60 protein-coding genes and 1 tRNA gene (1 of these 61 cut by a window edge) are annotated in these 57,523 nt (G+C 57.0%); 47 read left to right on the plus strand and 14 right to left on the minus strand.

Going from position 1 to position 57,523, the window contains the following annotated elements:
* A partial coding sequence (locus GH722_16395) for an ABC transporter substrate-binding protein (GenBank protein MRG73351.1) occupies positions 1-1,014 on the minus strand: 1,014 nt, incomplete at its 3' end.
* 257 nt (positions 1,015-1,271) lie between these two features.
* On the opposite strand from GH722_16395, the gene GH722_16400 reads away from it, so the two are divergent.
* From GH722_16400 to GH722_16410, 3 genes are all read left to right on the plus strand, one after another.
* On the plus strand, positions 1,272-2,666 hold the full coding sequence (locus GH722_16400; GenBank protein ID MRG73352.1) for a histidine kinase: 1,395 nt from the start codon (positions 1,272-1,274) through the stop codon (positions 2,664-2,666).
* Positions 2,666-3,319, plus strand: a complete 654-nt coding sequence (locus tag GH722_16405) for a response regulator (GenBank protein ID MRG73353.1) — start codon at positions 2,666-2,668, stop codon at positions 3,317-3,319. The genes GH722_16400 and GH722_16405 overlap by 1 nt, the downstream gene beginning before the upstream one ends.
* Positions 3,320-3,449: 130 nt before the next feature.
* Positions 3,450-4,520: a zinc-binding dehydrogenase gene (locus tag GH722_16410; protein ID MRG73354.1), complete on the plus strand. Its 1,071-nt coding sequence runs from the start codon at positions 3,450-3,452 to the stop codon at positions 4,518-4,520.
* A 101-nt stretch (positions 4,521-4,621) separates the two neighbouring features.
* On the opposite strand, the gene GH722_16415 is transcribed toward GH722_16410, so the two are convergent.
* The 6 genes from GH722_16415 to GH722_16440 all read right to left on the minus strand — a co-directional run bounded on the left by GH722_16415 (position 4,622) and on the right by GH722_16440 (position 12,094).
* The gene (locus GH722_16415; protein ID MRG73355.1) at positions 4,622-5,728 is read right to left on the minus strand and encodes an ABC transporter substrate-binding protein; all 1,107 of its coding nucleotides are present in this window, start codon (positions 5,726-5,728) and stop codon (positions 4,622-4,624) included.
* Positions 5,729-5,826: 98 nt separating this feature from the next.
* Positions 5,827-6,567, minus strand: a complete 741-nt coding sequence (locus GH722_16420; protein ID MRG73356.1) for an arginyltransferase — start codon at positions 6,565-6,567, stop codon at positions 5,827-5,829.
* A gap of 36 nt (positions 6,568-6,603) precedes the next feature.
* Positions 6,604-7,491, minus strand: coding sequence for a flagellar motor protein MotB (gene motB, locus GH722_16425; protein ID MRG73357.1), 888 nt, complete (start codon positions 7,489-7,491; stop codon positions 6,604-6,606).
* Positions 7,492-7,494: 3 nt separating this feature from the next.
* Positions 7,495-8,355 carry a flagellar motor stator protein MotA gene (gene motA / locus GH722_16430; protein MRG73358.1) on the minus strand — a complete coding sequence of 287 codons (861 nt, stop codon included), beginning with the start codon at positions 8,353-8,355 and terminating at the stop codon, positions 7,495-7,497.
* A 147-nt stretch (positions 8,356-8,502) separates the two neighbouring features.
* Positions 8,503-9,738 (minus strand): threonine ammonia-lyase, encoded by a 1,236-nt coding sequence (locus tag GH722_16435; protein ID MRG73359.1) that lies wholly within the window; start codon positions 9,736-9,738, stop codon positions 8,503-8,505.
* Positions 9,731-12,094 carry a penicillin acylase family protein gene (locus GH722_16440; GenBank protein MRG73360.1) on the minus strand — a complete coding sequence of 788 codons (2,364 nt, stop codon included), beginning with the start codon at positions 12,092-12,094 and terminating at the stop codon, positions 9,731-9,733. The genes GH722_16435 and GH722_16440 overlap by 8 nt, the downstream gene beginning before the upstream one ends.
* A gap of 94 nt (positions 12,095-12,188) precedes the next feature.
* On the opposite strand from GH722_16440, the gene GH722_16445 reads away from it, so the two are divergent.
* Positions 12,189-13,037, plus strand: coding sequence for an alpha/beta fold hydrolase (locus GH722_16445; protein ID MRG73361.1), 849 nt, complete (start codon positions 12,189-12,191; stop codon positions 13,035-13,037).
* Positions 12,994-14,016 (plus strand): alpha/beta fold hydrolase, encoded by a 1,023-nt coding sequence (locus GH722_16450; GenBank protein ID MRG73362.1) that lies wholly within the window; start codon positions 12,994-12,996, stop codon positions 14,014-14,016. Before GH722_16445 ends, GH722_16450 begins: the two co-directional genes overlap by 44 nt.
* Here the strand turns inward: GH722_16450 and hemB are convergent.
* A complete protein-coding gene (hemB, locus tag GH722_16455) occupies positions 13,997-14,983 on the minus strand; it encodes a porphobilinogen synthase (GenBank protein ID MRG73363.1) in 987 nt (328 codons plus the stop codon). The two genes, GH722_16450 and hemB, sit on opposite strands and share 20 nt — an antisense overlap.
* A 210-nt stretch (positions 14,984-15,193) precedes the next feature.
* Here hemB and GH722_16460 point away from each other — a divergent pair, with 210 nt between their 5' ends.
* Genes GH722_16460 through GH722_16480 form a run of 5 tightly spaced genes read left to right on the plus strand, consistent with a single transcriptional unit; the run spans position 15,194 to position 19,409 of the window.
* Positions 15,194-16,333 (plus strand): acyl-CoA dehydrogenase, encoded by a 1,140-nt coding sequence (locus tag GH722_16460; protein ID MRG73364.1) that lies wholly within the window; start codon positions 15,194-15,196, stop codon positions 16,331-16,333.
* Positions 16,334-16,341: 8 nt separating this feature from the next.
* On the plus strand, positions 16,342-17,415 hold the full coding sequence (locus GH722_16465) for an enoyl-CoA hydratase/isomerase family protein (protein ID MRG73365.1): 1,074 nt from the start codon (positions 16,342-16,344) through the stop codon (positions 17,413-17,415).
* On the plus strand, positions 17,360-18,361 hold the full coding sequence (gene mmsB / locus GH722_16470) for a 3-hydroxyisobutyrate dehydrogenase (GenBank protein ID MRG73366.1): 1,002 nt from the start codon (positions 17,360-17,362) through the stop codon (positions 18,359-18,361). Before GH722_16465 ends, mmsB begins: the two co-directional genes overlap by 56 nt.
* 7 nt (positions 18,362-18,368) lie before the next feature.
* On the plus strand, positions 18,369-18,590 hold the full coding sequence (locus tag GH722_16475) for a hypothetical protein (GenBank protein ID MRG73367.1): 222 nt from the start codon (positions 18,369-18,371) through the stop codon (positions 18,588-18,590).
* A gap of 45 nt (positions 18,591-18,635) precedes the next feature.
* On the plus strand, positions 18,636-19,409 hold the full coding sequence (locus tag GH722_16480) for a ZIP family metal transporter (protein ID MRG73368.1): 774 nt from the start codon (positions 18,636-18,638) through the stop codon (positions 19,407-19,409).
* Between the two features lie 75 nt (positions 19,410-19,484).
* On the opposite strand, the gene GH722_16485 is transcribed toward GH722_16480, so the two are convergent.
* Complete coding sequence (locus GH722_16485) at positions 19,485-19,919, minus strand: transcriptional regulator (GenBank protein MRG73369.1); 435 nt, start codon at positions 19,917-19,919, stop codon at positions 19,485-19,487.
* A 354-nt stretch (positions 19,920-20,273) separates the two neighbouring features.
* Here GH722_16485 and rpiB point away from each other — a divergent pair, with 354 nt between their 5' ends.
* The 12 genes from rpiB (at position 20,274) to GH722_16545 (ending at position 31,292) form a co-directional block, all read left to right on the plus strand.
* On the plus strand, positions 20,274-20,771 hold the full coding sequence (gene rpiB, locus GH722_16490) for a ribose 5-phosphate isomerase B (GenBank protein ID MRG73370.1): 498 nt from the start codon (positions 20,274-20,276) through the stop codon (positions 20,769-20,771).
* A complete protein-coding gene (locus tag GH722_16495; protein MRG73371.1) occupies positions 20,768-22,069 on the plus strand; it encodes a serine hydroxymethyltransferase in 1,302 nt (433 codons plus the stop codon). The genes rpiB and GH722_16495 overlap by 4 nt, the downstream gene beginning before the upstream one ends.
* Before the next feature lie 44 nt (positions 22,070-22,113).
* Positions 22,114-22,569 carry a transcriptional repressor NrdR gene (gene nrdR / locus GH722_16500; protein MRG73372.1) on the plus strand — a complete coding sequence of 152 codons (456 nt, stop codon included), beginning with the start codon at positions 22,114-22,116 and terminating at the stop codon, positions 22,567-22,569.
* A gap of 31 nt (positions 22,570-22,600) precedes the next feature.
* Positions 22,601-23,671: a bifunctional diaminohydroxyphosphoribosylaminopyrimidine deaminase/5-amino-6-(5-phosphoribosylamino)uracil reductase RibD gene (gene ribD, locus GH722_16505; protein ID MRG73373.1), complete on the plus strand. Its 1,071-nt coding sequence runs from the start codon at positions 22,601-22,603 to the stop codon at positions 23,669-23,671.
* 7 nt (positions 23,672-23,678) lie between these two features.
* Positions 23,679-24,275 (plus strand): riboflavin synthase, encoded by a 597-nt coding sequence (locus GH722_16510; GenBank protein ID MRG73374.1) that lies wholly within the window; start codon positions 23,679-23,681, stop codon positions 24,273-24,275.
* Positions 24,244-25,410, plus strand: a complete 1,167-nt coding sequence (gene ribB / locus GH722_16515; GenBank protein MRG73375.1) for a 3,4-dihydroxy-2-butanone-4-phosphate synthase — start codon at positions 24,244-24,246, stop codon at positions 25,408-25,410. The genes GH722_16510 and ribB overlap by 32 nt, the downstream gene beginning before the upstream one ends.
* Positions 25,411-25,413: 3 nt before the next feature.
* Positions 25,414-25,869, plus strand: coding sequence for a 6,7-dimethyl-8-ribityllumazine synthase (locus GH722_16520; protein MRG73376.1), 456 nt, complete (start codon positions 25,414-25,416; stop codon positions 25,867-25,869).
* A 2-nt stretch (positions 25,870-25,871) separates the two neighbouring features.
* On the plus strand, positions 25,872-26,372 hold the full coding sequence (gene nusB, locus GH722_16525; protein MRG73377.1) for a transcription antitermination factor NusB: 501 nt from the start codon (positions 25,872-25,874) through the stop codon (positions 26,370-26,372).
* Positions 26,365-27,330, plus strand: a complete 966-nt coding sequence (gene thiL, locus GH722_16530; protein ID MRG73378.1) for a thiamine-phosphate kinase — start codon at positions 26,365-26,367, stop codon at positions 27,328-27,330. The genes nusB and thiL overlap by 8 nt, the downstream gene beginning before the upstream one ends.
* 29 nt (positions 27,331-27,359) lie before the next feature.
* The gene (locus tag GH722_16535; protein MRG73379.1) at positions 27,360-27,821 is read left to right on the plus strand and encodes a hypothetical protein; all 462 of its coding nucleotides are present in this window, start codon (positions 27,360-27,362) and stop codon (positions 27,819-27,821) included.
* Complete coding sequence (locus GH722_16540) at positions 27,818-29,023, plus strand: MFS transporter (GenBank protein MRG73380.1); 1,206 nt, start codon at positions 27,818-27,820, stop codon at positions 29,021-29,023. Before GH722_16535 ends, GH722_16540 begins: the two co-directional genes overlap by 4 nt.
* Positions 29,024-29,201: 178 nt before the next feature.
* Entirely contained in the window at positions 29,202-31,292 is a 2,091-nt protein-coding gene (locus GH722_16545; GenBank protein ID MRG73381.1) for a sodium-translocating pyrophosphatase, read from the plus strand.
* Positions 31,293-31,411: 119 nt separating this feature from the next.
* Here GH722_16545 and bamE read toward each other — a convergent pair whose 3' ends face one another.
* The gene (gene bamE / locus GH722_16550) at positions 31,412-31,882 is read right to left on the minus strand and encodes an outer membrane protein assembly factor BamE (protein ID MRG73382.1); all 471 of its coding nucleotides are present in this window, start codon (positions 31,880-31,882) and stop codon (positions 31,412-31,414) included.
* Positions 31,883-31,973: 91 nt separating this feature from the next.
* Here bamE and GH722_16555 point away from each other — a divergent pair, with 91 nt between their 5' ends.
* The 9 genes from GH722_16555 to GH722_16595 all read left to right on the plus strand — a co-directional run bounded on the left by GH722_16555 (position 31,974) and on the right by GH722_16595 (position 36,903).
* Complete coding sequence (locus tag GH722_16555) at positions 31,974-32,519, plus strand: hypothetical protein (protein MRG73383.1); 546 nt, start codon at positions 31,974-31,976, stop codon at positions 32,517-32,519.
* Positions 32,516-33,073 carry a hypothetical protein gene (locus GH722_16560; GenBank protein MRG73384.1) on the plus strand — a complete coding sequence of 186 codons (558 nt, stop codon included), beginning with the start codon at positions 32,516-32,518 and terminating at the stop codon, positions 33,071-33,073. The genes GH722_16555 and GH722_16560 overlap by 4 nt, the downstream gene beginning before the upstream one ends.
* A gap of 109 nt (positions 33,074-33,182) precedes the next feature.
* On the plus strand, positions 33,183-33,368 hold the full coding sequence (locus GH722_16565; GenBank protein MRG73385.1) for a 50S ribosomal protein L32: 186 nt from the start codon (positions 33,183-33,185) through the stop codon (positions 33,366-33,368).
* A gap of 124 nt (positions 33,369-33,492) precedes the next feature.
* Positions 33,493-34,521 carry a phosphate acyltransferase PlsX gene (plsX, locus tag GH722_16570; protein ID MRG73386.1) on the plus strand — a complete coding sequence of 343 codons (1,029 nt, stop codon included), beginning with the start codon at positions 33,493-33,495 and terminating at the stop codon, positions 34,519-34,521.
* Positions 34,521-35,489 (plus strand): beta-ketoacyl-ACP synthase III, encoded by a 969-nt coding sequence (gene fabH / locus GH722_16575; protein MRG73387.1) that lies wholly within the window; start codon positions 34,521-34,523, stop codon positions 35,487-35,489. Before plsX ends, fabH begins: the two co-directional genes overlap by 1 nt.
* A gap of 159 nt (positions 35,490-35,648) precedes the next feature.
* Positions 35,649-35,960 (plus strand): integration host factor subunit alpha, encoded by a 312-nt coding sequence (locus GH722_16580; GenBank protein ID MRG73388.1) that lies wholly within the window; start codon positions 35,649-35,651, stop codon positions 35,958-35,960.
* Complete coding sequence (locus GH722_16585; protein MRG73389.1) at positions 35,957-36,385, plus strand: MerR family transcriptional regulator; 429 nt, start codon at positions 35,957-35,959, stop codon at positions 36,383-36,385. The genes GH722_16580 and GH722_16585 overlap by 4 nt, the downstream gene beginning before the upstream one ends.
* Positions 36,386-36,428: 43 nt before the next feature.
* Positions 36,429-36,505 (plus strand) — tRNA-Pro (locus tag GH722_16590).
* Between the two features lie 59 nt (positions 36,506-36,564).
* Positions 36,565-36,903, plus strand: coding sequence for a hypothetical protein (locus GH722_16595; GenBank protein ID MRG73390.1), 339 nt, complete (start codon positions 36,565-36,567; stop codon positions 36,901-36,903).
* 8 nt (positions 36,904-36,911) lie between these two features.
* Here GH722_16595 and GH722_16600 read toward each other — a convergent pair whose 3' ends face one another.
* Together GH722_16600 and GH722_16605 are read right to left on the minus strand one after the other, a co-directional pair.
* Positions 36,912-37,328 (minus strand): RusA family crossover junction endodeoxyribonuclease, encoded by a 417-nt coding sequence (locus GH722_16600; protein MRG73391.1) that lies wholly within the window; start codon positions 37,326-37,328, stop codon positions 36,912-36,914.
* A gap of 73 nt (positions 37,329-37,401) precedes the next feature.
* A complete protein-coding gene (locus GH722_16605; GenBank protein MRG73392.1) occupies positions 37,402-37,632 on the minus strand; it encodes a hypothetical protein in 231 nt (76 codons plus the stop codon).
* A gap of 98 nt (positions 37,633-37,730) precedes the next feature.
* Between GH722_16605 and GH722_16610 the strand changes: the two genes are divergently transcribed.
* Positions 37,731-38,075, plus strand: a complete 345-nt coding sequence (locus GH722_16610; GenBank protein MRG73393.1) for a divalent cation tolerance protein CutA — start codon at positions 37,731-37,733, stop codon at positions 38,073-38,075.
* Here the strand turns inward: GH722_16610 and GH722_16615 are convergent.
* Entirely contained in the window at positions 38,050-39,222 is a 1,173-nt protein-coding gene (locus GH722_16615) for a bifunctional 2-C-methyl-D-erythritol 4-phosphate cytidylyltransferase/2-C-methyl-D-erythritol 2,4-cyclodiphosphate synthase (GenBank protein MRG73394.1), read from the minus strand. The two genes, GH722_16610 and GH722_16615, sit on opposite strands and share 26 nt — an antisense overlap.
* A gap of 110 nt (positions 39,223-39,332) precedes the next feature.
* Between GH722_16615 and GH722_16620 the strand changes: the two genes are divergently transcribed.
* From GH722_16620 to GH722_16690, 15 genes are all read left to right on the plus strand, one after another.
* Positions 39,333-40,133, plus strand: a complete 801-nt coding sequence (locus GH722_16620) for a hypothetical protein (protein MRG73395.1) — start codon at positions 39,333-39,335, stop codon at positions 40,131-40,133.
* A 68-nt stretch (positions 40,134-40,201) separates the two neighbouring features.
* The gene (dusB, locus tag GH722_16625; GenBank protein MRG73396.1) at positions 40,202-41,188 is read left to right on the plus strand and encodes a tRNA dihydrouridine synthase DusB; all 987 of its coding nucleotides are present in this window, start codon (positions 40,202-40,204) and stop codon (positions 41,186-41,188) included.
* Complete coding sequence (locus GH722_16630; protein MRG73397.1) at positions 41,188-42,330, plus strand: PAS domain-containing protein; 1,143 nt, start codon at positions 41,188-41,190, stop codon at positions 42,328-42,330. The genes dusB and GH722_16630 overlap by 1 nt, the downstream gene beginning before the upstream one ends.
* On the plus strand, positions 42,330-43,772 hold the full coding sequence (ntrC, locus tag GH722_16635) for a nitrogen regulation protein NR(I) (GenBank protein MRG73398.1): 1,443 nt from the start codon (positions 42,330-42,332) through the stop codon (positions 43,770-43,772). The genes GH722_16630 and ntrC overlap by 1 nt, the downstream gene beginning before the upstream one ends.
* Positions 43,773-43,819: 47 nt before the next feature.
* Complete coding sequence (locus GH722_16640) at positions 43,820-46,129, plus strand: HAMP domain-containing protein (protein ID MRG73399.1); 2,310 nt, start codon at positions 43,820-43,822, stop codon at positions 46,127-46,129.
* Between the two features lie 18 nt (positions 46,130-46,147).
* Positions 46,148-47,536, plus strand: coding sequence for a response regulator (locus GH722_16645; protein ID MRG73400.1), 1,389 nt, complete (start codon positions 46,148-46,150; stop codon positions 47,534-47,536).
* Positions 47,533-48,912, plus strand: coding sequence for a Trk system potassium transporter TrkA (gene trkA, locus GH722_16650; GenBank protein MRG73401.1), 1,380 nt, complete (start codon positions 47,533-47,535; stop codon positions 48,910-48,912). The genes GH722_16645 and trkA overlap by 4 nt, the downstream gene beginning before the upstream one ends.
* Positions 48,913-48,930: 18 nt before the next feature.
* Positions 48,931-49,791, plus strand: coding sequence for a D-amino-acid transaminase (locus GH722_16655; GenBank protein ID MRG73402.1), 861 nt, complete (start codon positions 48,931-48,933; stop codon positions 49,789-49,791).
* Positions 49,788-50,444: an HAD-IA family hydrolase gene (locus GH722_16660; protein MRG73403.1), complete on the plus strand. Its 657-nt coding sequence runs from the start codon at positions 49,788-49,790 to the stop codon at positions 50,442-50,444. The genes GH722_16655 and GH722_16660 overlap by 4 nt, the downstream gene beginning before the upstream one ends.
* A gap of 104 nt (positions 50,445-50,548) precedes the next feature.
* Positions 50,549-50,803 (plus strand): RNA chaperone Hfq, encoded by a 255-nt coding sequence (gene hfq / locus GH722_16665; GenBank protein ID MRG73404.1) that lies wholly within the window; start codon positions 50,549-50,551, stop codon positions 50,801-50,803.
* A gap of 43 nt (positions 50,804-50,846) precedes the next feature.
* Positions 50,847-52,118, plus strand: a complete 1,272-nt coding sequence (hflX, locus tag GH722_16670; protein ID MRG73405.1) for a GTPase HflX — start codon at positions 50,847-50,849, stop codon at positions 52,116-52,118.
* Between the two features lie 109 nt (positions 52,119-52,227).
* On the plus strand, positions 52,228-52,515 hold the full coding sequence (locus GH722_16675) for a co-chaperone GroES (protein ID MRG73406.1): 288 nt from the start codon (positions 52,228-52,230) through the stop codon (positions 52,513-52,515).
* Between the two features lie 11 nt (positions 52,516-52,526).
* Positions 52,527-54,179 (plus strand): chaperonin GroEL, encoded by a 1,653-nt coding sequence (groL, locus tag GH722_16680; protein ID MRG73407.1) that lies wholly within the window; start codon positions 52,527-52,529, stop codon positions 54,177-54,179.
* Positions 54,180-54,291: 112 nt separating this feature from the next.
* Positions 54,292-55,101, plus strand: a complete 810-nt coding sequence (locus GH722_16685; protein ID MRG73408.1) for an inositol monophosphatase — start codon at positions 54,292-54,294, stop codon at positions 55,099-55,101.
* Between the two features lie 124 nt (positions 55,102-55,225).
* The gene (locus GH722_16690) at positions 55,226-56,095 is read left to right on the plus strand and encodes an NAD-binding protein (GenBank protein MRG73409.1); all 870 of its coding nucleotides are present in this window, start codon (positions 55,226-55,228) and stop codon (positions 56,093-56,095) included.
* A 99-nt stretch (positions 56,096-56,194) separates the two neighbouring features.
* Here the strand turns inward: GH722_16690 and GH722_16695 are convergent, their stop codons facing one another.
* Positions 56,195-57,523, minus strand: partial view of an FAD-dependent oxidoreductase gene (locus tag GH722_16695; protein ID MRG73410.1) — the 3' portion only. It continues 1,122 nt past the right edge of the window; 1,329 of the gene's 2,451 nt are visible here — the last part of the coding sequence; its start codon lies beyond the right edge, outside the window — the gene reads right to left on this strand; its stop codon occupies positions 56,195-56,197.

Consider the following 57,523-nt stretch of genomic DNA (forward strand, 5'->3'; position numbering starts at 1 on the left):
GAAACTGTCATACACTTCCTTCGTGATGCCACCGTCATTCGCCGTAGCAGACACAACGTCACCCGACGCTTCACCAATCGCGTTCAGCGTCTTGTCATCGAACTTCCGCAGCAGAACCTTGTGCTTCTCTGTCAGAACATCGAGGGAATCGTTGTTCCGGGCATTGAACTCCGCCAGCGTCGCGCTGTTCTCGGCTGCCATCGCATCCGTCACAATCGCCTTGTGCTGCGCCGACAGGCTTTCCCAGACCTTCAGGTTCATACCAGCACCCAGCGCCGTACCCGGCTCATGGAAACCCGGATAGTAGTAATACTTCGTCACCTTGTAGAAACCGAAGGCCAGATCGTTCCACGGGCCAACCCATTCCGTCGCATCAATCGCACCGGACTGCAGCGACGGGAAGATTTCACCACCCGGCAGCGACACCGCTGCCGCACCAATCTGGCGCAACACTTCACCACCAAGACCCGGCATACGGATCTTCAGGCCCTTGTAATCCTCAAGCTGGTTGATTTCCTTGTTGAACCAGCCACCCATCTGAACGCCCGTGTTACCCGCAACAAACGGCTTGATGTTGAAGTCGCCGGACAGCTTGTCCCAAAGCTCCTGACCACCACCAAACTGAATCCAGGAATCCATCTCGGAAGCCGTGAAACCAAACGGCACTGCCGCGAAGAAGTTGAACGCCTTCGACTTGCCCTGCCAGTAATACTCGGCACCGTGATACATGTCTGCCGTACCGTTGGAGACCGCATCAAAGCTCTCAAACGGGGGAACCAGTTCACCGGCGGCAAACAGCTTCACCGTCAGCGCACCATCCGTCGCCGCCGTGATACGGTCGGCCATACGCTGCGCACCCGTACCCAGACCCGGGAAGTTCTTCGGCCAGGTCGTTACAAGCTTCAGCTCGCGAATACCCTGCGCCAGAGCCGGCGCCGGAAAAGATGCTGCTCCAGCACCCGCTGCCGCAACGCCTGCTACCGCCGCGCCACGGACAAATTCTCTTCTCTTCATCTCGGTAATCCTTCCTGCTGATTGTCAGTTAAGGTCTGACTGATAAATTTCTGGAATTGGACCGGAAGCCCAATCCATCCAGTCAGTCGCAATTTGTTGCGACAGAGCCGCTCCATCAACCGGTTCAACAGCGCCAGAGGGCCTTTCATTGCGTATAGACTCTCAGTCTATAAACGTAGACTGGCAGAGAATGAGGCATTCCGGCAGGTCTCAGGCTGGTTACCCGGCGTCGCGAATGCTTTATTCTCTGTAAAAATATGGGGAGGGTGCTGATGCCGCCACGGTACAAACTGATTCTGCTGGCCATCGTGCCACTGGTGATTGCCTGCGCCTGCATTGCCTTGATCGCCAACCGGCAGGCCGAAAAACTGGCGAAGCTGGATGCCGCCCTGTTTGAACGTGAGATTCTCGCCTCAAAGCAGCTTGAGATCGAGAACTATATCAGCCTCGCCCTGACCTCGATTGACCATATCTACGCCGATGCTTCACCGGATGATGAATCAGCGAAGACAGCCGTAAAGCAGATCCTGAATGCCCTGACATATGGTCAGGACGGTTATTTCTTTGTCTATGATTCGAAGGGCGTGAACCTTGTCCATCCGCGCCTGCACCATATCGTCGGCACCAGTCTCTGGGACATGACAGATCCGAACGGCGATTTCGTGATCCGGAACCTGATTGCAAAAGCACAGGCCGGTGGCGGCTTCCATCGCTATCAATGGAACCAGCCGTCAACCGACATGATTACCGACAAGATCAGCTATGCCGTCTATCTCGACAAATGGGACTGGATGTTTGGGACGGGTATCTATCTTGACGATGTCGCACGCAAGATTGCAGAAATCGAAGCAGAACTGGACCGGAACACCCGGCAGACAGTTCTGCTGATTGTTATCGTCACACTGCTTGCGATCCTGGTCGTGACCTCCGGCGGGCTGCTGCTCAACCTTTCTGAACGGCGTATAGCTGACAGTCGCCTGCGCCTGCTGACACGGCGCATTGTTGAGATTCAGGAGGATGAGCGTCAACGGGTTGCCCGTGAACTGCATGACGGGATCAGCCAGTTGCTGGTCTCCGTGAAATACAGTCTCAACATTGCCTCGATCCGGGACAGCAAGGGCGAGGGCGCTGTCGAGAACATTGAACGCGGGGTCGCCATTCTTGACGAAGCCATCTCGGAAGTCCGGCGTATTTCAAAAGACCTGCGCCCCAGCGTGCTCGATGACCTGGGCCTCGCGACGGCAGTAAAAAGTCTGGCTGACGACTTTGCCAGCCGGTCAGGAATGGAAATCGACCTCGAAGCAGACAAAGTGGGGGACAACCTGTCATCGGAAGGAAAAACAGCATTATATCGTGTCATGCAGGAGGCCCTGACCAATATTGCACGACATGCCAATGCCACCGCCATCAAGGTCCGCCTGAAATCGAGAGCAGGCACCGTGCGGCTGATGATCGCAGACAATGGCCGTGGCTTTAATGTCGTCAATGCCGAGGAGAACAATGGCGGGCATGGCATCAACAACATGCGCGAGCGGCTGGAAGCACAGGGTGGCTGGCTGCAATTGCGTTCAACAACCGGACGCGGATCACGTATTCTGGCTGTAATGCCAATCGATTCTTCCGGATCAAACACCACCAGCGAGGCCGCGTGATGAGTGCACCGGACAAACCGATACGTGTTGTAATCGTGGACGATCACCGGCTGGTCCGTGAAGGCGTCCGCGCCCTGCTGACAACCTCGCCCCGGGTCGACGTCGTGGGCGAGGGGGCCGATGGTCATGATGCCATCAGACTTATCGCATCACATGACCCCGACATTCTGATGATGGATGTCAGCATGCCCCGGATGAGCGGCCTTGAAGCCATGCGTGAAATTGGCAGGCAGGGGGCACGCTGTCGCGTCCTGATGCTCAGCATCTACGATAACCCGGAATATGTTGTTGATGTCATGCGGGCAGGAGCCAGCGGCTATATCCTGAAAGATGTGTCAGCCGTCGAGATGCTGAATGCGATTGAGAGCATTGCCAATGGCGGCACCTATCTGAGCAACGCCGTTGCCTCCACAATCATTCATGCTGACCGCAAGAAACCGGCAGCTGACAGCAGGCTGACAGACCGCGAGATCGATGTTCTCCGGCTGATTGCCCGAGGCAAGAGTGCGAAGGAAATTGCCAAGGAACTTGGGGTCAGCGTCCGGACCGCAGAAACACACCGCCAGAACCTCCGCCGCAAACTGGATGCCCGGAATGTTGTCGAACTGACCCTCTATGCGATCATGAACGGTCACGTAACACCGGAAGCCTGATTCTTCAGGCAGCATAAAAGGCCCGGTAGATAAACCTGACTGTATTGCAGATGCCTGTATGGTCTCCACATGTCAGCAAACCTTCCAAATTCAACGAAAGAGACGCATGCCAGATAAACTTCCCGAGACAATGTCCGGTGTCCTGTTGTCGGGGCATGGCGGCTTCGACAAGCTTGTATACCGCACCGACATACCGGTCCCTCAGCCAGGGGATAACGATGTGCTGATCCGGGTCAGGGGCACCAGCGTCAACAATACCGATATCAACACCCGAACAGCCTGGTACGCCAGGTCCGTCCGTTCTGATACTCAGACAACAACCTCAGACACGGCAGAGACCCCGGATGTCGGAAGCTGGACCGGCAATCCCCTGACATTTCCACTTATTCAGGGTGCTGACTGTTTTGGGACGGTCGTCGCTGTTGGCAGGAATGTTTCCGGCGGACAAGTTGGCCGATCGGTGCTGGTACGCTCAATGATGTATGGGCCTGTTGATTTCCGACCATATGAATGTGCAACATTGGGGTCCGAATTCAACGGTGCTTTTGCCCAGTATTGCGCCGTTCATGAAGGCGATGCCTTCGAGATAAACTGCGACCTGTCAGACATTGAACTCGGGGCAATTCCCTGTGCGTTCAGCACCGCAGAGGGAATGCTGGTGCGAGCCGGGATCACGGAAAAGGATCGTATTCTTGTTACCGGCGCATCCGGCGGTGTGGGACTGGCCGCCGTACAGCTGGCCCGGCTTCGCGGCACGGAAGTCATCGCCGTTGCTTCCAGAAGCAAGCTGGATGAGGTTCTCGCAGCCGGAGCCAGCAAGGCAGTCGCACGCGAGGCTGATCTGATCGCCGATCTTGGTGAAAACAGCGTTACCGCCGTCGTCGATCTGGTCGGGGGCGAAACATGGCCCTGTCTGCTCGATCTCCTGCGCCCCGGCGGACGATATGTCACAGCAGGTGCTATCGCCGGGCCAATCGTCGAACTTGATCTGCGTACCCTCTACCTCAAGGATCTGAGTCTCTACGGCTGCGTCTATCAGGAGAGCAATGTGTTTCCGAACCTCGTCAGATATCTGGAAGAAGGCAGGTTACGCCCCCGAATTGCAGCAACCTATCCGCTTGAAGACATCATCGAAGCGCAGAAGAAATTTCTCGAGAAGGATTTCGTTGGCAAGATCGGATTGATCCCGCCGCAGGACTGAGAGCCCCGGAAATTCAGCCCAGTAAAGGCATCCTGAAACAGAAAAGGGCCACGTCTCAGGACGTGGCCCAAATTCTGCCCGGGAATTAAACCCGTTTCAGATTACTTGCCGTATTTGAACGGCAGGACGCGTGCGTTGGTATAGGCCTGATCTGCGATCTTCGACCAGGCGAGGGCCTTCTTACGGAACGCGATAAAGCTGTCATACACTTCCTTCGTGATGCCACCGTCATTCGCCGTAGCAGACACAACGTCACCCGACGCTTCACCAATCGCGTTCAGCGTCTTGTCATCGAACTTCCGCAGCAGAACCTTGTGCTTCTCTGTCAGAACATCGAGGGAATCGTTGTTACGGGCATTGAACTCCGCCAGCGTCGCGCTGTTCTCGGCTGCCATCGCATCCGTCACAATCGCCTTGTGCTGCGCTGACAGGCTTTCCCAGACCTTCAGGTTCATACCAGCACCCAGCGCCGTACCCGGCTCATGGAAACCCGGATAGTAGTAATACTTCGTCACCTTGTAGAAACCGAAGGCCAGATCGTTCCACGGGCCAACCCATTCCGTCGCATCAATCGCACCGGACTGCAGCGACGGGAAGATTTCACCACCCGGCAGCGACACCGCTGCCGCACCAATCTGGCGCAACACTTCACCACCAAGACCCGGCATACGGATCTTCAGGCCCTTGTAATCCTCAAGCTGGTTGATTTCCTTGTTGAACCAGCCACCCATCTGAACGCCCGTGTTACCGGCAACAAACGGCTTGATGTTGAAGTCGCCGGACAGCTTGTCCCAAAGCTCCTGACCACCACCAAACTGAATCCAGGAATCCATTTCGGAAGCCGTGAAACCAAACGGCACTGCCGCGAAGAAGTTGAACGCCTTCGACTTGCCCTGCCAGTAATACTCGGCACCGTGATACATGTCTGCCGTACCGTTGGAGACCGCATCAAAGCTCTCAAACGGGGGAACCAGTTCACCGGCGGCAAACAGCTTCACCGTCAGCGCACCATCCGTCGCCGCCGTGATACGGTCGGCCATACGCTGCGCACCCGTACCCAGACCCGGGAAGTTCTTCGGCCAGGTCGTTACAAGCTTCAGCTCGCGAATACCCTGCGCCAGAGCCGGCGCCGGAAAAGATGCTGCTCCAGCACCCGCTGCCGCAACGCCTGCTACCGCCGCGCCACGGACAAATTCTCTTCTCTTCATCTCGGTAATCCTCCCGTTAAAATTCAGGGCGTCTGTTCAGACTTGCCCATAGACCGGGAGTATAGGTTGCTAAAACGCAGACACGCAATCAGCAAGCATCAGGTGAGGTCCTTGAAATCAAGTCGTCTCCAGACGCCGTCAATCAACGCCTCACACGGCTCAAAGCGGGTTTTATAAGACATTTTCCGGCATTCCCGGATCCAGTAACCGAGATAGACATAGGGCAGACCAGCCCGCCGGGCCTGCTCGATACACCAGAGGACCATGTAGGTACCCAGACCACGCTTCGAATCCGAGATATCAAAGAAGGAATAGACAGCCGACAGACCATCACCCAGACGGTCGAACAGGCAGACAGCCTTGAGCAGGCCATCCGGGTCTCGGAACTCGGCAATGAATGTATCGATCGACGTATCTTCGATCATTACCTGATAGTCATAAAAACTCATGCTCGCCATATCGCCGTCGCTGTGACGACCGTCCTGATACCGGGCAAACAGGCGGTACTGTTCAGCCGTTGCCAGTGCAGGCTTTTCCTCAACTGTCATGCCGGGATTTGCATTCCAGACCCGCTTCAGTGACCGCGAGGCAGAAAGCCTGAAATCCTCCACATTGACGCGCAGCGGAATACAGGCATTGCAGCCGGTGCAGGCCGGCGTATAGGCGATGCCATGACTGCGGCGAAATCCTGCGCGGCTGAGATCATCATGCAGACGAACCGCTTCACGCCCGGACAATTCAACCACAACCTTGCGTTCCTCCCGTCCTTCGATATAGGGGCAGGGCAGCGGTGCTGTCGTATAGAAAAACAGCGGTTTGGTCTTCGGGGCGTTATGCATTCACGTTTGCGCCTGGCAATCCTACCGACGTTTGCTTTAATTCGCAGCAGCGTCCTCGGGTTTGGCTTCTTTCAGAAGGATAATACTAAGCCGCCGATTCTGGGGAGAGAAAGGGTTATCTTCCACAAGCGGTTCAGTTTCTGCCTTTCCGACCACCCGGGCGATGCGTTTTGGTGACAGACCGGCGTCCAGCATTGCCCGACGTGCAGCCAGCGCCCTGTCTGCCGACAATTCCCAGTTCGTGTAGCCATTTTGCGTAATGAACGGTGTCGCATCCGTATGGCCGTTAATGGCAATTTTCTGCGGCAGCTTGCTGATAACCTCAACAATCTTGCTGAGCAACTGGCTTGTGTCCGGGAACAGGTCAGCCCGTCCTGACGGAAACATCGAACTGTCCTGCTGGTCAACCAGTTGAATCCGGAGGCCTTCATCGGTCTTGTCGACTTTCAGGTTTTCCGTGAAGCCCTGCAGGTCCGGAACCGATTCAATCGCTTCCTTCAGAGCTTTTTCAGTCTCATCGAACATCTTCTGCTCGACGGCTTCCTTGATGATCTCCGCTTCTTCGCGGGTAAATTCCTGAACATTCGAATTCTCATCACCGCCGATACCAGCCTTGGGCGGGGGCAGGCTGAGGGTCACGCTCTGGGAAGCCGCGTTACGCTGTGAAGCGCCTTCATCGCCAAGTACCTGACCCGCCAGAATACCACCGGCACCACTGGTCGTCGCAGACAGGCTTTGCGGCGCGAAATAGTTCGAAATACCTTCAAGGGATTCGTCGGAAACAGCATTCAGCAACCAGAGCAGCAGAAAGAATGCCATCATCGCCGTCACAAAGTCGGCATAGGCCACTTTCCACGCGCCACCATGATGGCCTGCGCCACCTTTCTTGATCTTTTTGACAATTATCGGTGAGCCGTCAGCCATGATCTAGTCCGGTGGCATATTCTGAATGGCTTCTTCCGTTTCGGCGAAGCTGGGTTGCCATGAATGCGGGATATTCTTTCGTGCGAACTCGACAGACACCTGCGGCGCATAGCCCTGCATGTGAGCAAGCAGGGCGGCCTTGATGACGTTATGATAATGGCTGTCGGCCTTCATGATGAGTTCGAGGCAGCGCCCCATCGGACCGACAATGCCGTAACACATCAGAATACCAAGGAAGGTTCCGACCAGTGCGCCACCAATCAGGGCACCCAGCACTTCCGGCGGCTCGGTGATCGATCCCATCGTCTTGATAACCCCAAGCACGGCAGCAACGATGCCGAGTGCCGGAAAGCTTTCACTCATATTCACGACGGCGCTGGAAACATCATGATCATGTTCGTGATGCGCTTCGAGTTCAGCATCAATAACCGCCTCAACTTCATGTGAGGTGCTGGTTCCGAGCGTCAGCAGGCGCAGGTAATCGCAGAAGGACTCAACCGTATGGTGGTCCGACATGAATTTCGGGAATTTCTGGAACAGGGGGCTGTCTTCAGGCTTTTCAACATGGCTCTCAAGCGCAAGGTCGCCCTTCGACTTTGCCAGCTTGAACACCGCATAAAGCATGGTCAGAAGTTCAAGATAATCATCTTTCTTGTACTTGCCGCCCTTGATGATCCTGCCAAACGCGGCAATCGCCGGTTTCAGAACATGACCGGGGTTGCCGGCAACAAAGGCGCCAATGGCAGCGCCACAAATGATGACGACCTCAAATGGCTGGTTGAGCACACCAAGCTTTCCACCCATGGCCATGTAACCGCCGAGAACACAGGCAATGACAAAAACCAGTCCGCCGATAACTAACATACTCTATTTCCGTCCATCGCCATTCGTGCCGCCAACATGTGGATAACTTGACCGACAAGAGCTTGCCGGGTCAAGCTAAACGGCTTTTTTCCGCTTCATTCGAATGAATGTGACAGGCTCCACCGTCAATTCAAACGAAAGCCAGACCTAATGCGACGAATCATTCCCGGCAAAGCGCGCCGGGAAACCTTTTTCCGTCAGCAGACCAATCAACTTGTCGACATGCCCTCTGTTACGGGTCTCCAGCGCCACGTCGACTTCTGCATAGCGTACCGGCAGATCATAGAACAGGCGCTGATGCACAATTTCGACGATATTTGCACCGGCATCGCCAATCAGCGCGGAAATGGCAGCCAGCGCACCTGGCTTGTCGGGCAGGGTGATACGCAGTCGCGCCATCCGTCCATCACGCGACAGGCCCCGCAGCAGGATTGTCGACAACAGGCGGGAGTCGATATTCCCGCCACAGATCACCACCCCGACCCGTCTGCCCGTCCAGCGGGACGGATCTGACATCAAGGCAGCAACGCCAACTGCACCGGCACCTTCAGCGACAATCTTTTCCTGTTCCGCCAGACGCTGGATCGCCCGTTCAATCTGCATTTCGCTGACCAGCATGATATCGGACACAAGATCACGCACGATCTCGCGGGTCAGTGCCCCCGGACGTTTGACCGCAATACCTTCCGCCACGCCCACCTCGGTCGGCACCGCCGGGCTGACCTTGTTGCCCATTGCCTGCTGCATGAAGGGAAAGGCTTCTGACTGTACACCGATGATTTCAATATCCGGTCGCAGCGCCTTTGCCGCAATGGCCACGCCCGAAATCAGGCCACCGCCGCCTATCGGCACAATAATGGCGTCCAGTGCCGGATCATCCCGCAACATTTCAAGCCCGACACAGCCTTGTCCTGCAATCACCGCCGGGTCATCAAACGGATGAATGAAGGTCGCTCCGGTCTGTTCTGCGATACCGGCCGCCGCATCCGCAGCCTCCGCAACATCTGCACCGATCAGTTCCACCGTGGCACCGTGGGATTCTGTCCGGGCAACCTTCGAGAAGGGGGTGTTCTTCGGCATGACGATGGTTGCGGGAATACCCAGTTTTCCTGCGTGATAGGCCACACCCTGCGCATGATTTCCGGCAGACATGGCAATCACACCGGCTGAACGTTCGGCCTCGGTCAGGGAGGCAATCTTGATCATCGCACCCCGCGCCTTGAAAGACCCCGTGACCTGAAGGTTTTCAAGTTTCAGAAAAACCTCAGCCCCGGTCTCATCGCTCATAACTGCGGTTCGTACCATTGGTGTATGGACCAGATGGTTCTGCATTATGGCTGCAGCAGATTCGATATCTTGCAGTGTCGGACGCTTGTCAGTCATCAGTGCCAATCAATTCCAGTTGCTGATGTGGTGAGCCGGAAAACCGGCCCGGCAGGGTCGAATAGGTAAGCCTGTCATCGGACAGCCAGCGTCCCATCAGGTCACGATAGTGGAGCGATAACGGATTACCGGACTGACCGCCCGCAATAATTATCGACGCCGTTTCGTCTGGCGACAACTCATAGACAGCGCGGTAGCCGGCACCATGGACATGGGGAAAGGATGTCCCGCTGTGGTCCCGCGCGTAAGTTCCACGGTTCAGTGTCGCAAATCCGCCGGATGTTGGTGCCGATAATGTCGCAAAACCGGAAATGACCGGTACATATTGCAGGACCGGGTGAGAGAAGACAGCATGATGCCTGTCGCCCCAGGTTACCCCCTTCAGATCGTCAGCAAAATGGCCCGCAGTTTCGCTCAGGCTTCCTGTCAGAATATCTCTGCATGTCTCTGTTTTATCATTTGTTGTGACATCATCACACCATTCCCCGGACGGACCAGCGAGTACCTGCCGCAGAAAATCCGGGCGGGGGTCGGCGAGGCGGGAATAGAAATCACCTGTCTCATCCGCATAGAGCTGGCGGGAGAAGATACGCACCCACAATGCAAACATCAGCGGCTCCGCCTTATCCGCATCCATCATGTAATCCCAGCCAGTCAGTAATTTCAGAAACGCCTTCTGATCTGTCGTGGTTGCTACAGCGCCCTGAATCATTGACGGCAGAACCGATGCGGCGAAGGCAGAGTAGGAATCCATCTGCAACGCCCGGTTGGTGTCGACCGTTCGTGGCGGCTCTGCATCCAGCCGGTCGGCCAGTCGTTTCATGCGATCAGAAGACGGCCAGTCAGCTGTCAGAAGGTGAGGGTAGCTGTCATCGACCAGCCGGTTATTCGCATTCCCGATCCAGCCGTCATCGCGCCCCCGGCGAAGTGGTAATTCCGCGAACGGTACAAACCCGGACCAGTTATCTGCACTGTCGGCCCCGTTTTGCGGCAAGCGGCCGTCCCCTGTCCGGCGCATAGGAACACGACCCGGTGAAATCATGGCCGTTGCACCAGACCGGTCTGCCAGAAACACATTCTGCTGCGGGGCACCAATGGCCTGCATTTCTTCCAGGGCCTCCTCAACACTTACCGCAGTGCCCAGACGCATCACTGCCGAAGCAATGCCGTCCAGTGGTTCCAGCGAGGTTGCCCGCAGGCTGAGCACCGAGCCGCCCGCCGGGACAGAACCCACATCCGAGACCACCGGCCCCCGTTCTGTTGTCCGAACCCTGTGCCGCACCGTATCGCCCTTATGAACGACGATTTCCTCCCACCGTTCACCGAAGGTCTTCCAGCTCTCACCCGATCTGTAACGGTCCGGGTTATCCGGGTCGATCTGCTCGATAAACAGGTCCTGTGTATCACTGTGGGTTGTCGTCATTCCCCAGGCGAGATTGCGATTGCGTCCCAGCAGAAAAGCCGGAACACCGGGCACGGTTGCCCCGACCATCACCTGATCCGGCAGTTCCATGCGTGCCAGATACCAGAGAACGGGGGCACTGAAGCCGAGATGCGGATCATTCGCCAGTATCGGCGTGGCCGATGCGGTCATGCCACCGCCCAGAACCCAGGCATTGGATGCTGTCGTTGGCGGGATGGAGTGATCAATGGCATCAATCAGGGGCAGCATCATCTCCGTCAACTGTCGCTCAGCCGGCAGGGTGACAGGCGCCGTAAGTGAATCGGTTGGCCAGAGTTCGGATATCTGCTCTGCCGACAATTTGTCCGAAAGGCCGAGACGCAACAGTTCCGTTCGCCAGTTACCACTGAGCCGCATCGCCATGATCCGGCCCCAGACAACAGAATCCGCAGGCTGCCAGCGCTCCGGCTTAAATCCGAGCAGGGAAAACTCAACCGGCAGGATAGTCCGGGCATCACCAACCCAGGCATTCACGCCTGCGGCATAAGCCTCCAGTTGCGCCTGAGACTCATCCGGCATGGCCGCGACATCTCCTTCTGCCAGACGATACAGGCCCAGCGTGCGCATCATGATATCGATATCAACGGCACCCTGACCGACAATCTCCGACAATCGGCCCGCGCCAAGCCGTCGCATACCCTCCATCTGCCAGAGACGATCCTGCGCATGCAGATATCCCAGAGCAAAAAAACCATCCGCAGAGGAACTGGCAGAAATCGACGGCACACCATGAGAATCGCGGCTGATTTTGACCGGCTGCTGCAGCCCCCTGATTTCCATTGAGCCATGAACAGGAGGCAGTGACAGAAAAGCCATGACGACCCCACCCATCGCCAGCAACAGGACCAGTGCTGTCAATGACCGGATGAAGGAATGTTTTCGCCGTTCTGTCATCACTTATGCCTGTATCCATCTTGTCGTTTGCAGCCGGAGGCTTACTTTCAGCAGCAGGAAAGCATGCTCCCCGGATGAAGGAAACAGAGTATCCATGGAACCCAGACTTCACTATTGCTACGGCATCGGTCCCGGCGGTTTTCACCGTCAGGCATATCAGGACTGGCAGGGACCAGACCGCCATCCGCTCACGGTCTGCGTTCATGGCCTGACCCGCAACAGCCGGGACTTCGACTGTCTGGCAGCGGAACTCAGCAAACAGCGTCATGTGGTCTGCCCGGATATTGTCGGACGAGGGGAGAGTGACTGGATGCGCCTGTCATCGACCTATTCCTATCCGAATTACGTGTCCGATATGGCCATGCTGATCAACCGTCTGGGCGTTGACGAGGTTGACTGGGTCGGCACCTCCATGGGTGGACTGATTGGCATGATGATGGCTGCATCAAACCGGTCGCCGGTCCGTCGTCTTGTGCTGAACGATGTCGGACCAATGATCCCGAAGCAGGCGCTGTCGAGAATTCTTGATTATCTGGGCCAGGAGTTCGAGTTCAGCTCACTGGACCATATCGAGGCCCATCTTCGTCTTGTCCATGCCCCTTTCGGGCAACTGACCGACCAGCAATGGCGACAGATGGCCGAACACAGTGCCCGGCAGGATGATGATGGCAACTGGCGACTGCATTACGATCCCGCTATTGCCGAACCTTTGCTGGCAGCCCCCTTGCAGGACGTTGACCTGTGGGCCGTATGGGACCAGATCAAATGTCCGGTTCTGGTTATTCGCGGTGGAGACTCCGATCTTCTTTTGCCGGAAACCGCCGAAGAAATGACCCGGCGCGGGCCGAAGGCTGACCTGATAACCATTGCCGATGTCGGACATGCGCCGGCCCTGATGGATGCAGAACAGATCAACCTCATTCGCGACTGGCTGGATGACTAATCTGCAAACTCCTGTTTTTCGTCAGCGCGCACCCTGGATTGGCGGACATCTGCAGACCATCCGCAATGCGCTGGCGCGGCGGATTACCGGTGTCCCGGCAGTTACCGGCAAACGCCTGTGGATACCTGTCACAGATGGCAGCGGCGATTTGCTGGCGATCAGTTACACGTCACCTGTGATTGTTGCAGAGACACCAAAGCCGCTCATTCTGCTGCTGCATGGCCTGACAGGCTGCGAAGACAGCATGAACCAGCGGGCAAGCACCGCCTGCTTCCATCGGCTTGGGCACCCTGTCGTCCGACTCAATCTGCGGGGAGCAGGGCCCGGTGAGGTACGCGCCTCCCGTCGCTATCACTCCGGACTGACCGGGGATATCGCCGATACGATACAGTTCCTGATCAGTGATCCCCGTATCAGAACTGAAGCCGGAATAGTGGCGATGGGCGTGTCGCTCGGCGGCACCATTCTGTTGAACCACCTGATTGCCGCCGGTCCGGATAGTGGTCTGAAGGCCGCAATCACCGTCTCGACCCCACTAGACCTCGCTGAATCATCACGGAATTTCCTGCGCCCCGGCAATGCCGTATATCATCGATACCTGCTGCAGCGGATGAAAGCCTTCACCCTTACGGCGGCTGAAACAACGGAGATGAAAAACCGCATCTCAGCCAGCAAATCCGTATGGCAGTTTGATGATCAGGTCATTGCGCCCTGGAACGGGTATGGAGATGCCGGTGATTATTACAGCCAGTGTTCGCCGGAGGCCGGTCTGGATGCGATTGTCACACCAACGCTGCTGATCCATGCAAATGACGATCCCTGGGTTCCCTCACGCGCCTATCGGAAACTGGGGCAGGGGACCGGGGTTGTTCGCTGTCTGTTATCCCCCCGGGGCGGCCATGTTGGCTTTCACGGGCAGAACCAGCCTGAAAGCTGGCACAATCACGTCGCCGCGCAGTTTATCGACGGACTGAACTGACCCCGTCGGCGACCATTTTTTCGGCCAGGTCGATCGCGGCATAAGTCAGGATACCATCTGCACCGGCGCGTTTCAGGGCAATCAGGGCTTCATACATGGCACGATCCCCGTCGATCCAGCCATTCGCATCGGCCGCCTTGATCATCGCATACTCACCACTGACGTGATAGGCGAAGGTCGGTGCCGCAAATCGCTCTTTCACACGGCGGATGATGTCCAGATAAGGCAGGCCCGGCTTGATCATCACCATGTCCGCGCCTTCCGCCAGATCCAGTGCAACCTCGCGCAGTGCCTCATCTGTATTGGCCGGGTCCATCTGATAGGTTTTCTTGTCACCTTTCAGGGCACCGGATGAGCCGACGGCATCCCGGAACGGACCATAGAAGGCGGATGCATATTTCGCGGCATAAGACATGATCGCCACATCCTGATATCCCCCCGCATCCAGCGCCTGCCGAATGGCGGCAACACGACCATCCATCATATCGGACGGACCAATGATATCGCAGCCCGCAGCAGCCTGAACCATTGCCTGACGACATAGAATATCGACCGTTTCGTCATTGACGATGACACCATCGCGGACAATCCCGTCGTGACCGTCACTGTTGAACGGATCCAGCGCCACATCGCAGAGAATACCCAGATCAGGCACCGCATCCTTCACGGCGGAGACGGCACGGCAAACCAGGTTATCCGGATTTGTCGCTTCCGCCCCGTCCGGGGTTTTCAGATGATCCGGGGTGACCGGAAAAATTGCGATGCAGGGAATACCCAGATCCCGGGCATGCCGGGCCGATTTGATCAGAAGGTCAATCGACAGACGCTCAACACCGGGCATTGATACGACGGGCTCACGTACATTCGTGCCTTCAATGGCAAAGCACGGCCAGATGAAATCCGATGGCGTGAGAACATTTTCCGCAACCATCCTGCGCAACCAGCCGGTACGGCGGTTTCTGCGCATGCGCACGGCCGGGAAACCACCGGCTGGAAATCCATCTCTCTCGCTCACGCTCTGCGCTCCTTCACCGCAATAACCTTACAACAAACCGGGGCACACTAAGTCGCCACAGACCGGGCGACAAGCAGGGCGGCACCGGGCAGCACGGATTGACCCCCGGCAGACAGCCGCGCATAGTCCCTGATCTGGTGACATAAGCGGGTTTCTCAGCCGATGAACTTCGACCTTACCCCTGATCAGCAGGCATTTCAGGATGCCGCACGCGATTTCGCAACGGGCGAAATGGCACCACATGCTGCGGAGTGGGATGAAAAGTCGATTTTTCCTGAGGACGTATTACGTGCCGCTGCCGCGCTTGGGTTCGCCGGCATCTATGTCCGGGAAGATGTTGGCGGATCGGATCTGGGTCGTCTTGACGCCGCGATCATTTTCGAGGAACTGGCTGCTGCCTGTCCGTCAACCGCCGCCTATATTTCTATTCACAACATGGCTGCATGGATGATCGACCGGTTCGGGACTGCGGATCAGCGCCGTAAATTCCTGCCTCCGCTTTGCAGCATGGCGCATTTTGCCAGCTATTGCCTGACCGAACCGGATGCAGGGTCTGATGCTGCCGCGCTGAAAACACGCGCCGTCCGGGATGGTGATCATTACGTACTGAATGGGTCCAAAGCGTTCATTTCCGGCGGCGGACGCTCCGATATTTATGTCTGCATGGTCCGGACCGGCGGCGATGGCGCGGACGGCATATCAACACTGGTCATTGAGAACGGTACACCGGGCCTCAGTTTTGGCGCACAGGAGAAGAAACTGGGGTGGCACAGCCAGCCGACTTCTGCCGTGATCTTTGAGAATTGTCGTGTTCCCGTTGCCAACCGGCTGGGCGAGGAGGGTGACGGCTTCCGGATCGCCATGAAGGGACTGGATGGCGGGCGACTGAACATCGGTGCCTGCTCCATAGGCGGTGCCCGGACGGCACTTGCGGCGGCACTGGCCCATGTCCGGGAACGCAAACAGTTCGGCAAACCGCTGGCAGCCTTTCAGGCGCTGCAGTTCAGACTGGCCGATATGACGGCGGAAATTGAATCCGCACGGCTTCTGCTCCACCGTGCTGCAACCCTGCTGGACGCCGGATCACCGGAAGCAACCGCCCAGTGCGCCCTTGCGAAAAGGGTCGCAACGGATGCCGGCTTTTCGGTAACAAACGAAGCTTTGCAGCTTCATGGCGGATATGGCTATCTGCGGGATTATCCGATCGAACGCATTCTTCGGGATCTCCGGGTTCACCAGATTCTCGAAGGCACCAACGAAATCATGCGCGTCATTGTGGCGCGACATTTACTGAAAGACTGATTTTCTAAATGACTGACCAGCCGGAAATCCTGTTCTCCCGAAACGGCGCAATCGCCATTGTCACCCTGAACCGCCCGAAGGCACTGAATTCACTGACCTATGACATGGTGACGCAGCTTGGCGCACATCTTGACGCCTGGCGCGATGATGATGATGTCGCTGCCGTCGTCATCGAAGGAGCCGGAGAGAAAGCCTTCTGTGCCGGTGGTGACATCCGGTCACTTTACGATGCCCGTCAGGCCGGAGACCGGGAATTTCTCGCAACATTCTATCGCGATGAATATGTCGTCAACCATGCTATCAACACCTATCCGAAGCCCTATATCGCCCTGATTGACGGCTATGTTATGGGCGGCGGCGCAGGGGTATCGGTACATGGCTCTCACCGGGTCGCGACCGAACGCACGCGCTTTGCCATGCCGGAAGTCGGCATTGGTCTGTTTCCCGATGTCGGCGGCTCATGGTTCCTGTCCCGTTGCCCGGGAGAGGTCGGCACCTATCTCGGGATGACCGGTGCCATCATCAATGCCGCCGATTGTCTTTATGCCGGAATCGCCACTCACCATACGGCATCCGCTTCGCTTGAAGAGGTGAAGGCTGCGCTGGCCGGGGCAACATGGCCCGGCGGCCCCGAGAATTATGATCTCGCCACCGAAATTCTGAATGCCCATGTCACCGAAGCAGACATGACAGGCAGTGTGGTTGCACCGGAACGTAACAGCATCGACGCCTGTTTTGCCGGTGATTCCGTCGAGTATATAATTGATGCGCTGACGGCGCAGGACGATGACTGGGCGTCTGCAACAGTTGATCAGATGATCTCCAAATCACCGACCAGCCTGAAGGTTGCCCTGCAGGAAATCCGCCGGGGCAAATCCCTCGACCTTGTCGGGTGCATGGTGATGGAATATCGCCTCTCGCAGAGTTTCATGCGCGGCAGAGACTTCTGGGAGGGTGTTCGCGCGGTTATCGTCGACAAGGACAAGTCGCCGAAATGGAAGCCGGCACATCTGTCGGATGTTGATGATGACGAAGTCACCAACTATTTCGAATCACTGGGTGACAAGGATCTGGTTCTGTAAGCGGGCCAGACAGAACAACCTGCATCGGGGAAGGGGAGGACTGACTATGGCAACTGTAGCATTCATCGGGGTTGGTAACATGGGCGGGCCAATGTCCGCCAATCTGGTCAAAGCGGGCCATACAGTCATGGCCTTCGACCTCAGTAACGACAACCTGAGTGCAGCGACAAAAGCCGGCTGTATCGCAACAGCCTCTATTGCCGAGGCTGTTGGTGACGCAGACGCCGTTTTCACCATGCTGCCCGCAGGCAAACATGTTGATGCCGTCTATAACGGTGACGCCGGTGTGATGGCGAACGCCCGCCCCGGCGCCCTGTTCGTTGATTGTTCAACCATTGATGTCGACACCGCACGGGAAGTGATAAAAACCGCAGAGAGCGGTGGTTTTCAAATGGTCGACTGTCCCGTATCTGGCGGGGTTACAGGTGCCGCCGCCGGTACGCTGGCAATGATGTGTGGCGGATCGGACAGCGCGTTCGAAGCCGCCCGGCCGTATCTTGAAGTCCTGGGCAAGACAGTGGTTCATGCTGGTGGCCCGGGAGCAGGGCAGGCGGCGAAGACCTGTAACAACATGATTCTTGGTATTTCGATGATCGGAGTTTGCGAAGCCTTCATGCTGGCAGAGAAGCTGGACCTCGATCTCGACAAGCTGTTCAGCATCGCAGCCAATGCCTCCGGACAATGCTGGGCACTGACCAGCTATTGTCCTGTCCCTGGCCCGGTCCCGGCAAGCCCGGCCAACCGGGATTACAAACCCGGCTTCACCGCAGCCAATATGCTGAAAGACCTCAAACTGGCCCAGCAGGCGGCACAGTCCAGCGGCGCCTCGACACCACTCGGGTCAAACGCCGCCAGCCTGTATGATCAGTTTGTCGAAGCCGGCAACGGCGAGGTCGATTTTTCCGGCATTATCCGCATGATCGCGGGTCAGGGTAAATCAGGCTGAGCGTGCGATGGCTGACCGGAAACTGAATGAAGTCCTCTACGAAATGATTCCGAATGGCAGGTTCATGAAGGTAACCGCCGTTGATCCGATAAGTCTGGTCGAGGTCTCAATTGTCGCCTCACCCAACACACCGATGGCCGTGTTGAAACTGAATGCCCGCCGCAAACTGGAATATGTTCTGAACAAACGTGAGAAAACGGAAAAACGCGATCCTTGGGCTGGTCTGTGACCGGACCTTCATTCCTGTCCTGCACAGTAAATAACGGAGGGGTCGGTGGACATCATTCTGCTGGGTAGTGGTGCCAGTCTGCTGGCTGGTCTCTGTACCGGAATTGGCGCCCTTGGCATTTTCTGTGTCCGGACACTCGGGCCAAAACTTGAAGACAGTCTGCTGAGTTCAGCGGCAGGCATCATGCTGGCCGCGACCTTTTTCTCGCTGATCGCCCCCGGAATTGCTTATGGCGAAGCACAGTTCGGGTCAAATGTCCTTGCCGTTCTGGTGGTTATCGCCGGTATCCTCAGCGGCGCCATCATTCTCTGGCTGATTCACCGTTATGCCCCGCACGAACATTTCATCGCGGGACGCGAAGGGCCGGATGCGACAAAACTGTCGCGTATCTGGCTGTTTGTCATCGCCATAACCCTGCATAACTTCCCGGAAGGCATGGCCGTTGGCGTCGGTTTTGCCGGAGGGGATATCGGTAATGGCCTGGCACTGGCAACCGGTATCGGCATCCAGAATATTCCGGAAGGGCTGGCGGTAGCGGCCGCGCTTGTTACCGTGCGCTACAGCAAGGGACGTGCCTTCCTGATTGCGTTGCTGAGTGGGCTGCTGGAGCCGGTTGGCGGCGTTATCGGCGCCTCGGCCGTCTGGCTGGCGCAGCCTCTCATGCCCTATATTCTGGGCCTTGCCGGTGGTGCCATGCTGTTCATTATCTCAGACGAAATCATCCCGGAAACTCACAGCCGCAACAATGCAACGCTCGCCACATTCAGCCTGATGGGGGGCTTTGTCATCATGATGTTTCTGGATGCAACGCTGGGGTAGGGCACGACAATCACCTCAAACCAAAAAGGCGCATCCCGCAGGATACGCCTTTGTCAGCCTGAAATTCAGAAATCCCTAGTGGGTCGTCGCTTTACCGGACCGGCGACCAAGGCCGATCTTCTTGGCAAATTCTGACCGCTGCGCCGCATAATTCGGGGCAACCATCGGATAATCTGCCGGCAACTGCCACTTGGCCCGGTATTCTTCCGGGGTCATGCTATAATTCGTGCGCAGATGACGCTTCAGCATCTTCAGTTTCTTGCCGTCTTCGAGACAGACAAGATAGTCAGGTGTTACCGAACGACGCACCGGCACTGCCGGATTATCTTCCATGTTGAGGCCCGCCGTTTCATCACCGGCAAGGGATGCAACGGTGCCATAAACTTTTTCGATGACATCACTGATCTGCGACGTCGCAACCGTATTATTGCCGAGGTAGGACGAGACGATATCTGACGACATCTGCAGCAATTCGCTGCGCGATATCACAGCCCCCTTATTATCCGCCATGTTTGCATCCTGTATTTCAGGCTTGTTCGAAAGGCATTTAACACGCGCCGACTCGGAAGTGTCAATAAAGTTTTAAGGAATAATGCATCGCAAAGCTTTGATTTCTTGCGGATTTTAACCATAACGACGCGAAAACTTGGTTAACGTAGCAGACATCCAAAGCCAGAATGACTTTACTCTCACCAGACCAGACAGGCATCCCGCTTGACTTGATCCGGTTACTTCACCCGGATACCACCTCCCGCATTCCCGGCAGACAAATTTTGTTTCAGGGCGCGCTCCAAGCTTGGCCAAGCCGCGCGACATATGGTACTAACCGCAACGTCATCAACCGGTATATTGAATCAGGCAGCAATGGACGCAAAGCCCCCCGCAAACGCCGTCACCAGACGCAGCGTTGCCGTAGGAAGTGATCACGCCGGGTTTGCCATGAAGGAAATGCTGAAGTCTGTTCTGGAACAGGCAGGCCATTCCGTCACGGATCTTGGTGCTTACAGCCTTGAATCAGTGGATTATCCGGACTTTGGTGCAGCTGTCGCTGCCTCCGTTGCCTCTGGCGACGTTGAGTGCGGTCTGGTGGTCTGCGGGTCCGGTATCGGCATCTCCATCGCGGCGAACCGCAACCCCGGCGCCCGTGCTGCACTCTGTCACAGCGGCCTCGAGGCCCAGCTGGCTCGGCAGCATAATGATGCGAACATCCTCGCCCTCGGGGCCAGGATCATCGGGGAAGAAGCTGCGAAGGATTGCCTGCGCGCCTTTCTCGAAACCGAATTCGAAGGTGGCCGCCACGCCCGTCGGGTGGCCAAACTCGGCACTGAAATTCCAGCTACAGGGACAAAAGCTTCCTCATGACCGCCGCACAGAAAACATCCGCACCCGACAATTTCTTTACTGCCAGCCTTCAGGAGCGTGATCCGGACCTGTTTCAGTCCATCCGGGACGAACTTGGTCGCCAGCAGCATCAGATTGAGCTGATCGCATCAGAAAATGTGGTCTCCCGTGCCGTACTGGAAGCCCAGGGCTCGGTTCTGACCAACAAATATGCCGAAGGCTATCCCGGTCGCCGTTATTATGGTGGCTGTGAATATGTCGACGTTGCAGAATCTCTCGCCATTGAGCGGGCGAAAAAACTGTTCGACTGCACTTATGTCAATGTGCAGCCGCATTCCGGCGCACAGGCCAATGGCGCTGTCTTCATGGCCCTGCTGAAGCCGGGTGACACCATCCTCGGCATGTCGCTCGATGCCGGCGGGCATCTGACCCATGGCGCACCACCGGCCCAGTCCGGCAAATGGTTTAACGCCATCCAGTATGGTGTCCGCAAGGATGACCATCTCGTCGATTTCGAACAGGTTGAACGACTGGCAAAAGAACATTCCCCGAAGCTGATCATTGCCGGGGGCTCAGCCTATCCGCGCACGCTTGATTTCAAACGTTTCCGGGAGATTGCAGACAGTGTCGGCGCTCTGCTGATGGTTGATATGGCGCATTTCGCCGGTCTTGTCGCAACCGGCGTCCATCCGTCACCGCTGCCCTTCGCCGATGTGGTAACCACAACGACCCACAAGACATTGCGCGGACCTCGTGGCGGCATGATCCTGACCAACCGCGAAGACCTCGGCAAAAAATTCAATTCTGCCGTTTTTCCGGGCCTTCAGGGCGGCCCGCTGATGCATGTTATCGCTGCAAAGGCTGTTGCCTTCGGCGAAGCACTGACCCCGGAATTCCGGTCCTATTCGCAGTCGGTCGTTGATAATGCCAAGGTACTTGCATCCGTCCTGAAAGAACGAGGCTGTGACATTGTTGCAGGTGGCACTGATACACATGTCGTGCTCGTCGACCTGCGGCCAAAAGGGCTGACCGGCAACATCACCGAAGAGGCGCTGGAGCGGGCAGGGATGACCTGTAACAAGAACGGCGTGCCGTTCGATCCGGAAAAGCCCACGGTTACGTCGGGCGTTCGTCTTGGCAGTCCGGCAGCAACCACCCGCGGCTTTGGCGTTGCCGAATTCCGTCAGATCGGTGACTGGATTGCCGATGTGCTCGACGGTCTGGCCGTCAATGGTGACAATAATTCGTCGGTCGAACAGGATGTCCGGGCCAAAGTCCGCAGCCTGTGTGACCGGTTCCCGGTCTATCAGGGCTTCTGATCTGCTGCGGCAGACCGACCCCCCCATTAAAACGAGGAAGTTGAATGCGCTGCCCGTTCTGCGGAAATGACGACACCCAGGTCAAGGACTCACGGCCTACCGATGATAACTCGGCGATCCGGAGACGGCGCTATTGTCCTGCCTGTGAAAGCCGCTTCACCACTTTCGAACGGGTCCAGTTGCGCGACCTGACTGTCGTCAAGAAAGACGGGGCGCGTTCACCTTTCGACCGGGAAAAGCTGGGTCGCTCGCTCAAGATCGCCCTCAGAAAGCGCCCTGTCGATGAAGACAAGATAGAGCGTATTATCAACGGGATACAGCGCCGTCTTGAGAGCATGGGTGAAAATGAAATCCCCTCAAAAATGATCGGTGAGCTGGTCATGGATGTTCTCCAGGAACTCGATACGGTCGCCTATGTCCGGTTTGCATCAGTCTATCGGAACTTCCGTGAGGGCAAGGACTTCGAAGACTTCGTGGGAACGCTGAGTGGCGAAGAGTGAGCAGCCCGGTTCTGATACCGACCGCGACTATATGCGGGCGGCACTTGCACTCGCAGCGCGGGGGCTTGGAAATGTTGCTCCCAACCCGGCAGTCGGCTGTCTTATCGTCAAGCAGGGACGCGTTGTAGGGCGGGGTATCACCCAGCCCGGCGGACGCCCGCATGCTGAGACTGTCGCCCTTGAGCAGGCTGGTTCTGATGCCCGCCAGGCAACCGTTTATGTAACGCTGGAACCCTGCAGCCACCACGGACAGACGCCGCCCTGTGCCGATGCGCTGATTGCAGCAGGTGTCAGCCATGTCGTCATCGCTCTGGAAGACCCCGACCCGAGAGTCGCGGGGCGGGGAATAAGGCGATTAGCGGATGCCGGAATCAGGATTCAGACCGGCATCTGCCGGGATGCTGCAATTCGGCTGAATGCCGGTTATCTGAGCGTCAGAAACAACCACCGTCCTCTGGTTACCCTGAAAATCGCCATGACCCTTGATGGCCGGATTGCAACATCAACCGGTCGCAGCCAATGGATCACAGGCGCGCAGGCCCGCCGTTACGGACATCTGATGCGGGCACAGCATGACGCCATTGCTGTCGGCATCGGGACCGCCAACGCAGATAACCCGTCACTGACCTGCCGCCTTCCGGGGCTTGAGCATCGTTCTCCCCTGCGGGTTGTCTTCGACAGCCAGTTAAATCTCCATCCCGCCTCTGAACTGGCCGACACATCTCTTGGCCGGACCGTCCTCCTGACCACAGAGAGCCCCGATTCTGACCGCGGGCAGGCCCTTGTCGCACGGGGCGTGGAAATTATCCCCGTCAAGGCCGGTTCTGGTGGTCAGCCCGATATCCAGGCTGCACTTCATACTCTCGCTGACCGGGGCGTAACCCGGTTGCTGGTCGAAGGCGGAGCAGGACTGGCAACCGCATTCCTTCAGTCCGGTTGCGTTGACGAACTTGCGGTCTTTTCGGCACCGCTGGCCTTTGGCAGTGACGGACTGGCGGCAATCGGACAGCTTGGACTTGACGATCCGGCCTCAGCAACACGATTTACACGATCAGGATCGCTTCTGCTCGGGCCGGACCGGCTCGATCTCTATCACCGTTAGGAGTGCCATGTTTACCGGCATTATTACTGATATCGGCTGTATCGCCGACGTCATCAAACGCGAGGGGGAAGACCTCCGTTTTCATATTCAGACCAGCTATGATGTTGCCAGCATCGACCTTGGTGCATCGATTGCCTGTTCTGGCTGCTGCCTGACCGCCGTTGATTTCGGTTCAGACTGGTTTGCCGTCGATGTCTCCGGGGAGACCCTGTCGAAGACCACTCTCGGCAACTGGAAGATCGGTCAGCGGATCAATCTGGAGCGATCTCTGAAAGTTGGCGACGAACTCGGCGGCCATATTGTCTCCGGCCATGTCGACGGGGTTGCGACCATTGCCGACATTCAGTCGGAAGACGGCTCTCACCGCTTTACGTTTGACGCCCCCCGGACACTCGCCCGTTTCGTTGCACAGAAAGGCTCAGTCGCACTGGATGGCGCATCACTGACAGTGAATGATGTCAGCGACACGAAATTCGGTGTAAATATCATTCCGCATACAGCGGTCATGACAACCTTCGGTGACCGAAAGACCGGTGACCGGGTTAACATGGAAATTGATGTCCTCGCGCGATATGTTGCGCGCCTTTCCGAAATGGAGACCTGACGTGCAGTACCGGCGCTACCTTTCCTCGCCTGAGGAAATCATCGAAGATTTCCGCAATGGCCGCATGTGCATCATCGTCGATGATGAAGAGCGCGAAAACGAGGGCGATCTGGTCATTCCGGCCCAGATGGCAACTCCGGATGCCATCAATTTCATGGCCAAGCATGGGCGCGGACTGATTTGTCTGGCGCTGACGCCCCAGCGTGTCGAACAGCTTGCCCTGCCGCTGATGTCAGCAGACAACGCCAGTCGTCATCAGACGGCCTTTACCGTATCGATCGAAGCGCGGGAAGGGGTAACCACCGGCATTTCGGCCTCTGATCGTGCGCATACCATTGCCGTGGCTATCGATCCGTCAAAGCAGCGTGCTGACCTGGCAACGCCCGGGCATGTCTTTCCGCTGATGGCCCGCGAAGGTGGCGTCCTGATGCGTGCCGGCCATACAGAGGCTGCGGTCGATCTGGCCCGGCTTGCCGGCCTGAACCCCAGTGGCGTGATTTGTGAAATCATGAATGACGACGGCACCATGGCACGCATGCCGGATCTCGTTGGTGTTGCACAGCACCATAACCTGAAGATCGGGGCCATTGCGGATCTCATCGCCTACCGGCGCAAGAATGATTCACTGGTCAAGCGGTCACTGGAAACCAGCATCAACACGACCTATGCCGGCGACTTCAAACTGTATGTCTATGTCAACACCGTCTCCTATGCGGAGCATCTGGCGCTGGTGAAAGGCGACATTGAGCCGTCAGACGAGCCACTTCTGGTCCGGATGCATGCGCTCAGCGTGCTGGATGATGTTCTTGGTGACACGACGGCGGGCAAGAACGGCGAACTTCATTCCGCCATGAAAGCCATCGACAAGGCGGGAAGGGGCGTTGTGGTCATAATCCGCGAAAGTCAGCCGACCAGTCTGACGGACCGGATCAAGGCGCGGATCGGCAGCGCGTCAGGCAATAGCCGGCCCGCAGCCAGTAACGAGTTGCGTGATTATGGTGTTGGTGCGCAGATTCTGCTGGATCTGGGTGTCCGTGACATGACCCTGCTGTCAAATACGGAGCGGACGATTATCGGGCTGGAAGGCTACGGACTTCAGGTTCGTGACCGGATGCCTATCGGAAAACAGGAATAGAGCATGTCGAACGGATCAAAGGTTCTTATCGTCGAAGCCCGGTTTTATTCGGATATCGCTGATGAAATGGCCGCCGGGGCAATCGAGGCCCTGACCGCCGACGGATTCGCCTATGACCGGATTTCGGTCCCCGGCGCGTTTGAAATACCAGCCGCCATCCGTTATGCCATCGCGGCGCAACAGATGGGCACCGCCGATTTCCGCTATGCCGGTTTCATCGCCCTTGGCTGCGTCATCCGGGGCGAGACGTCGCATTACGATTATGTCTGTGGTGAGTCAGCACGCGCGCTGATGGACCTGACGACACAATATTCGATCGCGCTTGGCTATGGCATCCTGACCTGCGAGAACGGGGATCAGGCGTGGGCCCGGGCTGACCGCAAACGCAAGAACAAGGGCGCAGATGTCGCCAATGCCTGTCTGGCAATGATCAAACTCAAACGGGACTTCAGACTCTGACCATGGAAAAAAAGAAACGTCCGAAACCGAATACCGCCCGCAGTGCCGGTCGTCTGGCCGCTGTGCAGGGGCTTTATCGGATCGAACTGTCGGACGCCCGGGTCGACGATGTCATCCGTGAAACCATGACACCGGAAGCGGAAACCGAAGATGGCGGTCCGATTACAGAATCCGACCGCGAACTGATGGCCCGTATCCTCCGGGGCGTGATTGCCAATCAGACAGAAATTGACGAGATGCTCGGGCAGGCGCTGAAAGGCGACATGGTACCGGCCCGGCTTGAGACGCTGCTCCGCGTCCTGCTGAGGGCAGGCGTTCAGGAACTGGCCTTTGATACGTCTGCGCCGGCGCGGGTGGTCATTGACGAATATCTGAATGTCGCACACGCCTTTTTCGATCTGTCCGAGGCCAAACTGGTCAATGGCGTGCTCGACCGGCTGGCCCATGTTCATCGTTCGGCAGAACTCGGCAACCCTGCCGCCGGCTTTGGGAAAAATGGCTGACCGTGACGGTGAATTTGACCTGATCGCCGATCTGTTCGCCCCGCTTTCCGGCGAAGGGGCTCTGAACCTGACAGATGATGCTGCCGTACTGACCCCCACGCCGGGCAGGCAGATGGTAATTGCCAAGGATGCGATGGTTGAGGGCGTTCATTATCTGCCCGGAACGTCACCTGACCTGATCGCCCGCAAGCTGATGAGAACCAATCTTTCTGATCTCGCCGCAATGGGGGCTGAACCGGTTGGCTACCTCCTCGCCATGTTCCGGGACAGCCAGATGAGCCCGGACTGGCTGAAAGGCTTTGCCGCGGGTCTGAAACAGGATCAGATCAATTTCAGCCTTTCCCTCCTCGGCGGCGATTCCGTCTCGACACCCGGCCCAGGAGCTTTCTCGCTGACAATCCTCGGCGAAACCGAACCGGGCACAGCCATTCTTCGCAGCGGCGCCCGCGCCGGTGATCTGGTCTATGTTACCGGCACAATCGGAGATGCCGGTCTCGGTTTGCAGATTCTTCAGGACAAGCTTGCCGTACCATCCCCGGACAACCGGTCTTTTCTGGTCTCCCGGCATCAGCTTCCGGAACCAAGACTTGCAGCGGGTCGCGCACTCCGGGGGATTGCCACAGCCGCGATCGATGTTTCAGACGGGCTGATCTCTGATATAGGACATATTGCGGAAGCTTCCGGACTGGCAGGGGAAATCGACATATCCCGCCTGCCGCGCTCCGCAGCAGCAGATGCAACAGGAACAGAACCGCTGGCGCTCGCCACTTCCGGAGATGATTACGAGCTGGTTTTCTGTGTGCCAGCAGACAAAACACCGGAAATCGAACGTCTGGCGACCCTCCACAACCTGCAAATCACCTGTATCGGAAAAATGGCTCCGGGTCGCGGCATTCAGGTTTTTGACGAGACCGGATCAAAGATCGATTGTGACAACACCGGCTGGCGGCACTATTAAGACCTCCTGTCATTTATCGGAGACGTCGCGTGAAGCTTGTCATTATCATCGTCGTCGCATTGATTGTTCTGGGGGGCGGCGCCGTCGGCGCTCTCTACTTCCTTGAAATCGGCCCCTTTGCGCCTCCGCCACAGGTTGATGGTCAGCCTGCACCGGAGCCGCAACAGAAACTCGTCGATCTCAACAATACATCCTTCATGGATATGGACACGCTGGTGGTTCCGGTCATCGGGCAGGGACGGACCAAAAGCTATTACCTGGATATCCGGATCGAACTTGCCACCGCAGACCGAACCAGGGCTGCCCAGCAGAAGGTCCGTCTTCATGATGCCTATCTCCGCGACATGTATGTCTTCCTGCCTCAGCATATGAAGAAAAACAAAACGGTTCACCTGCCAACCGTGAAGGCAAGGCTGTTCCAGCTTGCCCAGCAAGTACTCGGAAAAGATCATGTCAACGACGTGCTGATACAGGCTGCTTACGAACGATGACCGACATTCCCATGGGCCGTGAGCTGAAGCTCAATATCGGCTTTCTCACGCTATGCCAGGCACTGGCAAACAGTGCCAATGTCATTCTGGTGACCACTTCGGCACTGGTCGGCTATATGCTGTCGCCCGACAAGTCTCTTGCAACCCTGCCAATGGCTTTCCAGCTCGCCCTGACCGCGGCCTCAACCGTACCGGCCTCGATGATCATGAAGGCCATCGGACGACGGGCCGGTTTCCTGATCGGTGCACTCTGCGGCATGTCCGGAGGACTGCTCGGAGCCTGGGCCATTCTGGAACATCATTTCATTCTGTTTATCGGCGCGACATCGCTGATGGGCATCGCAAACGGCTTCGCCATGTATTACCGGTTCGCCGCCGCCGACATGGCCCCGGCCAGTGCAAAGGCCAAAGCCATCTCCTGGGTAGTTGCCGGCGGAATCATAGCCGCCATCATCGGTCCGGAGATTGCGAAACGAACGCATGACCTGTTCACCGATGCCGAATTTGCCGGTACCTATCTGGCCCTCGGCTGTCTTCCTGTTCTGTCCATCCTGATCCTGATGATTGCGCGGATCGCCGAACCGGTTGAGAACAAGGCGGCAGGCGGTGGCAGATCTTTTGCCGAGCTGTTTCGTCAGCCCGCCTTTCCTGTGGCCCTGTTCGGCGGCATGGTGGGTTATGGCGTCATGAGCTTCATCATGACAGCGACTCCGCTGGCCATGCAGCAACGCGGGTATGATTTCTCCAATACTGCGTTCGTCATCCAGTGGCATGTCCTTGGCATGTTCGGCCCCAGTCTGTTCACCGGACATATCATCCGTCGAGTCGGCGTTTTACCGGTCATGCTGGCCGGTGCGGCACTCGAAATCACCTGTGTTGCGGTGAATATAAGTGGCACGGAAGTCTGGCAGTTCTGGACTGCCTTGTTCTGTCTGGGGCTCGGATGGAATTTTCTATATGTCGGCAGCAGCACCCTGCTGACCGAATGCTATCGCCCGGAAGAACGGGCACGGGTTCAGGCGCTGAACGAGTTCACAACCTTCGGAACCGTTGCTATATCCTCATTCTCAGCCGGCGCGGTGAACCATCTTTTCGGCTGGAACGTGATCAATCTGGCAACACTGCCATTACTGGCACTCGTCACAATCGCAATCATCCTGCTCATACTGCATCGCCGGACTTCAGTACAAACTACCGGTTAACCTGCCGGCAAATAACAGCCCCCCGTTGAGACAGGTTGCACGCAGTCAGGGTTTCTGGCATTTTTTCGCCGCTTTTCAATGCCGAATTCCATGAAAAGTCGCCTTATGGCGCCTGGGGAGGGTTCGGCGCAACAATCAACTGCCGTAAAACGGCTATAAAATAATCGAGGAAATCAGAATGTCCGAAACCCTGTGGCTAGTCATCGCCTGTGGCGTGATTGCCGTCTTGTATGGCCTAATTACGGCTCGGCAAATCATCTCGCTCAGTGCGGGAAATGAGCGGATGCAGACAATTGCTGCCGCTATCCAGGAAGGCGCTGCCGCCTACCTGAACAAGCAGTACACAGCGATTGCCGCCGTCGGCGTCGTTGTTGCAATCATCCTGTTCGTGACACTTGGCTGGACCAGTGCGGTCGGCTTCCTGATCGGCGCAATCCTCTCCGGCATCGCCGGTTATGCTGGAATGCTGGTCTCGGTGCGCGCCAACGTCCGGACCACCGAAGCCTCCCGCAAGGGACTGGCTGAAGGTCTCAGCGTTTCCTTCCGCTCCGGTGCAGTTACAGGCATGCTGGTTGCCGGTCTCGCGCTACTGGCCATCGCCATCTATTACGGCATTCTCAGCACTAATTTCTCGATCCTGCCGGGCGAAAACAAGGAAGTCATCAACGGCCTTGTGGGCCTTGCATTCGGTGCATCCCTGATCTCGATCTTCGCCCGTCTCGGCGGCGGTATCTTCACCAAGGGTGCGGATGTCGGTGCCGATCTTGTCGGTAAGGTTGAAGCCGGCATTCCGGAAGATGACCCTCGCAACCCGGCTGTTATCGCTGATAACGTCGGTGACAACGTGGGTGACTGCGCCGGCATGGCCGCTGACCTGTTTGAAACCTATGTCGTGACCCTTGGTGCCACCATGGTGCTGGTCCTGATCTATGGTATCAGCGGCGTCGAAATCGGCCAGTTCATGCTCTATCCGATGGCTATCGGCGGCGTCTGCCTGCTGGCCTCGATTGCGGCAACCTACTTCGTTCGTCTCGGCGCAAGCCAGAACGTCATGGGCGCCCTCTACAAGGGCTTCTTCGGCTCGGCTGTCATCTCTGCTGTCCTGCTTTACCCGATTACATCCTATGTCATCGGCATGGACACACAGATTGTCGTTCAGAAATGGACCTTCACCGGTGGCTCGCTGTTCATCTGTGGCATTGTCGGACTGGTCCTGACCGGTCTGATTATCTGGGTCACTGAATACTACACCTCTACCAACTTCCGTCCGGTCCGCTCGGTTGCCAAGGCATCCGAAACCGGTCACGGCACCAACGTCATTCAGGGTCTGGCCGTTTCCATGGAAGCGACCGCTATTCCGGCCCTGCTGATCTGTGCCGCCATCATCATTACCTACCAGCTTGCCGGTCTTATCGGCATTGCCATCTCGGTGAGCACGATGCTGGCACTGGCCGGAATGGTTGTTGCACTCGACGCCTATGGTCCGGTCACGGACAATGCCGGCGGTATTGCCGAAATGGCAGAACTGGACGAAAGCGTCCGCAAGACCACTGACGCTCTTGATGCGGTTGGTAACACCACGAAAGCTGTCACCAAGGGCTATGCAATCGGTTCTGCCGGTCTCGGTGCCCTGGTGCTGTTTGCTGCCTACACGGCTGATCTTGAGCGTTACTTCGGTGGCGTCACGGTCAACTTCTCGCTGTCCAACCCCTATGTGGTTGTCGGCCTGCTGCTGGGCGGTCTGTTGCCGTACCTGTTCGGTGCCATGGGCATGACCGCTGTTGGTCGGGCCGGTGCTGCGGTGGTGGTTGAAGTTCGCCGCCAGTTCAAGGAAATCCCCGGCATCATGGAAGGCACCGGCAAACCGGAATACGGTCGTTGTGTCGGTATGCTGACCACCCATGCGATCAAGGAAATGATCATTCCCTCGATGCTGCCGGTGCTCAGCCCGATCGTGCTCTATTTCGTCATTCTGGGCGTTGCAGACCAGGGTGCTGCGTTCTCCGCAGTTGGTGCCATGCTGCTTGGTGTGATCGTGACCGGCCTGTTTGTCGCGATCTCCATGACCGCCGGTGGCGGTGCCTGGGATAATGCCAAGAAGTACATCGAAGACGGCAATCACGGCGGCAAGGGCTCCGAAGCCCATAAAGCTGCGGTTACGGGCGATACAGTTGGCGATCCGTACAAGGATACCGCTGGTCCGGCCGTGAACCCGATGATCAAGATCACCAACATCGTTGCGATCCTGCTGCTGGCGGCTCTCGCCTGATAGCATTCACAACGGTCTGACTAAAAAACCCCGGCTTTCACGAGCCGGGGTTTTTCTTTTGTTTTTTTTCTGAAAGCAAAGAACCGGGAGGACGTCAGAATATCCCGGTCAGGCCGGAATTATTTTTTCCCGGCGCCACCAAACTTGCCGAGGTTGCCGAATATCTGACCGAGGAAGGTAATTTCATTACCCGCCGTCGGCGTGATACGCCCCACCGGATCCACCTGATATCCATCTGCCAGCGTCTTGGTTTCCATTGATTCAACAACGCCACGGTCATCGAATCGGATCATGATCACCTTGCGCTCCTTGATATCCGGCTTGAACCAGGCTTCCCGTTCGGTGCGCTGGCTGACGTAATACCATTCCTTCGAGTCAAAGGAGGAGGTGAGGGTGGGGGCACCAATAATCTCGGCGACATCCTGACGATTGCTCTCGCCCGTCTTGATTTCGGCCAGATTTTCAGCGTCCGGATTGTTACCGCGATTGGCCACGCGAGGGGTGCATGCGGTGACAGCAAGGCCGAGTCCGATCATGAGAACATATCGGGTCATCAACGGTTGCTTGAATTTACGGGGCATTACGTCCATTTCCTGCAGTGTTGCCGGTCAGTGTTACTGGCAATAACCTATGTACATTATAAGCAGAATCCATGGCCCCGTCATCTCAAACGCTGTCGACATGCTGAAACGATTGTTCTCACCGAAGCCTTACACGAAGGAATCGCGGGTGCTCTATGCGGCTATTGTCGCCCGGTCCCGTGAACCATACTTCTATGCAGAGCTTGGTGTTCCCGACACTGTCGACGGCCGGTTCGACATGATTGTCCTGCATGCATGGCTGGTTTTCCGCCGCCTGCGGGAATTGGATCAGTTTGAATTGTCGCAGGCTTTGTTCGACGAAATGTTCGCAGATATGGACGACAACCTGCGCCGTATCGGCATTGGCGACATGTCGGTCGGCAAGAATGTGAAACGCATGGCAGAGGCCCTGTACGGGCGCATGAACGCCTATGACGAAGCGATTCTGGAAGGTGACAAGGCTCTGATAGAGGTTTTGCGCCGTAACGCCTACGGCACAGTGGAACAGCCAAACGGGGCGGGGCTGGCGGCCATGGCCGGATATGTCCGGCGCCAGATTGCGACCACCAGCCACACCCCCACAGCAGATCTCGTCCGGGGTGAAATCGGGTTCACCGGGATGCATGAGCCGGGAGCCGCCGGATGAATGCTGCGACAACAAACGAAATTTCCCTGGACCTGACAGGCGAACTCAATGCCGCCACCATCGGGCCAAAGCAGACAAATCTGCTGATAACAGCCGCACAGACGGAATGTGCTGCTGCCGCTGAGGATCTCGGCATTGTCTCCGTTCAGTCACTTGCTGCCACCGGGACAATTACCCGGCGCAAGGATATGGTCAGGCTGTCTCTTAAGATCGCTGCGGACATCACCCAGACCTGCGTTGTCACGCTGGAGCCAATCGAAAGCAGGGTCGTCTGCGAACTGAAACGGGTTTTCACCACGCGCCCGCCGGTCGACAGTACAGAAGTTGATATTGATCCGCTGTCTGATGACCCTCCCGACCCTCTGGAAGGCGGGCTTGTACCGTTCCGTGACGCGATAATTGAACAGATATTGCTTGAGATTGACCCTTATCCGCGTAAGGAAGGTCTGTCCTATGTCGAAATTGTCGAAGACGAAGATGACGGGACCGGGAAAACAGATGAGAAAGTTTCGCCTTTCGCCGCACTGGCTGCGCTGAAAGACAAGCTGAACTGATAAATACCAACCTGACAGCATGGCCTCCGCGTAAAGCCGCTTGATGCGGCGGGTCATATTGTCTAAACAGTCGGGCCGCGCACAAGGCGACCGAAAAAGAGATAGAAAAATGGCCGTTCCAAAGAAGAAAACATCGAAATCCAAGCGCAACATGCGCCGGGCACATGACAGCATCACTGCGTCAGCCTACGTGGAGAACCCGGATTCCGGCGAACTTCACCGCCCGCATCATATTGACCTGAAGACCGGTTTCTACCGTGGCCGTCAGGTTATTGAAGTCAAAGAGAAGCTCTGATCCGCGCTAAATTGCGCGACGACAGACGTATCTCGTATCGTGTAGCATCGGGTCGCGGTAATTATTTTATCGCGGCTCAATTGTCTGTACCTGAATGACGCGAGCTTAACGAGGATATCGCAGTTTGGCAGATCCTTTGACATTGTCTCTGGACGCAATGGGCGGAGATCACGCACCGGATATGGTGGTTGAGGGTGTTGCTTTCGCCTGCAAACGATTTCCAAATGTCCGTTTCCTGCTATTCGGTGACGAGGCACAGCTGAAGCCGCTGGTCGACAAGTACGACGTCGGATCTGTCAGCACGATTATCCATACACCAGACCGGATTGCGTCCACCGACAAGCCGTCACAGGCACTGCGCGGCGGCCGGAATTCCAGCATGAGGCTGGCGATCAATGCGGTGCGTGACGGCGAAGCCGCGGGTGTTGTCTCAGCCGGCAATACCGGCGCGCTGATGGCCATGGCGAAATTCGTCCTGAAGACGCTGCCCGGTATCGACCGCCCGGCAATTGCATCCTTCCTGCCGACCGAGCGCGGAGAAACGCTGGTTCTGGATCTCGGTGCAAATGTCGAATGTTCAGCCAACAATCTCGTGCAGTTTGCGGTCATGGGAAATGCCTTTACCCGCATCGTCAGCGGCATTGAGCGTCCGACTGTCGGACTGCTGAATGTCGGCGAGGAAGAGCTCAAGGGTAATGACGAAGTACGGGATGCTGCGGCAATTCTGAAAAACGGCAGTCTGCCGGTTAATTTCTATGGCTTTGTTGAAGGCACCGATGTGCTGAAAGGCACCGTCGATGTTGTCGTCACCGACGGCTTTACCGGCAACGTGACCCTGAAGACAATTCAGGGAACGGCAAAGCTGATCAGCCAGTTCCTCAAGCAGTCCTTCGCCAGTTCGTTCTCAGCCAAGATCGGTTATCTGTTTGCCCGTCCGGCACTGGAACAGCTGAAGAAGCGAATGGACCCCCGGCGCTATAATGGTGCCATGTTCCTCGGCCTGAACGGTATCGCGATAAAAAGCCACGGCAGCACGGATGCACTCGGCTTTGCCAGTGCCATTGGTGTAGCCGTCAATCTGGTCAACGAAGGCTTCAACGACCGGGTAAAAGAAGAATTCGCGCTGCTCGATACGGGAGAGGGCAAAGACTGATGTCGCTGGTTTCGCGGATTGTAGGCACTGGAAGCTATCTTCCGGCACGGGTCGTCTCAAACAAGGAGATATCGACCTGGGTGGATACGACCGATGAATGGATTCGCGAGCGAAGCGGTATTTGCCAGCGCCACTTTGCTGCCGAAAACGAATTCACCAGTGACCTCGCCGAACAGGCCAGCCTGCGCGCGCTGGAAGCTGCCGGTATAAGCGGCGCTGATCTTGACCTGATCGTCCTGGCGACCGCAACGCCAGACAATACTTTCCCGGCGACTGCGACCAAGCTGCAGGCGCGCCTGGGGATGAACGGCGGATTTGCCTTTGATGTTCAGGCTGTCTGTTCCGGCTTTCTCTATGCACTTTCTGTTGCCGATTCGATGGTCAAAACCGGGCAGGCGCGAAACGCCCTCGTTATCGGGGCTGAAACTTTCTCCCGCATTCTCGACTGGGAAGACCGTGGCACCTGTGTCCTGTTTGGCGATGGTGCGGGTGCTGTTGTCCTGTCGGCAGGCGAGGGGGGGGCGGACAATCCCGGAATCATTTCAACAACATTGCGGTCCGATGGCCGGCACCATGACCTGCTGTATGTGGATGGTGGCCCGTCGACCAATCAGAAAACCGGCCTGCTGAGAATGCTCGGCAAGGAAGTTTTCAAGCATGCTGTCACAAATCTGGCTGAAATCGCCCAGGACGCCATTGCCCGGGCCAATATGACGGAAGCCGATATCGACTGGATTGTGCCGCATCAGGCCAATAAGCGGATCATTGATGCCACCGCCAGAAAGCTTGGTGTCGACCCGGCCAAGGTTATCCTGTCCGTTGACCGCCATGCCAACACCTCTGCCGCCTCGGTGCCACTCGCACTGGATGAAGCCGTGCGGGCCGGAAAGATCAGGGCCGGGCATAATGTATTGCTCGAAGCCATGGGGGGCGGGCTGACATGGGGCGCAGCCATCGTCAGAATGTAAGATAAACGGGTAGCTGATTGATATTCAAAGCGGTTGACGGTTATACGCCTCACCGCTACCGTTCCTCCGATAGAATTAACCAATGTCAAAGAATCACATACGCACAACCGGGGAGAGGGAGACGAACCGGTATTGTCTGCGTCACAAGGGGGATCAGTAATGGGCGCTACGGTGACTCGAGCCCAACTGACAGAAGCCGTCTATCAGGAAGTCGGTCTGTCACGAAATGAATCATCTGAACTTATAGAAACCGTTCTGGAAGAAATTACCCGCTCACTGGAAGACGGGGATTCAGTCAAAATATCATCTTTCGGGAGCTTTTCTGTCCGCCAGAAAGGCGAACGTATCGGGCGTAACCCGAAAACCGGTGACGAAGTGCCCATTTTGCCGCGTCGCGTTCTGGTTTTCCGCCCGTCTCAGGTTCTGAAAGCCCGAATCAACGGTGAACTGTTACCGGAAGACGACCTTTGACCGATTCTGACTCCTCCGGGCCGGATACTTCCAGGGGGAAGTCTGATCTGGCTTTCCGGACAATAAGTGAGGTTGCTGCCGAACTTGATCTGCCACAGCATGTGCTGCGGTTCTGGGAAACCAAGTTCACACAGGTCCGGCCGATGAAGCGTGCCGGCGGACGCCGTTACTACCGTCCGGAAGACATGCTGTTGCTGAGTAAAATCCGCAAGCTGCTGTATGACGATGGCTATACGATCAAAGGCGTTCAGAAGCTCCTGAAAGACCCGTCGGCCCGCCTGACAGCAGACGACAAGTCGGAAGCTTCATCAGCTGCGGAGCAGGCCCCGGCGGCGGCAAAACAGGATCTTTCCGGTCTTCGCGAGATCATTGATGAATTAACCGATATCCGCCGCATGCTGAAAGCTGTCGATAAGGTGGATTGACGGATTGCCTAGTTGCAATCGCATCACTATAGTCCGCCCCCGTCGGAGCGTAGCGCAGCCTGGTAGCGCACCATACTGGGGGTGTGGGGGTCGTGGGTTCGAATCCCGCCGCTCCGACCATTTTATTCCCACCCCGTCTGCAGCATCTCATCGTGCCCCCATTGCGGGCCGGAGGGAAGATGACTGAAACCGACCCACCTCGTCAGAACCGTTTTTTCGTCTGCGTTAACCGGCGGTTCGCTGACCAGAAACCATCCTGCGCCCAGCGTGGATCGCTTGAGCTGATTGCGCAGCTACAACAGCTCGTCGATCAGCGAAATATTGATGTCCGGCTGGAGCCGAAAGTCTGCCTCAACCTGTGTCAGGAAGGGCCGGCAATGCGAGTCATTCCCGGTGGCGACATCTTTCGGATGGTAACGCCTGATAATCTCCCGGTCATTGCCGACAGGCTTGAAGCCGCCTTCGGCCTGAAGACAGAACAGGGGCCCGACCTCACCATGTTTTACCCCGGCGGATAAGCACCGCCTCAGATCGCGTCGACCCGCTCCAGAAGCAAGGCCAGTTCATCCGCCGCAAATGCGGTTTCGAAGGGCTGTGCATGAATGGTGATCGCCGGGGTTTCACCGAACGTCTTTTCGATGAGCAGCTGAACAACCTGCCGGTCATCGCGCCAGACAATACCGTTCAGGGCGTCAAGACAGGCTTTTGCAACATTATCAGCATCATAGCTGCGGGCCAGACCAGCCCCTTCAATCCAGATTTTCACCGAATAATCGAGGAATGAAGGATGCATATCCCGAAGCTGAAGGCGGGCAAGCCGGGCCATATGCTTTTTCAGGGTACCGCCGCGCGTGGTGACCGTACCAAACCGGATGACAATCTGATCCTGAAAACGGGCAACCTTGCAGGACGCAGAACCCTTCCAGCCATGGGCTTCAATCATCAGACGACAGTCCCGAACTGTTTATCAGTATGAAATAGCATTTGTAGTTTCACGTTTATAATCGCCCTGAATATCATTTCGTTTTCGTAACGACTTTTCTTCCCTTGTCAGTCAGGCGGCATATCAGCCAATCCGGCTTGATCGGATTGGCGAACCAGGGTTCAGCCCATCCGGCCTTGATGCAGGACCGGACAGTACGCTCACTGACTCGTTGCCCCTCCGCATCGAACAGCGGCAACTTGCCGCCAGCCTGCGACAGTCCGCGCTGCAACCAGACAATCTGGGCCGCTGTTGGCCTGCTCATCGGTCACCCCCATGAACCACGATGAAAACCCGGAAATTATGTTACGCTTTCCAGATCAATCCGTGAATAGCTGATGACAGACAGAAAGGGAGGTTCACATGACCGAGACAGCAACCCCGGAAAAATTATGTCTGGTCTACATCACCACAACCGACCGGGCCGAGGCTGTCTCGATAGGCCGGGAGCTGGTGGCCCGGCGACTGGCGGCCTGCGCCAACGTCATTGCTCCGACAACTGCAATCTATCGCTGGGAGGGAGACATTCATGAAGACGACGAGGCAACCCTGATCGTCAAAACCACCCATGAGCGGACAGCAGAGATCAGAACCGTTGTCACATCACTGCACAGCTATGAGCTGCCCTGTATCCTCGTCCTGAATGATATATCGGCCGGAGCCGGGTTTGGTGACTGGATCATCAGCGAGACACAGCCGGCAGTCTGACAGATACCGTCGCAACTGCCGCGATGCCTTCACTGCGCCCGGTAAAACCCAGTTTCTCGGTGGTCGTCGCCTTGACGCTGATCCGGCCCGTATCCAGCCCCAGAATATCGCCGATGCGCTCTCTCATCGTCTGACGGTGCGGGCCGATCTTCGGTGCCTCACAGATCAGGGTGACATCCAGGTTGGCAATAACACCACCACGCTGCAGCAACAGGCTGTGGGCATGTCTGAGAAACAGGTCAGAGGGAGCGCCCCGCCACTGACTGTCACTCGGCGGGAAATGATCGCCAATATCCCCCTCGGCAATTGACCCGAGCAGGGCATCAGTCAGAGCATGAAGTCCGACATCCGCATCGGAATGACCGGCGAGACCGGCAGAATGAGGGATGACAATGCCGCAGATCGTCACCTCTGATCCTGCCTCGAACTTGTGCACGTCATAGCCGTTGCCGGTCCGGTATTCCCACTGCATTTCCGCCTGCCCATCCAGTTGCTGCGCCATGCGCGCCAGATCATCGTTGGTTGTTATCTTCACATTCTGTTCGGTACCGGGAACGCCCGTAACAACATGGCCTGCTGCTTCCATGACAGCCGCATCATCGGTCAGGTTTTTACCGGCTGACGCCCGATGTGCCGCGAGAATGTCGCCAAACCGGAAGCCCTGCGGCGTTTGCGCACGGACCAGACTGTTGCGATCAACCGTCCCGCCCAGCCGGTCATCGTCGGCACGCTGTTTCAGGGTATCGACGATCGGCAGCACAGGAATGACACCCCCAGCATCTGCCAGCGCCGCAAGGACCCCGTCAATCGTTGCCGGTGCCACAGCCGGTCGGGCCGCATCATGAATCAGGACTGCTTCAGGTGCGGCTTCTGCCAGCGCTTCCAGGCCGTTGCGTACGGAATCCTGTCGTTCTGAGCCGCCAAGAACGGGAGGCAACAAATCAAGCCCGGCAACAGCGGCGTTATAGAGGTCCAGATCATCCGGATGAATAACCACAAGAAGGGCGTCAATCGCGGGATGGCGCAGAAAAATCTCGATGGTATGACGAATCACCGGCATGCCACCCAGGTCGGCATATTGCTTTGGCAAGTCACCGCCAAATCTGGAGCCACGGCCACCGGCAACGATAAGAGCTGCTGTTTTCATGAATATTCGCAGTTGTTCAGGCGCCGGAACCTACCTGCCTCAGGATAAATTGCCAAGCCGGTGACAATGTCACGGCTTGCAGGAACGGCAGCGCAGGGTATGTGTTGTGCATGACAGAGGAGAGCTTGTTCAATCTGGCAGCCCTGATCGGGTTTGCCCCGCTGATCGTGGTGTCGCTTCGCATGGAGGCCACAACACGTCTGGTCATGTTTGCACTGCTCGGTGCAACTGCAGCCGGCGTCAGCAGCACCTTCATTCATCATATCGAAGCCGGATGGCGTGCAGATCTTGGCAACGCCCTGCTGGCGACCGTGGCGTCAACGCTTGTTCTGGCTGCTGCGATATCGCTCTTCCGCCCGCTGATGAACCGTTATCTTTTCCTGCTGTCACCTTACCTGTTTGTCGTCTGCTGTCTGGGGATCGCCCTGACTGGTACAAACCCGGTCTCTGCCAGCTATCATGCAACCGACATCTCTGTTCCTGTACACATCGGATTCTCTCTCGCCACTTATGCCATGCTGACACTGGCCGCAATGGCTGCACTGGGGGCAACACTGAAAGAGCGCGCCCTGAAACTGCGCCGCTCCGGCTTCGCGGCCTCCCGGCTTCCCGCTGTTACCGAGTCTGAGAATTTCCTGATTCTGTTGCTGACCGGTGCTGAAGTTCTGCTGCTGGCCGGACTGATAACCGGCTCAATCCTGTCATTTGACCGGGCAGGGGTGGCGTTTCCCCTCGACCACAAGACATTGCTGTCCGTACTCGCTTTTCTGGTTATCGGCACCCTGATCGTTCTGCATCGTCGTGTCGGCATGCGTGGAAAACTGGCGGCTCGTCTGGTTCTGATCGCCTGGATATTGCTTACTCTCGGCTATCCCGGCGTCAAATTTGTGACCGAATTACTCCTTACCTGAGCAACTTTGCTTGCCAATAAAGTCAATGTGTGATGAAAATTCGCGCATCAATCATGAGTGCCTAAAAATTGACCATTTGTATTCGGGATATCACGCTGGACTCACCCGTCCTGCTTGCCCCCATGTCGGGCGTTTCAGACATGCCATTCCGACGCCTGGTGAAAAGCTGGGGCGCGGGCATGGTTGTGTCCGAGATGATCGCCAGCCGCGCGATGATCCAGCAGAATGTACGGACCATGAAAATGGTCACGAACTGTGCAGAAGAACATCCCATGGCTGTACAACTGGCAGGTAACGAGCCTGAAGTCATGGCCGAAGCGGCCCGCCTGAACGAAGACAGAGGGGCGGCGATTATCGACATCAATATGGGTTGTCCGGTGAAAAAGGTTGTGAACGGCTATGCCGGATCGGCCCTGATGCGCGACGAATGTCTGGCCGGTCGTATTATTGAGGCGGTGGCATCGGCGGTCAGTATTCCCGTCACCCTGAAAATGCGGCTGGGCTGGGATGACCAGAACCGGAATGCCGCCAGGCTGGCCCGTGTCGCAGAACAGGCCGGCGTTGAAATGCTGACCGTGCATGGTCGTACCCGATGCCAGATGTATACGGGCACCGCTGACTGGGAAGCGATTCGCGAGGTCAAGCAGGCCGTCAGCATCCCGGTTGTCGCAAACGGCGACATCACCACCACCGAAAAAGCGCGGGCCTGCCTTGAGCAGTCCGGTGCGGACGGGGTGATGATCGGTCGCGGATGCTATGGTCGCCCGTGGTTTCCGGCACAGGTGGCGGCGTTCCTCATAACCGGCAAGACACCTTCTGACCCCGATCTCAGTGAGATTTATACCACCATACGCCGCCATCTGGATGACATGCTGACCCACTACGGCGCAGAACCGGGCCTGCGTATCGCCCGCAAACATATCGGATGGTACAGTCAGGGCCTCAGCGACAGCGGTGCCTTTCGTCAGGCGGTAAACAATACCGGCGAGGCGGCAACGGTGATGGCCGCCATCGACAATTTCTTCCTGCCTGCCATCGAGCGTCAGGCAGCCTGATGGCAAGCCTGTCATTCTTGCGGGGCCGCAAACAGGTTGCCGTCCAGTCCGAACCAGCCGCTGTGCTGAATGCGCTGACCGGTGCCGTCATTGTTGCGAATGCCGATAACCGCATCAGCTATGCGAACACCGCCGCAGAACAGTTCTTCGCGGTCAGCACTTCGCTGCTGATTGGCCAGAAAATTCAAGATTTACTGCCGTCAGACAGTCCGCTCATCATGCTGATTGAACAGGCACGTGAGACCGACAGCCCCGTTTCCGAGTATGAAGTCCTGATACACAGCCCGAAGATCGGTGAACAGTTTGTCGGCGTCGATGCATCACCGGTCGTCGAGCAGCCGGGCGCTGTTGTCGTTGCCCTGCATCAGCAGACCATCGCCCGCAAGATTGGCAGCCAGATCAGTCGCCAGCGGACTGTCAGGTCGGTCACAGCCATGGCAAGCCTGCTGGCACATGAGGTCAAGAACCCGCTTTCCGGTATTCGCGGAGCAGCGCAGTTGCTTTCACGCGGGGCTGAGGAGTCAGACCGCGAACTGACCAGCCTGATTTGTGACGAAACCGACCGGATCTGTGACCTTATCGACCGTATCGATGTGTTTGCCGACCGTCGGCCCGTTGAACGTGATGAAGTAAATATTCATCAGGTTCTGAAGCATGTCCGCAAGATCGCACAGGCCGGCTTCGGCCGGAATATCCGGTTCAAGGAAGAATATGATCCGTCACTGCCGCCGGTCTATGGCCATCGCGATCAGTTGATTCAGGTCTTCCTCAATCTCATCAAGAACGGTTGCGAAGCAGCCCCGGAGATTGGTGGTGAAATCGTTTTGACCACCTCCTATCAGCATGGCGTCAGATTCGCGGTTCCGGGAACCAATGAAATCCTGCGTCTGCCGCTGGTTATCGGCATCATCGATAATGGCGGCGGCATTCCGGATGAAATCCGCGCCAACCTGTTTGACCCTTTCCTGACCACCAAACCAAAAGGCAGCGGCCTTGGGCTGGCTCTCGTCGCAAAGATTATCAGCGATCATGGTGGCGTCATTGAACATGACACACGCCCCGGACGTACAGAATTTCGCGTCTCGCTGCCCATGTCACCGCGCCCCAGCCCGATACCTGCTGACGAGGAGAACACCCCCTGATGGCGCAAAGCACAATCCTTGTTGCAGACGACGACCGTTCAATACGCACGGTACTGACCCAGGCACTCGCCCGGGCAGGATATGAGGTGAAGACCAGCAGCAATGCTGCAACATTATGGCGCTGGGTCGCAGCAGGTGAGGGAGATCTGGTCATCACAGACGTGGTGATGCCGGATGAAAACGGTCTCGACCTGATTCCGCGAATCAAGCATATCCGCCCTGATCTCAAGATCATCGTGATGAGTGCCCAGAACACCCTGCTGACCGCAGTGAAGGCGACCGAACGCGGTGCATTTGAGTATCTGCCGAAACCCTTTGACCTAGATGAACTGGTACGTGTTGTGCAACGTGCCCTTGAGGCCCGCTCAAACGCCAAGGTGGAAGGTGATGAACTGCCGGAAGATGGCGGTATTCGTCTGATTGGCCGTTCTCCTGCAATGCAGGAAATATATCGAACGGTTGCCCGCCTGATGAACACCGACCTGACCGTCATGATCAACGGAGAATCAGGCACGGGAAAAGAACTTGTTGCCCGCGCCCTGCATGAATATGGCCGCCGCCGGAACGGGCCTTTCGTCGCCGTGAATATGGCGGCTATTCCGCGCGAACTGATCGAAAGCGAACTGTTCGGGCATGAAAAGGGGGCTTTTACCGGCGCAACGGCACGAACTGCAGGACGTTTTGAGCAGGCTGCGGGCGGCACTCTGTTTCTCGACGAAATCGGAGATATGCCAATCGAGGCACAGACCCGGCTTCTGCGCGTTTTGCAGGAAGGCGAGTTTACTACCGTCGGTGGTCGTACACCGGTACGCGCCAATGTCCGGATTGTTGCCGCAACCCACCGTGACCTGAGCCAGGCCCTGCGACAGGGGCTGTTCCGGGAAGATCTGTATTACCGCCTGAATGTTGTCCCGCTGCGGCTGCCGCCACTACGCGACCGGAAGGTAGACATTCCGCAACTGGTCAATCATTTCCTTGCCCAGGCGGTTGAAGAAGGCCTGCCGTCAAAGACGATTGACCCGGAGGCGATCGAAAAACTCAAGGAATATGACTGGCCCGGCAACATACGCGAGCTGGAAAACCTGATCCGACGACTGATCGCGCTCTATTCCGAGGAAGTGATCGGATATGAAACAGTTCAGATTGAACTGAACAGTCATGGCCGGAAAGCCGGAGGAGAAGCAGACGAAACCAGCGACAACCTCAGCGGAGCCGTTGAACGGCATATCCGTGAATACTTCCGCGCGCATGGCGATTCCTTGCCGGCAGCCGGCGTTTACGAACGGGTTCTGCATGAGGTCGAGCGTCCCCTGATCAGCATCTGCCTTGAAGCGACGAGGGGAAATCAGATCAAGGCTGCGGCCCTGCTCGGTCTGAACCGGAATACACTCAGAAAGAAAATCCGGGAATTGGACATCCCCGTTATCAGGGGCGTAAACTAACGCCGATTCTGCTGCGCCCTGACGGGCGCTTCCAACACCGGCCAGATATGTCCATTGATCCATCAGTTCCGAAGATCCCGGCCAGATCTGAGTCTGCCGGCAGTCTTCCCGCTACGACCCCACAGACTCAGGCACCGCACTGGCTGAGGCGTGCACAGTTTTTTGCGGAACGGTATGGCCTGGGCGACAAACTTGCCATCGCGCTGCTTTTCGCGGCCGGGCTCAGTGCAGTCATCACCTTCGCCGCTATGGCCGTCAGTTCTGCCGGACAGAATTCCCGCACGATCACGATCATGCTGGCTGTCGATTTTGCCTTGCTCATGCTGTTGGGTGTCCTGCTCGGCGGGCGGATCATCAAGGTCTGGAAAGCGCGCAAACGCGGGGAGCCCGGGTCACGCCTGCAAGTCAGGTTCGTTTTCTTTTTCGGCATTATTGCTGTGGTTCCGGCCCTGCTGGTTGCGGTGTTTTCCTCATTGTTCCTGAATATCGGTGTACAGGGCTGGTTCAGTGACCGGGTGCGAACAGCCGTCAGCGAATCACTGAATGTCGCGGAAGCTTATGTACGCGAACATATGCAGGCCATTGCCGCCGACACTGCCGCCATGGCGCTGGTCATTGACCAGCAGGCAGAGCAACTGGTGCGCAACAGTAACCTGTTCAGTGATCTGGTCATTGATCAGACATTGCAGCGCAACCTGTCAGAAGCCATGGTTTTCCGGCAGGTTGGTGATAACCGGCTGGTTATTGCCCGTGGCGGGTTCGGATTGTCACTGGCCGACGAACCTATTCCGGACATCTCGTTTACACAGGCTGACCGGGGCGAAATTGCCGTGCTTACGGACAATTCGACCGAGCGGGTGCGGGCCATGGTTCGGCTGCGATCTTTGCCGGACACCTATCTCTATGTCGGCCGCTTTGTTGATGTCAGTGTTCTCAACCACTTGCAGACAACCCGACGGGCGGTAGAGGATTACGAACGGCTGGAACGGGAACGGTCCGGCATTGAAATCACTTTCGCCATGATCTTCGTGATCGTTGCCCTGTTACTGCTGTTTATCGCCGTTCTGGTCGGGTTTGCGGTTGCTAACCGGCTGTCCAAACCGATTGGAGAGCTTGCCGATGCTGCCGAGCGCATTCGTGGTGGTGATCTGACGGCCCGTACGCCTGAGAACCGCTCCAGTGACGAACTGGGCATGCTGGCACGGGCGTTCAACCGGATGACACAACAGATCGAATTCCAGCAAAGTGAATTGCTGTCGACCAACTCCCAGCTCGACGAGCGCCGCCGGTTTTCCGAAGCCGTTCTGGAAGGGGTCTCGGCAGGCGTGATCGGACTGAATGCGGAGGGCCGGATCGACATCGCAAACCGTGCGGCATCAGACCTGCTGGACATTGACATGGATGCTCATGTTGGTGAACTCCTGCATGATGTCATCCCCGAGTTCTCCGGGCTGCTGAACCGCACCCATGGCAATCAGACACCGATGATCAGCGGCGATATCGAACGAACCCGCAACGGCCATCCCCAGACCCTGAATGTGCGGGTGGCTATTGAGACGACCGAAGAAGGCATTGCCGGTTTCGTGGTCACCTATGATGATATTTCAGAGCTGCTGAACGCACAGCGTCAGGCCGCCTGGTCTGATGTTGCCCGCAGAATTGCCCATGAGATCAAGAATCCGCTGACCCCGATTCAGCTTTCCGCTGAACGCCTTAAACGTAAATACCTCAAACAGATAGATGATGATCCTGAGACGTTTTCGAACTGCACAGACACCATTGTCAGGCAGGTTGGTGATATCCGGCAGATGGTCGACGAATTCTCCAATTTTGCCCGGATGCCGAGAGCCGTTCTGGAACGCGAAGACCTTGGCAAAATTTGCCGTGACGCCCTGTTTTTGCAGAAGCAGGCCCATCGCGAGATTGAATTCACCAGCGACCTGCTTCAGGACGTGACTGTCGCCTGTGATCGTCGACAGATTGGCCAGGCCATCACAAACCTGCTGCAGAATGCCGTCGATGCAATCGAGGGCAGGCCGGTTCCGGAGGATGAAACCCCACTGCCCCCCGGCAAGGTACATCTGGAAATCACCTCGACCGACAATCACTTCATCGTCTCGGTGACCGATAACGGCCGTGGCTTACCGACCGAAAACCGCGGCAGGCTGACAGAGCCCTACATGACCACCCGTGCCAAGGGAACCGGCCTCGGGCTCGCGATCGTCAAGAAAATCATGGAAGACCATGGTGGGCGGCTGTACCTTGAAGATGCGGAAAATGCCGGTGCCCGGGTACGTCTGGTCTTCAATGCGGCCCCGGTCACCGGTTCCGGAAATGCGCCGCAGGCAGCGCAATAACTCTACCTGGCGGGATATATGGCGCACGATATTCTCATTGTTGATGATGAAGACGACATCCGGGCTCTGATCGCCGGATTGCTTCAGGATGAAGGTTATAAAACCCGGGAAGCCTCAAACAGCGACGAAGCTCTCGCCCAGATTTCCAGTCGTCAGCCAAGTCTCATCATTCAGGATATCTGGCTTGAAGGCAGTCATCTCGACGGGCTGGGCATTCTCAAGCGCGTCGCCCGCAATCATCCGGATGTTCCGGTGGTCATGATCAGCGGTCATGGTACGATCGAAACGGCCGTCGAGGCGCTGAAAGACGGCGCCTATGATTTCATCGAAAAGCCGTTTCAGGTTGATCGTCTGCTGGTCATCGTTGATCGCGCCATCGAGGCATCGCGTCTGCGCCAGGAAAACCGCGAACTGAGGCTGAGGGCAGGGGATGCGGAAGAACTCGTCGGTCAGTCACCGGCGATGGTCCAGATTCGTCAGGCCATCGGCAAGGTCGCACCAACCGGCTCACGTGTTCTCATTACCGGCCCTGCCGGTTCCGGCAAGGAAGTCATTGCCCGCCTCATTCATTCAAGTTCAAGCCGGGCTAACCAGCCCTTTGTCGTCGTCAATTGCGCCACCATGCGCCCAGATGCCTTTGAGACGGAACTGTTCGGCATTGAGCCAGATTCTGACACGGAAGATGAACGCCGCGTTGTCGGCCTGTTCGAGCGTGCCCATGGCGGCAGCCTGCTGCTGGATGAAGTGGCTGATATGCCACTGGAAACTCAGGGTAAAATTGTCCGCGTCCTCCAGGAGCAGACTTTCGAGCGTGTCGGCGGCAACCGGAAAGTCAGCGTTGATGTTCGCGTCATCGCGACAACCAACCGCAATCTCGAAGCCGAAATTGCCGCCGGACGTTTTCGGGAAGACATGTTCTATCGGCTGAATGTCGTACCTATTGTGGCACCACCCCTGTCAAAGCGGCGGGATGACATTCCCCTGCTTGCCAGCCATTTCATGGCGCGATCATCTGCGGCTGCCGGCATCAAGGCACGAACTTTTTCCGATGAGGCAATGGCAGCCTTGCACAGCTATTCCTGGCCGGGCAATGTCCGGCAATTGCGCAATGTCATTGACTGGGTTCTGATCATGGCCTCAGGTGAGGCGGACGAACCGATTACTGCAGACATGCTGCCGCCGGAACTCGGTGCATCGGCCCCGGAATCGCTGAGTGCCGCAAGAGCCGCTGAAATCATGTCTTTGCCATTGCGGGAGGCACGTGAATTGTTCGAACGGCAATATCTTGAGGCCCAGATCGAAAGATTTGAGGACAATATCTCGAAGACAGCAAAATTTGTCGGTATGGAGCGTTCTGCCCTGCACCGGAAACTGAAATCCCTTGGCATTCATGGAGACAAGGCGTGAAGGTCATCATCTGCGGCGCAGGTCAGGTAGGCTTCAACATCGCCCGGTATCTGGCGATGGAGAATGCCGATGTCACGGTGATTGACCAGACCCCGGAACTGACACGTAAAATCAGTGATTCACTCGATGTTACGGCAATTCAGGGATTTGCATCACATCCCCCGGTGCTTGAAAAAGCAGGGGCTGCGGATGCGGATATGATCATTGCCGTCACCGCGACAGACGAAGTCAATATGGTCGCCTGTCAGGTCGCTCATTCCCTGTTCAACGTGCCGACCAAAATCGCCCGTATTCGTAACCAGAATTACCTCGACCCGCTCTGGGGTGATCTGTTCAGCCGCGACCATATGCCGATTGACCATATCATTTCTCCGGAAGTCGAGGTTGCCCGGGCGATGAGCCGTCGCCTGCAGGTTCCCGGTGCCACGGACATGATCCCGCTGGCAAATGACAAGGTTCGGCTGATTGGCGTCCGCTGCCTCAAGGACTGCCCGCTGATCAACACCCCGCTGCGGCAGCTCACCCAGCTGTTTCCGGACCTGCATATTGTCATCGTCGGTATCCTGCGCGACGACAAGCCGATCATTCCCGATCCTGACGATCAGATGCTGGAAGGCGATATCGCCTATTTTGTGGTCGATACCGACCATGTCTCCCGGGCAATGGCGGCATTCGGTCATGAAGAAAGCGAGGCACGTCGCATCGTGATTCTGGGCGGCGGCAATATCGGGCTTTGCCTCGGTCAGATGATCGACGAAGCCTATCCCGGTGTGAACATCAAGATTATCGAGGGTTCTAAGGATCGTGCAGAATCCGTCGCCCGCGCTCTGCCGGGAACCGTAGTCCTGCATGGCGATGTGCTTGATCCGGAACTGCTGAACGAGGCCAACGTCAAGCTGGCCGAAACCGTGGTTGCCGTGACCAATGATGACGAGACCAACATTCTCGCGTCGCTGCTGTCAAAACGCTATGGCGCAAAACGATCCGTAACCCTGATCAACAAGTCGACTTACAGTCCGCTGATCACATCACTGGGGATCGATGTTGTTGTCAGTCCCCGGGCGATCACCGTTTCCACGATTCTGCAATATATCCGGCGCGGACGCATTCATGCCGTCCATTCCCTGCATGAAGGTTTTGGCGAACTGATTGAAGCCGATGCGCTGGAAACCTCTCCACTGGTCGGAAAGCCACTCCGCGAGGTCAACCTGCCGCAGGGGGTGCTGATCGGTGCTGTTGTCCGGGACGGATCGACAGTGATTTCGCCACGCGGTGATACGGTCGTCAAAACCGGCGACCGGGTGGTGTTGTTTGCGGCCAGCAAATCGGTCAAAAAGGTTGAGGCGATGTTCTCCGTCCGCCTCGAATATTTCTAGGAATCAGGAAGTTCCCCCATGTCACGCATAGCCTATGTTAACGGTCGCTACGTCCCGCATGCCGAAGCCAGTGTTCATATCGAGGATCGCGGCTATCAGTTCGCAGACGGAATTTACGAGGTTGTCGCGCTCAGAAACGGCAAATACTGCGACAAGCAGGGGCATCTCGACCGGCTGGACAGATCACTTGCCGAATTGCGTATCAAACCGCCTGTCGGACGCGCTGCCCTTGAAATCATCATGGATGAAATTGCGCGTCGCAACGGTGTCCGCGATGGTCTCGTCTACATGCAGGTCACACGTGGCGTCTATCCCCGGAACCATCCGTTCCCGCCGGATCATGTGAAAAGTGCGCTGGTCATTACGGCCAAACGCGCTGTGGCGCAGGATCCCGAAAAGACAGCCAAGGGCGTTGCCGTGATTTCAGTGCCGGATATGCGCTGGCCCCGGCGCGATATCAAATCTGTCAGCCTGCTGCCGAATATTCTGGCCAAGCAGGAAGCCCGCGAAGCCGGCGCCTATGAGGCCTGGCAGGTCGATAATGACGGCTTTGTCACCGAAGGTTCATCCACAAATGCGTGGATCGTCACGAAAGATAATGAACTGGTCACCCGTCCGGCGACCCATGATATCCTGCGTGGTATCACTCGTGAGACACTGCTGGGACTTGCCAGGGCCCGTGGCCTGAAACTTGTCGAACGGGCGTTCACGGTCGAAGAAGCCTATGACGCAAAGGAAGCCTTCATCACCAGCGCCAGTTCCTACGTCATGCCCGTGGTACGGATCAATGACCGGTCGGTTGGTAATGGCGCACCGGGTGAGGTGACACTCAGTCTCGTTGACGGCTACCTCGAATCGCTTGCGGAGCCTGCGGCTTGACGGATCTGCCCTTTCCCGAGGCCGTCATCTTTGACTGGGATAATACCCTCGTCGATAGCTGGGCCGTCATTCATGCGGCCAATGCCTTCACCTTCGAAGCAATGGGCCTGAAGCCATGGACGCTGGAAGAAACCCGGCAGAATGTTGCCAAGTCCATGCGCGAAGCCTTTCCGGAGCTGTTTGGTGACCGCTGGGAGGAAGCACGGGATATTTTCTATGCCCGCTATGACGAGATCCATCTCAGCTATATCAAACCTCTGGCCGGTGCTGAAAACGCACTCAAAGGTTTGCACGACGCTGGCATCCCGATGGCAATCGTCAGCAACAAGACCGGTGACTTTCTCCGCAAGGAAGTCGGGGTACTGGGCTGGGAAGATTATTTTCACCCGGTTCTCGGTGCCGGTGATCTGGAGCGGGACAAACCCGATGAAATGGTTATACAGGCAGCACTTGGTCCGGCAGGACTGAAGTCCGGACGGTCTGTCTGGTTTGTCGGTGACAATGCCATTGATATGGAATGCGCGCATCGGTCTGGCTGTACGGCCATATTGATGCATGAGAAATCGCTACCATCTGATAAGCAGAAAATCTGGCCACCACACAGGAATTACGCCGATTTTGAACTGTTTATCGCGGAGATCACAAAGTTGTAAGCCAATAAGACTCCAAGCAGCCCCGAGGTCTGTTAGACTGCGGCGCTTGGTGACAATGGTGGGGACCATTTTCCGTTATCCACACACCACGAAGAGAAATGAACATGTCCAATGAAAAGACACAGAACGTGCAGGACGTTTTTTTAAACTATGTGCGTAAGCACAAAACCCCTGTCACCGTATTCCTGATCAATGGCGTTAAACTCCAGGGGATCATTACCTGGTTCGACAACTTCTCGATGCTGCTGCGTCGCGACGGATCGACCCAGCTGGTTTACAAGCATGCCATCTCGACAGTCATGCCCGGCATGCCGGTGAGCCTGTTCGAGCCGTCGAAAGAGGAGGAACCCGATAGCTGATCAGTTATCGGATGAGTTTGGCCGCAGCTATGGCCAGCGCACCCTGCTTATTCATCCCTATAGCAAGCGTGGGGGCAGCCCTGATGTCCGCACGCCTGAAGCACGCGTTGAAGAGGCTGTCGGCCTCTGCAACGCGATTGCGCTTGAGGTTATCGACGCCCGGGCTATTGCCCTGTCACGGAGAAGACCCGCTACCCTGATCGGCAGCGGTATCGTTGAGGAGATCGCTGCGGAGATCGAGGCCAATGAGATCGGCCTGATCGTCGTGGATGGTGCCCTCACGCCCATCCAGCAGCGTAATCTGGAAAAAGCCTGGAAATGTAAGGTTATCGACCGGACGGCCCTGATTCTGGAAATCTTCGGAGAGCGTGCAGCCACGCGGGAAGGCCGGATGCAGGTTGAACTGGCTTCGCTGACCTATCAGCGGTCCCGTCTTGTCCGGTCCTGGACCCATCTGGAACGCCAGCGGGGGGGCTACGGATTCCTTGGTGGTCCCGGTGAAAGCCAGATTGAATCTGATCGCCGGCAAATTGATGACCGTGTCATCCGGATCAAGAATGATCTGGAGAAAGTGGTTCGCACGCGGACCCTGCATCGTTCTGCCCGTAAAAAAGTTCCCTATCCGATTGTCGCTCTGGTCGGCTACACCAATGCGGGCAAGTCCACATTGTTCAACCGGCTGACCAAATCTACCGTTGATGCTCGCGATCAGGTATTCGCGACCCTGGATCCGACCATGCGCCGGCTGGATATGCCATCCGGGAAGACAATCATTCTTTCCGACACCGTCGGTTTCATTTCCGATCTGCCGACAATGCTGGTTGCCGCCTTCCGGGCAACACTGGAAGAAGTTGTCGAGGCGGATGTCATCATTCACGTCCGCGACATGGCCAATCCGGATACAGAACAGCAACGCGACGATGTACAGGCTGTCCTGAAAGATCTGGATATCGATCTGGACGGGGATCGCCACGTTTTTGAAGCCCTCAACAAGATTGACCTGATGGACGGGGAAGCCCGCGAGCGGCTTGCCACGGCTCTGACCCGCTCCGATGCTGTCGCCGTCTCTGCCGTGACCGGCGAAAATATTGACGGGTTGCTGGCAGCTATCGATCTGATGCTGGCCAGCAAGGAGGTCATCATCGACCTGTCGCTGGATATCTCTGATGGTGCGACAATCGCCTGGCTGTATCAGAACGGGGAAGTTCTGGAACGTCGGGACGAGGAGATGATGGCCAACATAACTGTCCGGCTTAGCCCGGAAAACCGGCAGAAACTGGAAAGCCGGCTGGGCAAACCGCTACAGTCGGCTTGACTTCCAGCCCGAACCCTCCTATCTCGCTGGCACTCAATCGAAGAGAGTGCCAAAGACAATCCGTCAGGTGCTCTCTTCTCTGGTAACGAATTTTGGCAGGAGGAACACTATGGCCATTCGTCCGCTCCACGACCGGGTAATGATCCGGGCGCTTGAACTGGAAACGAAGACCGCCGGCGGGATCATCATCCCTGATACGGCTAAAGAAAAACCGATGCAGGGCGAAGTTGTCGCTGTCGGAACCGGCGCACGCGCTGATGACGGCAAGGTGACACCGCTGGACGTCAAGAAGGGCGACAAGGTCCTTTATGGCAAATGGTCGGGTACGGAAGTCAAAGTCGATGGCGAAGATCTGCTGATCATGCGCGAATCCGACATTATGGGCATTTTGGAATAGGGGGCTGAAACATGGCCGGTAAAGAAGTAAAATTTTCGACTGACGCACGCGACCGCATGCTGCGCGGCGTCGACATTCTCGCCAACGCCGTCAAGGTAACGCTCGGCCCGAAGGGTCGTAACGTTGTTCTGGACAAGTCGTTCGGCGCACCGCGTATCACCAAGGATGGTGTGACGGTTGCGAAGGACATCGAACTGTCCGACAAGTTCGAAAACATGGGCGCCCAGATGGTCAAGGAAGTCGCTTCCCGGACCAACGATCTGGCCGGTGACGGCACGACCACTGCGACGGTTCTGGCTCAGTCCATCGTCCGCGAAGGTGTGAAGGCTGTTGCAGCTGGCATGAACCCGATGGATCTGAAGCGCGGCATCGACCTCGCTGTTGAATCCGTTGTTGCGGACATCCAGAAGCGCTCCAAGAAGATCAAGAGCTCCGACGAAGTTGCACAGGTTGGCGCCATCTCTGCCAACGGTGATCTGGAAGTCGGCTCGATGATTGCCGAAGCCATGCAGAAAGTTGGCAACGAAGGCGTCATCACTGTTGAAGAAGGCAAGGGCCTTCATAACGAACTCGACGTCGTTGAAGGCATGCAGTTCGACCGCGGCTATCTGTCACCCTATTTCGTGACCAATGCCGACAAGATGATCGCTGAACTCGACAATCCGTACATCCTGCTGCACGAGAAGAAACTCTCGAACCTGCAGGCAATGCTGCCGATTCTGGAAGCCGTTGTTCAGTCCAGCCGTCCGCTGCTGATCATCGCTGAAGATGTTGAAGGCGAAGCACTGGCGACCCTGGTCGTCAACAAGCTCCGTGGTGGCCTGAAGATCGCTGCCGTCAAGGCACCGGGCTTCGGTGATCGCCGCAAAGCCATGCTGGAAGACATCGCCATCCTGACCGGTGGCCAGGTGATCTCCGAAGACGTTGGCATCAAGCTGGAAAGCGTTACCCTCGATATGCTCGGCACGTCCAAGCGGGTAACCATCACCAAGGAAGACACAACGATCGTCGATGGCACGGGCAAGAAGAAAGACATCAATGCCCGTTGCGAGCAGATCAAGCGTCAGGCTGAAGAAACCACGTCCGACTATGACCGTGAGAAGCTCCAGGAGCGCCTCGCGAAACTGTCCGGCGGTGTTGCTGTTCTGCGCGTTGGTGGTGCCACGGAAGTTGAAGTGAAAGAGCGCAAGGATCGCGTTGATGATGCACTTCATGCAACCCGTGCAGCTGTTCAGGAAGGTGTTGTCCCCGGTGGTGGCTCCGCTCTGCTGTACGCTGTCCGCGTTCTGAAAAAGATCGAAACCGCGAATAACGACCAGCAGGTTGGTGTGGACATCGTCCGCCGTGCCCTGCAGGCACCGGTTCGCCAGATCGCTGAAAACGCCGGTTCAGACGGCGCAGTGGTTGCCGGCAAGCTGCTGGAGAAGAATGACGCAACATTCGGCTTCAACGCACAGACCGGCGTTTATGAAGACATGGTCAAAGCCGGTGTTATCGATCCGGCCAAGGTCGTGCGGACGGCGCTGCAGGATGCAGCTTCGATCGCTGGTCTGCTGATCACCACAGAAGCCATGATCGCTGAAAAGCCTGCACCGAAGGACAGCGGTGCCGGTGGCAGCATGCCCGATATGGGCGGCATGGGCGGCATGGGCGGCATGATGTAATCAACGGAAACGTTGATCATGATGTGAAGGGGGCTGCGGCAAACGCAGCCCCCTTTTGCTTTCAGGGGCAGGGACGTGTATTGCCTTCGCCGAACGCACTGAACCGGATTCCATGACCACAATTTCTGTCGAGAAAGTCAGCGCCGCCATACGCGAGGCGGTTGAAGCTGAGTTACTGCCACGCTTCGGGCTGCTGAAAGCCCACGAGATACGTGAAAAAGCACCGGGCGACCTGGTGACTGTTGCCGACGAGGCGATGGAACATCACCTGCGCGCCTCACTGACCCGGATCCTGCCGGGCAGCATAACTGTCGGCGAGGAAGAGGTTGCCGCTAACCCGGCGATACTGGAACGCCTTCATGGCAATGATCCGGTATGGATTGTCGATCCGATAGACGGCACCACAAATTTTTCCCGTGGCGACCGCCGGATTGCCGTCATTATCGCCCTGGTCAGAAACGGTGAAACCGTTGCCGGCTGGGTCCATGACCCGCTGACCAATGTCACCGCAATTACTGAAAAAGGCAGCGGCACTTTTATCGACGGAACCCGGACCCTGATTGCCGATTCGTCGCCGGAAACCAGCATCTTCGATTATTCGGGATGGCTCGGCGCCGGCGGGCAGGACAAGGCCCGCAGCGAACGCATCCGGCAGATACGGGAGAAATTCAGCGAGAACATCAATCTGCGCTGTGTCGGTCAGATGTTTCTCTCGCTACTGCGCGATGAACACCAGATCGCCCTGTACCACCGCACAAAGCCCTGGGATTTCGCGGCCGGGGTGCTGATGCTGCTGGAAGCAGGCGGAGCAGCACAACGCCTGAACGGAACGCCCTATCAGCCGGTTGCCAATGCTGGCCCGCTGCTGATCGCCCCTGATCAGGCAAGCTGGGATCAGTTGCAGCAGCTGATTGACGGCTGAGAGCGTCCACACTGCGGAAAATCTGTCGCTGACATTCCAGTCAATTTGCCGCCAGCCGGCAGAGCGACTATCCTTCGCGCCAAATCCGCAGCCCTGACTGCATCCAACAGAACTGGAGAGAAACATGGCGAAAGTAGCATTCATCGGTCTCGGCGTAATGGGCTATCCGATGGCCGGATATCTGGCCAAGGGCGGACATGATGTCACCGTCTATAACCGCACCACAGCCAAGGCTGAGAAATGGGTTGGCGACTACAAGGGTTCTTTTGCAAAAACCCCGGCCGATGCCGCAAAGGGCTGCGATCTGGTCTTCAGTTGCGTTGGCAATGATGATGACCTGCGCTCCGTCATTTATGGCGACAGCGGTGTTCTGGCGACGATGAAATCCGGTGCCATTCTGGTCGATCACACCACGGCTTCCGCTGATGTCGCCCGCGAGATTTATGCCAAGGCCGCTGAACAGGGTGTGGCTTTCATCGATGCACCCGTGTCTGGCGGACAGGCTGGCGCAGAAAATGGTGCGCTGACGGTCATGTGTGGTGGCGATCAGGCTTCGTTCGACACGGCCAAGCCGCTGATGGATTGCTTTGGCAAGGCCGTCACCCTGATGGGCGACGCCGGTGCCGGTCAGCTCACCAAGATGGTCAATCAGATCTGCATTGCCGGTCTGGTACAGGGTCTCTCGGAAGCGATGAATTTCGCCAAGCGGGCTGATCTGGATACAGACAAAGTCATCGCCGTTATCTCCAAGGGCGCCGCACAGTCCTGGCAGATGGAAAACCGGGCCCATACCATGTGCAAGGGAGAGTTCGATTTCGGCTTTGCCGTCGACTGGATGCGCAAGGACCTCGGCATCTGCCTCGAAGAAGCCAAACGCAACGGCTCACGCCTGCCAGTAACAGCACTGGTCGATCAGTTCTATGCCCAGCTGCAATATCGCGGCGACAACCGCATGGACACCTCCAGCCTGATGAGGCTGCTGACCAGCAACTGAACATAGCCGCAGATACCCGGTCGTCATTTCAGGCGACCGGGCCGTGCTGCCCTGCCAAACAGCAGACCTTATCCTGAACCCGCTTCAGACAGCCCGGTGTCAGATTTTCACCCGCTCGCTTTTCGGATCATAAAAGGGCTTCAGTGAGGCTTCTGCCTCATATTCCCTGCCATTGATCCGCAGCCTGTAGGCACCAGCCTTCACATAATCTGGCGTTACCACATCCCCGCCGGCCTCCACATAGCCCATGGCGAGGCTGGAGCCGATGGTATGACCGAACATACCGGAAGTCGCGTAGCCGCAGATACGACCGTCCCGCAAGATCGGTTCATTGTGATAGACCAGCGGTTCCGGATCGATCAGCCGGAACTGCACCAGACGCTGCGTCACACCTGCTTCCTTTTGCCGCAGCAGGGCATCACGGCCCTGAAAGCCACCGGGCTTGTCGAACTTCACAGCGAAGCCCAGTCCGGCCTCCAGCGGCGTTTCCGCGTCCGTAATGTCGTGCCCCCAGTGACGGTAGCCCTTTTCCATGCGCAGGCTGTTCAGTGTGTGATAACCCGCATGACGGAATCCGAGACCATCTGAAGCCGCCAGCAGGGCGTCATAGACATGGGTCGCAAATTCCGTCGGCATATACAGTTCCCAGCCCAGTTCGCCGACATAGGTAATCCGGGATGCCCGGACCAGCCCGTAGCCGATTTCAATCTCCTGACTATGACCAAAGGGGAAGGCTTCGTTGGACAGGTCTGCCGGGCTGACCCGTGACAGCAATTTACGGGCGTTCGGCCCCATAACACTGACCACCGCCAGACCAGATGTCACATCTGTCACGCAACAGCGCTCATCCTCTCCCACGGCCTGTGTCAGCCAGGACAGGTCGCGAGCCTGCGTGCCGGCACCGCTGACCACCATATAGCGGTCTTCTGCCAGTCTGGTGACCGTCAGATCACCTTCAATCCCGCCACGTTCGTTCAGCAACTGGGTATAGACAATCCGGCCGGGCTCAACCGACATATCATTGCCACTGACCCGGTTGAGCATCTGCTCGGCATCGCGTCCCTGAATCAGGAACTTGCCGAAGGATGACAGATCAAACAGGCCAACCGCCTCCCGGACCGCCTTATGTTCTGCCGCATTCGCATCGAACCAGTTCTGCCGTTTGTAGCTGTAGGCATAGGCTGGCTCCATACCATCCGGCGCATACCAGTTCGGACGCTCCCAGCCTGAAACCTCACCAAAGCAGGCACCGGCTTTCGCCAGCCGGTCATGCAGTGCCGAATGGCGAATACCACGGGCGGTCTCGAACTGCCGGAACGGCCAGTGCATGGCATACAGCAGCCCCAGCCCTTCAACCGTGCGGTCATGCAGATATTTCGCATTGCCCTGAAACGGCACCACCCTCCGGATATCCACATCCCACAGATC

This window comes from Alphaproteobacteria bacterium HT1-32 (genome assembly GCA_009649675.1).
Taxonomy (GTDB): Bacteria; Pseudomonadota; Alphaproteobacteria; order Rhodospirillales; family HT1-32; genus HT1-32.

Bases quoted from the DNA above. Each gene is read 5' to 3' on its own strand.
- GH722_16400 (MRG73352.1), top strand. From the start codon at position 1,272: ATGGGGAGGGTGCTGATGCCGCCACGGTACAAACTGATTCTGCTGGCC.
- GH722_16405 (MRG73353.1), top strand. From the start codon at position 2,666: ATGAGTGCACCGGACAAACCGATACGTGTTGTAATCGTGGACGATCAC.
- GH722_16410 (MRG73354.1), top strand. From the start codon at position 3,450: ATGTCCGGTGTCCTGTTGTCGGGGCATGGCGGCTTCGACAAGCTTGTA.
- GH722_16415 (MRG73355.1), bottom strand. From the start codon at position 5,728: ATGAAGAGAAGAGAATTTGTCCGTGGCGCGGCGGTAGCAGGCGTTGCG.
- GH722_16420 (MRG73356.1), bottom strand. From the start codon at position 6,567: ATGCATAACGCCCCGAAGACCAAACCGCTGTTTTTCTATACGACAGCA.
- motB (MRG73357.1), bottom strand. From the start codon at position 7,491: ATGGCTGACGGCTCACCGATAATTGTCAAAAAGATCAAGAAAGGTGGC.
- motA (MRG73358.1), bottom strand. From the start codon at position 8,355: ATGTTAGTTATCGGCGGACTGGTTTTTGTCATTGCCTGTGTTCTCGGC.
- GH722_16435 (MRG73359.1), bottom strand. From the start codon at position 9,738: ATGACTGACAAGCGTCCGACACTGCAAGATATCGAATCTGCTGCAGCC.
- GH722_16440 (MRG73360.1), bottom strand. From the start codon at position 12,094: ATGACAGAACGGCGAAAACATTCCTTCATCCGGTCATTGACAGCACTG.
- GH722_16445 (MRG73361.1), top strand. From the start codon at position 12,189: ATGGAACCCAGACTTCACTATTGCTACGGCATCGGTCCCGGCGGTTTT.
- GH722_16450 (MRG73362.1), top strand. From the start codon at position 12,994: ATGCAGAACAGATCAACCTCATTCGCGACTGGCTGGATGACTAATCTG.
- hemB (MRG73363.1), bottom strand. From the start codon at position 14,983: ATGCGCAGAAACCGCCGTACCGGCTGGTTGCGCAGGATGGTTGCGGAA.
- GH722_16460 (MRG73364.1), top strand. From the start codon at position 15,194: ATGAACTTCGACCTTACCCCTGATCAGCAGGCATTTCAGGATGCCGCA.
- GH722_16465 (MRG73365.1), top strand. From the start codon at position 16,342: ATGACTGACCAGCCGGAAATCCTGTTCTCCCGAAACGGCGCAATCGCC.
- mmsB (MRG73366.1), top strand. From the start codon at position 17,360: ATGACGAAGTCACCAACTATTTCGAATCACTGGGTGACAAGGATCTGG.
- GH722_16475 (MRG73367.1), top strand. From the start codon at position 18,369: ATGGCTGACCGGAAACTGAATGAAGTCCTCTACGAAATGATTCCGAAT.
- GH722_16485 (MRG73369.1), bottom strand. From the start codon at position 19,919: ATGGCGGATAATAAGGGGGCTGTGATATCGCGCAGCGAATTGCTGCAG.
- rpiB (MRG73370.1), top strand. From the start codon at position 20,274: ATGGACGCAAAGCCCCCCGCAAACGCCGTCACCAGACGCAGCGTTGCC.
- GH722_16495 (MRG73371.1), top strand. From the start codon at position 20,768: ATGACCGCCGCACAGAAAACATCCGCACCCGACAATTTCTTTACTGCC.
- nrdR (MRG73372.1), top strand. From the start codon at position 22,114: ATGCGCTGCCCGTTCTGCGGAAATGACGACACCCAGGTCAAGGACTCA.
- ribD (MRG73373.1), top strand. From the start codon at position 22,601: ATGCGGGCGGCACTTGCACTCGCAGCGCGGGGGCTTGGAAATGTTGCT.
- GH722_16510 (MRG73374.1), top strand. From the start codon at position 23,679: ATGTTTACCGGCATTATTACTGATATCGGCTGTATCGCCGACGTCATC.
- ribB (MRG73375.1), top strand. From the start codon at position 24,244: ATGTTGCGCGCCTTTCCGAAATGGAGACCTGACGTGCAGTACCGGCGC.
- GH722_16520 (MRG73376.1), top strand. From the start codon at position 25,414: ATGTCGAACGGATCAAAGGTTCTTATCGTCGAAGCCCGGTTTTATTCG.
- nusB (MRG73377.1), top strand. From the start codon at position 25,872: ATGGAAAAAAAGAAACGTCCGAAACCGAATACCGCCCGCAGTGCCGGT.
- thiL (MRG73378.1), top strand. From the start codon at position 26,365: ATGGCTGACCGTGACGGTGAATTTGACCTGATCGCCGATCTGTTCGCC.
- GH722_16540 (MRG73380.1), top strand. From the start codon at position 27,818: ATGACCGACATTCCCATGGGCCGTGAGCTGAAGCTCAATATCGGCTTT.
- GH722_16545 (MRG73381.1), top strand. From the start codon at position 29,202: ATGTCCGAAACCCTGTGGCTAGTCATCGCCTGTGGCGTGATTGCCGTC.
- bamE (MRG73382.1), bottom strand. From the start codon at position 31,882: ATGGACGTAATGCCCCGTAAATTCAAGCAACCGTTGATGACCCGATAT.
- GH722_16555 (MRG73383.1), top strand. From the start codon at position 31,974: ATGCTGAAACGATTGTTCTCACCGAAGCCTTACACGAAGGAATCGCGG.
- GH722_16560 (MRG73384.1), top strand. From the start codon at position 32,516: ATGAATGCTGCGACAACAAACGAAATTTCCCTGGACCTGACAGGCGAA.
- GH722_16565 (MRG73385.1), top strand. From the start codon at position 33,183: ATGGCCGTTCCAAAGAAGAAAACATCGAAATCCAAGCGCAACATGCGC.
- fabH (MRG73387.1), top strand. From the start codon at position 34,521: ATGTCGCTGGTTTCGCGGATTGTAGGCACTGGAAGCTATCTTCCGGCA.
- GH722_16580 (MRG73388.1), top strand. From the start codon at position 35,649: ATGGGCGCTACGGTGACTCGAGCCCAACTGACAGAAGCCGTCTATCAG.
- GH722_16595 (MRG73390.1), top strand. From the start codon at position 36,565: ATGACTGAAACCGACCCACCTCGTCAGAACCGTTTTTTCGTCTGCGTT.
- GH722_16600 (MRG73391.1), bottom strand. From the start codon at position 37,328: ATGATTGAAGCCCATGGCTGGAAGGGTTCTGCGTCCTGCAAGGTTGCC.
- GH722_16605 (MRG73392.1), bottom strand. From the start codon at position 37,632: ATGAGCAGGCCAACAGCGGCCCAGATTGTCTGGTTGCAGCGCGGACTG.
- GH722_16610 (MRG73393.1), top strand. From the start codon at position 37,731: ATGACCGAGACAGCAACCCCGGAAAAATTATGTCTGGTCTACATCACC.
- GH722_16615 (MRG73394.1), bottom strand. From the start codon at position 39,222: ATGAAAACAGCAGCTCTTATCGTTGCCGGTGGCCGTGGCTCCAGATTT.
- GH722_16620 (MRG73395.1), top strand. From the start codon at position 39,333: ATGACAGAGGAGAGCTTGTTCAATCTGGCAGCCCTGATCGGGTTTGCC.
- GH722_16630 (MRG73397.1), top strand. From the start codon at position 41,188: ATGGCAAGCCTGTCATTCTTGCGGGGCCGCAAACAGGTTGCCGTCCAG.
- ntrC (MRG73398.1), top strand. From the start codon at position 42,330: ATGGCGCAAAGCACAATCCTTGTTGCAGACGACGACCGTTCAATACGC.
- GH722_16640 (MRG73399.1), top strand. From the start codon at position 43,820: ATGTCCATTGATCCATCAGTTCCGAAGATCCCGGCCAGATCTGAGTCT.
- GH722_16645 (MRG73400.1), top strand. From the start codon at position 46,148: ATGGCGCACGATATTCTCATTGTTGATGATGAAGACGACATCCGGGCT.
- GH722_16655 (MRG73402.1), top strand. From the start codon at position 48,931: ATGTCACGCATAGCCTATGTTAACGGTCGCTACGTCCCGCATGCCGAA.
- hfq (MRG73404.1), top strand. From the start codon at position 50,549: ATGTCCAATGAAAAGACACAGAACGTGCAGGACGTTTTTTTAAACTAT.
- GH722_16675 (MRG73406.1), top strand. From the start codon at position 52,228: ATGGCCATTCGTCCGCTCCACGACCGGGTAATGATCCGGGCGCTTGAA.
- groL (MRG73407.1), top strand. From the start codon at position 52,527: ATGGCCGGTAAAGAAGTAAAATTTTCGACTGACGCACGCGACCGCATG.
- GH722_16685 (MRG73408.1), top strand. From the start codon at position 54,292: ATGACCACAATTTCTGTCGAGAAAGTCAGCGCCGCCATACGCGAGGCG.
- GH722_16690 (MRG73409.1), top strand. From the start codon at position 55,226: ATGGCGAAAGTAGCATTCATCGGTCTCGGCGTAATGGGCTATCCGATG.